Origin of the sequence: Nitrosomonas communis (genome assembly GCF_001007935.1) — a bacterium.
Taxonomy (GTDB): domain Bacteria; phylum Pseudomonadota; class Gammaproteobacteria; order Burkholderiales; family Nitrosomonadaceae; genus Nitrosomonas; species Nitrosomonas communis.
On the sequence record NZ_CP011451.1, the window covers coordinates 2,652,890 to 2,710,560 of the forward strand.

The 57,671-nt window shown below is 43.2% G+C and carries 57 protein-coding genes and 4 pseudogenes (2 of these 61 running past the window's edge); 32 read left to right on the plus strand and 29 right to left on the minus strand.

Annotated features, from left to right (window positions below; all coding sequences use genetic code 11):
• Both fmt and def read right to left on the minus strand, forming a co-directional pair.
• On the minus strand, positions 1 to 212 hold the beginning of the coding sequence (gene fmt, locus AAW31_RS12075; protein WP_046850414.1) for a methionyl-tRNA formyltransferase. The gene continues 733 nt to the left of window position 1, outside the view; the window shows 212 of its 945 coding nt (coding positions 1-212); it begins with the start codon at positions 210 to 212; its stop codon lies beyond the left edge, outside the window.
• A gap of 66 nt (positions 213 to 278) precedes the next feature.
• Positions 279 to 785, minus strand: a complete 507-nt coding sequence (gene def, locus AAW31_RS12080) for a peptide deformylase (RefSeq protein ID WP_046850415.1) — start codon at positions 783 to 785, stop codon at positions 279 to 281.
• Between the two features lie 368 nt (positions 786 to 1,153).
• Between def and AAW31_RS12085 the strand changes: the two genes are divergently transcribed.
• The 4 genes from AAW31_RS12085 (at position 1,154) to AAW31_RS12100 (ending at position 6,631) form a co-directional block, all read left to right on the plus strand.
• A complete protein-coding gene (locus AAW31_RS12085) occupies positions 1,154 to 2,176 on the plus strand; it encodes a LysM peptidoglycan-binding domain-containing protein (protein ID WP_046850416.1) in 1,023 nt (340 codons plus the stop codon).
• Positions 2,177 to 2,321: 145 nt separating this feature from the next.
• Positions 2,322 to 3,416 (plus strand): DNA-processing protein DprA, encoded by a 1,095-nt coding sequence (gene dprA, locus AAW31_RS12090; RefSeq protein WP_046850417.1) that lies wholly within the window; start codon positions 2,322 to 2,324, stop codon positions 3,414 to 3,416.
• A 66-nt stretch (positions 3,417 to 3,482) separates the two neighbouring features.
• Positions 3,483 to 3,941 carry a DUF494 domain-containing protein gene (locus tag AAW31_RS12095; protein ID WP_046850418.1) on the plus strand — a complete coding sequence of 153 codons (459 nt, stop codon included), beginning with the start codon at positions 3,483 to 3,485 and terminating at the stop codon, positions 3,939 to 3,941.
• A 173-nt stretch (positions 3,942 to 4,114) separates the two neighbouring features.
• Positions 4,115 to 6,631 carry a DNA topoisomerase III gene (locus tag AAW31_RS12100; RefSeq protein ID WP_046850419.1) on the plus strand — a complete coding sequence of 839 codons (2,517 nt, stop codon included), beginning with the start codon at positions 4,115 to 4,117 and terminating at the stop codon, positions 6,629 to 6,631.
• Between the two features lie 154 nt (positions 6,632 to 6,785).
• On the opposite strand, the gene AAW31_RS12105 is transcribed toward AAW31_RS12100, so the two are convergent.
• Positions 6,786 to 7,034 (minus strand): hypothetical protein, encoded by a 249-nt coding sequence (locus tag AAW31_RS12105; protein WP_046850420.1) that lies wholly within the window; start codon positions 7,032 to 7,034, stop codon positions 6,786 to 6,788.
• Positions 7,035 to 7,266: 232 nt separating this feature from the next.
• Between AAW31_RS12105 and aroA the strand changes: the two genes are divergently transcribed.
• The 6 genes from aroA to pyrF all read left to right on the plus strand — a co-directional run bounded on the left by aroA (position 7,267) and on the right by pyrF (position 12,451).
• Positions 7,267 to 8,568 (plus strand): 3-phosphoshikimate 1-carboxyvinyltransferase, encoded by a 1,302-nt coding sequence (aroA, locus tag AAW31_RS12110; protein ID WP_046850421.1) that lies wholly within the window; start codon positions 7,267 to 7,269, stop codon positions 8,566 to 8,568.
• Positions 8,569 to 8,605: 37 nt separating this feature from the next.
• Positions 8,606 to 9,277 (plus strand): (d)CMP kinase, encoded by a 672-nt coding sequence (gene cmk / locus AAW31_RS12115; RefSeq protein WP_046850422.1) that lies wholly within the window; start codon positions 8,606 to 8,608, stop codon positions 9,275 to 9,277.
• A gap of 128 nt (positions 9,278 to 9,405) precedes the next feature.
• Positions 9,406 to 11,124, plus strand: a complete 1,719-nt coding sequence (gene rpsA, locus AAW31_RS12120; protein WP_046850423.1) for a 30S ribosomal protein S1 — start codon at positions 9,406 to 9,408, stop codon at positions 11,122 to 11,124.
• 9 nt (positions 11,125 to 11,133) lie between these two features.
• Complete coding sequence (locus AAW31_RS12125; RefSeq protein WP_046850424.1) at positions 11,134 to 11,430, plus strand: integration host factor subunit beta; 297 nt, start codon at positions 11,134 to 11,136, stop codon at positions 11,428 to 11,430.
• Between the two features lie 94 nt (positions 11,431 to 11,524).
• Entirely contained in the window at positions 11,525 to 11,734 is a 210-nt protein-coding gene (locus AAW31_RS23685; RefSeq protein WP_046850425.1) for a lipopolysaccharide assembly protein LapA domain-containing protein, read from the plus strand.
• A gap of 18 nt (positions 11,735 to 11,752) precedes the next feature.
• Positions 11,753 to 12,451, plus strand: coding sequence for an orotidine-5'-phosphate decarboxylase (gene pyrF / locus AAW31_RS12135; protein ID WP_046850426.1), 699 nt, complete (start codon positions 11,753 to 11,755; stop codon positions 12,449 to 12,451).
• Positions 12,452 to 12,816: 365 nt separating this feature from the next.
• Here the strand turns inward: pyrF and AAW31_RS12140 are convergent, their stop codons facing one another.
• The gene (locus tag AAW31_RS12140) at positions 12,817 to 13,008 is read right to left on the minus strand and encodes a hypothetical protein (protein WP_046850427.1); all 192 of its coding nucleotides are present in this window, start codon (positions 13,006 to 13,008) and stop codon (positions 12,817 to 12,819) included.
• A 259-nt stretch (positions 13,009 to 13,267) separates the two neighbouring features.
• Here AAW31_RS12140 and AAW31_RS12145 point away from each other — a divergent pair, with 259 nt between their 5' ends.
• Positions 13,268 to 13,765, plus strand: a complete 498-nt coding sequence (locus AAW31_RS12145) for a C40 family peptidase (RefSeq protein WP_046850428.1) — start codon at positions 13,268 to 13,270, stop codon at positions 13,763 to 13,765.
• Between the two features lie 45 nt (positions 13,766 to 13,810).
• Here the strand turns inward: AAW31_RS12145 and AAW31_RS12150 are convergent, their stop codons facing one another.
• On the minus strand, positions 13,811 to 14,953 hold the full coding sequence (locus AAW31_RS12150; RefSeq protein WP_046850429.1) for a glutaredoxin domain-containing protein: 1,143 nt from the start codon (positions 14,951 to 14,953) through the stop codon (positions 13,811 to 13,813).
• 82 nt (positions 14,954 to 15,035) lie between these two features.
• Between AAW31_RS12150 and AAW31_RS22210 the strand changes: the two genes are divergently transcribed.
• On the plus strand, positions 15,036 to 15,242 hold the full coding sequence (locus tag AAW31_RS22210) for a hypothetical protein (RefSeq protein WP_046851391.1): 207 nt from the start codon (positions 15,036 to 15,038) through the stop codon (positions 15,240 to 15,242).
• Between the two features lie 7 nt (positions 15,243 to 15,249).
• Positions 15,250 to 16,209, plus strand: a complete 960-nt coding sequence (locus AAW31_RS12160; protein ID WP_052751990.1) for an ISAzo13 family transposase — start codon at positions 15,250 to 15,252, stop codon at positions 16,207 to 16,209.
• Positions 16,210 to 16,351: 142 nt separating this feature from the next.
• Here AAW31_RS12160 and AAW31_RS12165 read toward each other — a convergent pair whose 3' ends face one another.
• The 5 genes from AAW31_RS12165 to AAW31_RS12185 all read right to left on the minus strand — a co-directional run bounded on the left by AAW31_RS12165 (position 16,352) and on the right by AAW31_RS12185 (position 19,293).
• Positions 16,352 to 16,885 carry an IS630 family transposase gene (locus tag AAW31_RS12165; RefSeq protein ID WP_309567623.1) on the minus strand — a complete coding sequence of 178 codons (534 nt, stop codon included), beginning with the start codon at positions 16,883 to 16,885 and terminating at the stop codon, positions 16,352 to 16,354.
• Positions 16,818 to 17,177, minus strand: a complete 360-nt coding sequence (locus AAW31_RS12170) for an IS630 transposase-related protein (RefSeq protein WP_046849185.1) — start codon at positions 17,175 to 17,177, stop codon at positions 16,818 to 16,820. The genes AAW31_RS12165 and AAW31_RS12170 overlap by 68 nt, the downstream gene beginning before the upstream one ends.
• A gap of 86 nt (positions 17,178 to 17,263) precedes the next feature.
• Entirely contained in the window at positions 17,264 to 17,764 is a 501-nt protein-coding gene (locus AAW31_RS12175; RefSeq protein ID WP_046850430.1) for a TPM domain-containing protein, read from the minus strand.
• Positions 17,765 to 18,631 carry a TPM domain-containing protein gene (locus AAW31_RS12180; RefSeq protein WP_046851747.1) on the minus strand — a complete coding sequence of 289 codons (867 nt, stop codon included), beginning with the start codon at positions 18,629 to 18,631 and terminating at the stop codon, positions 17,765 to 17,767.
• A gap of 56 nt (positions 18,632 to 18,687) precedes the next feature.
• Positions 18,688 to 19,293, minus strand: a complete 606-nt coding sequence (locus AAW31_RS12185) for a LemA family protein (protein ID WP_046850431.1) — start codon at positions 19,291 to 19,293, stop codon at positions 18,688 to 18,690.
• Between the two features lie 269 nt (positions 19,294 to 19,562).
• Between AAW31_RS12185 and AAW31_RS12190 the strand changes: the two genes are divergently transcribed.
• From AAW31_RS12190 to AAW31_RS23690, 7 genes are all read left to right on the plus strand, one after another.
• Positions 19,563 to 20,057: a GlcG/HbpS family heme-binding protein gene (locus AAW31_RS12190; RefSeq protein WP_046850432.1), complete on the plus strand. Its 495-nt coding sequence runs from the start codon at positions 19,563 to 19,565 to the stop codon at positions 20,055 to 20,057.
• Between the two features lie 343 nt (positions 20,058 to 20,400).
• Entirely contained in the window at positions 20,401 to 21,573 is a 1,173-nt protein-coding gene (locus AAW31_RS12195; protein WP_046850433.1) for an FAD-dependent monooxygenase, read from the plus strand.
• Between the two features lie 109 nt (positions 21,574 to 21,682).
• Complete coding sequence (gene dusB, locus AAW31_RS12200; protein WP_046850434.1) at positions 21,683 to 22,702, plus strand: tRNA dihydrouridine synthase DusB; 1,020 nt, start codon at positions 21,683 to 21,685, stop codon at positions 22,700 to 22,702.
• A complete protein-coding gene (locus AAW31_RS12205) occupies positions 22,699 to 22,941 on the plus strand; it encodes a helix-turn-helix domain-containing protein (protein ID WP_046850435.1) in 243 nt (80 codons plus the stop codon). The genes dusB and AAW31_RS12205 overlap by 4 nt, the downstream gene beginning before the upstream one ends.
• Positions 22,942 to 22,951: 10 nt before the next feature.
• A complete protein-coding gene (gene purH, locus AAW31_RS12210; RefSeq protein ID WP_046850436.1) occupies positions 22,952 to 24,511 on the plus strand; it encodes a bifunctional phosphoribosylaminoimidazolecarboxamide formyltransferase/IMP cyclohydrolase in 1,560 nt (519 codons plus the stop codon).
• An 87-nt stretch (positions 24,512 to 24,598) separates the two neighbouring features.
• Positions 24,599 to 25,903, plus strand: a complete 1,305-nt coding sequence (purD, locus tag AAW31_RS12215; protein ID WP_046850437.1) for a phosphoribosylamine--glycine ligase — start codon at positions 24,599 to 24,601, stop codon at positions 25,901 to 25,903.
• A 465-nt stretch (positions 25,904 to 26,368) separates the two neighbouring features.
• Positions 26,369 to 26,629 (plus strand): PP0621 family protein, encoded by a 261-nt coding sequence (locus AAW31_RS23690; RefSeq protein WP_046850438.1) that lies wholly within the window; start codon positions 26,369 to 26,371, stop codon positions 26,627 to 26,629.
• A gap of 68 nt (positions 26,630 to 26,697) precedes the next feature.
• Here AAW31_RS23690 and AAW31_RS12225 read toward each other — a convergent pair whose 3' ends face one another.
• Together AAW31_RS12225 and smpB are read right to left on the minus strand one after the other, a co-directional pair.
• Complete coding sequence (locus AAW31_RS12225) at positions 26,698 to 27,711, minus strand: COX15/CtaA family protein (protein ID WP_046850439.1); 1,014 nt, start codon at positions 27,709 to 27,711, stop codon at positions 26,698 to 26,700.
• 54 nt (positions 27,712 to 27,765) lie between these two features.
• Positions 27,766 to 28,209: an SsrA-binding protein SmpB gene (gene smpB, locus AAW31_RS12230; RefSeq protein ID WP_046850440.1), complete on the minus strand. Its 444-nt coding sequence runs from the start codon at positions 28,207 to 28,209 to the stop codon at positions 27,766 to 27,768.
• A 103-nt stretch (positions 28,210 to 28,312) separates the two neighbouring features.
• Here smpB and AAW31_RS12235 point away from each other — a divergent pair, with 103 nt between their 5' ends.
• The 6 genes and pseudogenes from AAW31_RS12235 (at position 28,313) to AAW31_RS12265 (ending at position 32,683) form a co-directional block, all read left to right on the plus strand.
• Complete coding sequence (locus AAW31_RS12235; protein ID WP_046850441.1) at positions 28,313 to 28,774, plus strand: type II toxin-antitoxin system RatA family toxin; 462 nt, start codon at positions 28,313 to 28,315, stop codon at positions 28,772 to 28,774.
• Positions 28,758 to 29,057: an RnfH family protein gene (locus AAW31_RS12240; protein ID WP_046850442.1), complete on the plus strand. Its 300-nt coding sequence runs from the start codon at positions 28,758 to 28,760 to the stop codon at positions 29,055 to 29,057. Before AAW31_RS12235 ends, AAW31_RS12240 begins: the two co-directional genes overlap by 17 nt.
• 294 nt (positions 29,058 to 29,351) lie before the next feature.
• Positions 29,352 to 30,413: pseudogene (locus AAW31_RS22215) on the plus strand (IS701 family transposase).
• Between the two features lie 243 nt (positions 30,414 to 30,656).
• Positions 30,657 to 31,733 (plus strand): serine hydrolase domain-containing protein, encoded by a 1,077-nt coding sequence (locus AAW31_RS12255; RefSeq protein ID WP_046850443.1) that lies wholly within the window; start codon positions 30,657 to 30,659, stop codon positions 31,731 to 31,733.
• Positions 31,734 to 31,945: 212 nt separating this feature from the next.
• Positions 31,946 to 32,434, plus strand: a complete 489-nt coding sequence (locus tag AAW31_RS19070; protein ID WP_082110443.1) for an ORF6C domain-containing protein — start codon at positions 31,946 to 31,948, stop codon at positions 32,432 to 32,434.
• A 3-nt stretch (positions 32,435 to 32,437) separates the two neighbouring features.
• Positions 32,438 to 32,683 (plus strand): hypothetical protein, encoded by a 246-nt coding sequence (locus tag AAW31_RS12265; RefSeq protein WP_046850444.1) that lies wholly within the window; start codon positions 32,438 to 32,440, stop codon positions 32,681 to 32,683.
• 99 nt (positions 32,684 to 32,782) lie between these two features.
• On the opposite strand, the gene AAW31_RS12270 is transcribed toward AAW31_RS12265, so the two are convergent.
• From AAW31_RS12270 to AAW31_RS12300, 7 genes are all read right to left on the minus strand, one after another.
• The gene (locus AAW31_RS12270) at positions 32,783 to 33,775 is read right to left on the minus strand and encodes a DUF6607 family protein (RefSeq protein ID WP_144412950.1); all 993 of its coding nucleotides are present in this window, start codon (positions 33,773 to 33,775) and stop codon (positions 32,783 to 32,785) included.
• An 814-nt stretch (positions 33,776 to 34,589) separates the two neighbouring features.
• Entirely contained in the window at positions 34,590 to 36,149 is a 1,560-nt protein-coding gene (gene guaA / locus AAW31_RS12275; RefSeq protein ID WP_046850446.1) for a glutamine-hydrolyzing GMP synthase, read from the minus strand.
• 14 nt (positions 36,150 to 36,163) lie between these two features.
• Positions 36,164 to 37,627, minus strand: a complete 1,464-nt coding sequence (gene guaB / locus AAW31_RS12280) for an IMP dehydrogenase (protein ID WP_046851749.1) — start codon at positions 37,625 to 37,627, stop codon at positions 36,164 to 36,166.
• 136 nt (positions 37,628 to 37,763) lie between these two features.
• The gene (locus AAW31_RS12285) at positions 37,764 to 38,849 is read right to left on the minus strand and encodes an ADP-ribosylglycohydrolase family protein (RefSeq protein WP_046850447.1); all 1,086 of its coding nucleotides are present in this window, start codon (positions 38,847 to 38,849) and stop codon (positions 37,764 to 37,766) included.
• A 20-nt stretch (positions 38,850 to 38,869) separates the two neighbouring features.
• On the minus strand, positions 38,870 to 39,919 hold the full coding sequence (locus tag AAW31_RS12290; RefSeq protein WP_046850448.1) for a class I fructose-bisphosphate aldolase: 1,050 nt from the start codon (positions 39,917 to 39,919) through the stop codon (positions 38,870 to 38,872).
• Positions 39,920 to 40,087: 168 nt separating this feature from the next.
• A complete protein-coding gene (locus AAW31_RS12295; RefSeq protein ID WP_235264370.1) occupies positions 40,088 to 40,873 on the minus strand; it encodes a DUF3025 domain-containing protein in 786 nt (261 codons plus the stop codon).
• A gap of 53 nt (positions 40,874 to 40,926) precedes the next feature.
• A complete protein-coding gene (locus AAW31_RS12300) occupies positions 40,927 to 42,195 on the minus strand; it encodes an MFS transporter (protein ID WP_052752234.1) in 1,269 nt (422 codons plus the stop codon).
• A gap of 365 nt (positions 42,196 to 42,560) precedes the next feature.
• Between AAW31_RS12300 and AAW31_RS23695 the strand changes: the two are divergent.
• From AAW31_RS23695 to AAW31_RS12310, 3 genes and pseudogenes are all read left to right on the plus strand, one after another.
• A pseudogene (locus AAW31_RS23695) lies at positions 42,561 to 42,725 on the plus strand (DUF4062 domain-containing protein); the annotation flags it as partial.
• A gap of 57 nt (positions 42,726 to 42,782) precedes the next feature.
• Positions 42,783 to 45,218 carry an nSTAND1 domain-containing NTPase gene (locus tag AAW31_RS12305; RefSeq protein WP_144412951.1) on the plus strand — a complete coding sequence of 812 codons (2,436 nt, stop codon included), beginning with the start codon at positions 42,783 to 42,785 and terminating at the stop codon, positions 45,216 to 45,218.
• 65 nt (positions 45,219 to 45,283) lie between these two features.
• On the plus strand, positions 45,284 to 45,604 hold the full coding sequence (locus AAW31_RS12310; RefSeq protein WP_046850451.1) for a hypothetical protein: 321 nt from the start codon (positions 45,284 to 45,286) through the stop codon (positions 45,602 to 45,604).
• 30 nt (positions 45,605 to 45,634) lie between these two features.
• On the opposite strand, the pseudogene AAW31_RS12315 reads toward AAW31_RS12310, so the two are convergent.
• The 9 genes and pseudogenes from AAW31_RS12315 to AAW31_RS12350 form a co-directional block, all read right to left on the minus strand.
• Positions 45,635 to 45,844: pseudogene (locus AAW31_RS12315) on the minus strand (nSTAND1 domain-containing NTPase); the annotation flags it as partial.
• 14 nt (positions 45,845 to 45,858) lie between these two features.
• The gene (locus AAW31_RS12320; RefSeq protein ID WP_082110444.1) at positions 45,859 to 46,044 is read right to left on the minus strand and encodes a hypothetical protein; all 186 of its coding nucleotides are present in this window, start codon (positions 46,042 to 46,044) and stop codon (positions 45,859 to 45,861) included.
• Positions 46,041 to 46,192, minus strand: a pseudogene (locus AAW31_RS20015) (transposase); the annotation flags it as partial. The pseudogene AAW31_RS20015 and the gene AAW31_RS12320, both read right to left, overlap by 4 nt.
• 77 nt (positions 46,193 to 46,269) lie before the next feature.
• Complete coding sequence (locus AAW31_RS12325) at positions 46,270 to 47,043, minus strand: nSTAND1 domain-containing NTPase (RefSeq protein ID WP_046850454.1); 774 nt, start codon at positions 47,041 to 47,043, stop codon at positions 46,270 to 46,272.
• The gene (locus AAW31_RS12330) at positions 47,043 to 47,309 is read right to left on the minus strand and encodes a toll/interleukin-1 receptor domain-containing protein (RefSeq protein WP_046850455.1); all 267 of its coding nucleotides are present in this window, start codon (positions 47,307 to 47,309) and stop codon (positions 47,043 to 47,045) included. Before AAW31_RS12330 ends, AAW31_RS12325 begins: the two co-directional genes overlap by 1 nt.
• 88 nt (positions 47,310 to 47,397) lie before the next feature.
• Positions 47,398 to 47,970 carry a CDP-diacylglycerol--glycerol-3-phosphate 3-phosphatidyltransferase gene (gene pgsA, locus AAW31_RS12335; protein WP_046850456.1) on the minus strand — a complete coding sequence of 191 codons (573 nt, stop codon included), beginning with the start codon at positions 47,968 to 47,970 and terminating at the stop codon, positions 47,398 to 47,400.
• A gap of 84 nt (positions 47,971 to 48,054) precedes the next feature.
• Positions 48,055 to 49,872, minus strand: coding sequence for an excinuclease ABC subunit UvrC (gene uvrC / locus AAW31_RS12340; protein ID WP_046850457.1), 1,818 nt, complete (start codon positions 49,870 to 49,872; stop codon positions 48,055 to 48,057).
• A 17-nt stretch (positions 49,873 to 49,889) separates the two neighbouring features.
• Positions 49,890 to 50,078, minus strand: a complete 189-nt coding sequence (locus AAW31_RS12345) for a tautomerase family protein (protein ID WP_046850458.1) — start codon at positions 50,076 to 50,078, stop codon at positions 49,890 to 49,892.
• A 22-nt stretch (positions 50,079 to 50,100) separates the two neighbouring features.
• Positions 50,101 to 50,781 carry a uracil-DNA glycosylase gene (locus AAW31_RS12350; RefSeq protein ID WP_046850459.1) on the minus strand — a complete coding sequence of 227 codons (681 nt, stop codon included), beginning with the start codon at positions 50,779 to 50,781 and terminating at the stop codon, positions 50,101 to 50,103.
• A gap of 21 nt (positions 50,782 to 50,802) precedes the next feature.
• On the opposite strand from AAW31_RS12350, the gene efp reads away from it, so the two are divergent.
• The 3 genes from efp to AAW31_RS12365 all read left to right on the plus strand — a co-directional run bounded on the left by efp (position 50,803) and on the right by AAW31_RS12365 (position 57,453).
• A complete protein-coding gene (efp, locus tag AAW31_RS12355) occupies positions 50,803 to 51,369 on the plus strand; it encodes an elongation factor P (RefSeq protein ID WP_046850460.1) in 567 nt (188 codons plus the stop codon).
• Positions 51,370 to 51,478: 109 nt separating this feature from the next.
• A complete protein-coding gene (locus tag AAW31_RS12360; protein WP_235264371.1) occupies positions 51,479 to 53,329 on the plus strand; it encodes an autotransporter assembly complex protein TamA in 1,851 nt (616 codons plus the stop codon).
• Between the two features lie 251 nt (positions 53,330 to 53,580).
• Positions 53,581 to 57,453 (plus strand): translocation/assembly module TamB domain-containing protein, encoded by a 3,873-nt coding sequence (locus AAW31_RS12365; protein WP_046850461.1) that lies wholly within the window; start codon positions 53,581 to 53,583, stop codon positions 57,451 to 57,453.
• A 128-nt stretch (positions 57,454 to 57,581) separates the two neighbouring features.
• Here AAW31_RS12365 and AAW31_RS19075 read toward each other — a convergent pair whose 3' ends face one another.
• Positions 57,582 to 57,671 carry the 3' end of a diguanylate cyclase gene (locus AAW31_RS19075; RefSeq protein WP_052752235.1) on the minus strand. 1,785 nt of this gene lie beyond the right edge of the window, so 90 of the gene's 1,875 nt are visible here — the last part of the coding sequence; the start codon falls outside the window, past its right edge; it ends in the stop codon at positions 57,582 to 57,584.

The following is a 57,671-nucleotide window of genomic DNA, read 5'->3' on the forward strand; positions in this document are numbered from 1 at the left end:
TGGACAGTTTCCGTTTTTAATGTAAGCGGCTGCAACAAAGGAATATCATGTGCTTGTGCAACTTTTTTTACATCACTCACCTGAGTTTTCATCCCGCGCCCTGCCGGACGGTCTGGTTGAGTCAACACTAATACGATCTGATATTCAGCATTCAGTAAAGAAAGCAATGCTTTGGCGGCAAAAACTGGTGTACCAGCAAAAATAATTCTCATGGAAAAATCTTCAGATCAACCTATTCATTACTTGGAAAGAAAAAGATTCAGGCAAGACGCAGTAAATTAGGATTTAGCATCACGTTGTCGCTTTCTTAATTTTGATCGAATTCGTGACTGCTTTAGTTGTGAGAGATATTCAATAAATACCTTACCCATCAAATGATCCATTTCATGCTGAATACATATTGCCAATAAACCGCTAGCATCCAGTTCAAACAGATCGCCATTCAGATTCATTGCTCTAACAGAAATATTTTCAGCTCGTTTTACTTTCTCGAAAATTCCAGGCAGTGACAAACATCCTTCCTGATAATCAAATTCTCCTTCGCTTGCAATAATTTCCGGATTAATGAAAACATGAAGTTGATCACGAGTTTCGGAAACATCAATAACAATCACACGTTGATGCACATCAACCTGAGTCGCCGCCAGACCAATTCCCGTTGCGGTATACATCGTTTCCGTCATATTTTGAACGAGTACATGAATTTCATCGGTAATGGTCGATACAGGAACTGCAACCTTATGCAGCCTTTCATCCGGATATTGTAATATTTTCAGAATTGCCATAGCAAACTAGCGTAATTCGGTTTAATAAATTCTGCTGTTAGATCGTAAGCTTTGAATGCTGTTCAATTCAATTTAAAGATTTGCATCTTAATAAAGACCTCTTTAACTATTAGAAACGAAACCTAGATTCCTCAGTTGATCGCTCGTTCTAATATTAATATTATGAATATAAAAATCTTTCTGATAAGTTTTATTCTTCTCTTTCGGGTGTTTCCCTTCCGGTGCGGATTAATCGTTTTGCAAGCATATGGCTGCGTTGCAGTTCCTTGGAATGGAACAACCCTTCTGCGATGTTGCGCCCTACCCTGCACTTGCGCAACCTACACTACACTATTCCGTCGTCCAAATGAGAAACCCAGGTTAAATCTATGCGTGTGATTATATCCGCGATTTTACTTATGTTCGTTTTTTCTGATGAGATCGTTAAGGCAGCAGAAATTGAGCTACATCATAATGCGCCCGATCGCTATGTTGTTGTTCAAGGTGATACGTTATGGAGTATTGCCTCTCGCTTTTTAAAAGATCCCTGGCGGTGGCCAGAAATATGGCATCAGAATCGGGAGTCCATGAAAAATCCACATATGATATATCCAGGCGATATCATTATCCTCGAAAAAACAGCCAAAGGAATTCAATTAAAACTTTCCGAGGAAAAAGCAATCATAAAATTATCTCCTAAAATGCGGATAGAAAAATTAGGAGTGCACGGCATCCCAACTATTCCTACCCACAAAATCAAACCATTTCTGAGTCAGCCATTAGTTATTGAAAGACACGCTCTAGATAAAGCCCCCCTTATATTAGGCTCTAGTGACAACCGAGTAATATTGAGCACGGGAGAAATCATCTATGTACAGGATTTGCCTCATGACAAAGGATCCTTATGGCAAGTTTTTCGCGCGAGTAAGGCATTGATGGATCCGGATGATAATAATCGCATCCTTGGGTATGAAGCAATTTATTTAGGGGATATTGAAGTAAAAAATTTTGCTAAGATCAGCTCTGTTACGGTAACACATTCTGTCCAAGAAATATTAAAAGGCGATCGCTTGCTTCCCTCTACTCCTGATAAAGACATCTACTATATGCCTCATGCACCAGATTTTGCTATCAAGGGACGTATTATCTCTGTCTATGGTGGAATAACTGAGATCGGTGAAAATGCTATTATCACGCTTAATAAAGGCACTCATGACGGATTAAAGGAAGGTCATGTCCTCGCCGTTTATCGGAAAAGTGAAGTAAAATCTCCTTCCGACGAAATAATAGCATTACCCGATGAACGCATTGGCTTAGTACTTATTTTTCGTGTATTTGATAAAGTATCTTATGCATTAATTACTCAAAGTTCTCAAGCAATTAAAGTATTGGATGCAGTAAAAACGCCCTGATAGACCATATATAAGACTAAAATTGTTCGTATCAAAATGAGTGGAAATTATTCGCAGACTTTTTATACAAAAATAGACTTTCTTATTTCCATGATAAGTTCTATTTATTATCTTTTTTATATCACGATAAGCATTATTCTTTACCATGAAAGCTCCGCCAGATGTTGAATCCTGGCTTAATCTTATTTTAATAGATAACTTAAGTAGTGAGTCCATTCGAAAGCTACTTATTGCCTTTGGTAGCCCAAGAGAAATTCTTTCAGCGGATACCTATCAACTGGAACGTATCGTAAAAAAGCAAGCCGCTCATAACCTCGGCCGACGTGCAGACAAGAGCAAAGTCGATGGTACACTTAAATGGTTGGAAGACCCTTCTAACCACATCATTACCCTTGCAGATCATGATTATCCAAAGCTACTGCTTAATATTGCCGATCCTCCTCCTTTGCTTTACTTAAAAGGGCAACGCAAACTTCTCAATTCACCTGCCCTTGCTATCGTTGGGAGTCGTAATGCGACGCCTCAAGGCATAATCAATGCGAGTGCTTTCGCTGAAGCTGCAAGTAATGCTGGATTTTGCATCGTTAGTGGAATGGCTCAAGGAATTGATACTGCCGCACATCAAGGTGGCCTACGCGGGATTTCAGCGAGCATTGCTGTGGTAGGGACGGGGCTCGATATTGTCTATCCTGCAAGAAATCGAGAGCTAGCACACCAGCTGGCAAAAGAAGGTGCAATCCTTTCGGAATTTCCCCTGGGAATGCCTGCATTGGGCAGAAATTTTCCTCGTCGCAACAGAATTATCAGCGGCATGAGTCTTGGCTGTTTAGTCGTTGAAGCCACTTTGCACAGTGGCTCACTTATCACTGCAAAACAAGCATTAGAACAGGGGCGCGAGGTGATGGCCATACCCGGTTCCATACATTCACCTTTGTCCAAGGGCTGTCATGCATTGATTAAGCAAGGGGCAAAATTGATAGAAAATATTCAGGATATCCTGGATGAACTTAACTGTCAGACTGCGTTATCCCATGAAAATACCAACATAACACTTGATTTTAGTGATTCGCAAGAGGATTCGCTATTGTTGCCCCACTTGGGCTATGACGTGATCGATATCGATACCTTATGTATGCGAAGTGGCTTGACGGTCGAAGCAGTATCCGCCATGCTATTGACACTAGAGCTAAATGGAATGGTTGCCAGCTTACCTGGCGGCCGCTATCAGAGAGTTCGTTAATGCCATTGATAAAATTTATCCAACAAAAAATCTGCTAATGTGCATCCAGCGAAAGAGAGCGTCTATATGTACGAAATTTTAATTTACTTATTCGAAAATTATTTCGACAGAGGAGGTTGCCCAGATTCTGCAACCTTAACGCATAAATTAACTATAGCTGGCTTTGGAGAGGATGAAATTAACCAAGCACTTAATTGGTTATCAGATCTTACAAAAGGTGATAATGATCACTATCCGGCAACGCTTGCTCAAAGCAAATCACTACGATGGTTCATGCCTTCTGAAATGGAAGCAATTGATAAGGAAGGACTTGGATTTATTCTTTTTCTTGAGCAGGCAGGTATTCTTAATCCACTACAACGGGAATTATTAATTGACCGTGTTCTTAAAATGAATGGAAATAATTCCAGTCTGGAAAAGATTAAGCTTGTCGTTTTGCTTGATCTATGGATACAAAATCAATTAACCGACCCCAATGTTCTGGAAACTTTATTCATAGCGAGTAATCCGCGATACCGGCATTAATTGTTGCAAAACAATTACTCTGTTCGACTTTATATAAACTCTTTATTTAATGGGCAATAACTGCCCTTAAAATAAAGGGGTCAGGCGCACAAAATGTACCTTTGACTTCTCTGAATAATCTGAATATTTCAATTTTGTAATTAATAATAAATATCATTATCTAGCCAAAATTCATGAGCAAAAAATTGATCATCGCCGAGAAGCCTTCCGTGGCAACAGATATTGCCCGTGCATTAGGTAATTTCACTAAAGAAACTGATTATTTTGAAAGCGACGAATACGTTTTATCCTCTGCGGTTGGCCATTTGCTTGAGCTGACTGTACCGGAGGATTATGAAGTCAAGCGCGGCAAATGGAGCTTTGATCATTTACCAGTTATTCCTCCCTATTTTGATCTTGCCCCCATCGAAAAAACAGCTAATAGATTGAAATTATTGATAAAACTGATCAAGCGAAAAGATGTGGGTACGCTAATTAATGCTTGTGATGCTGGACGAGAAGGAGAATTAATTTTTCGTTATATCACTCGCTACGCGGATATAAAAAAACCCGTTAAACGCCTATGGTTGCAATCCATGACACCTGCTGCCATTCGAGAGGCTTTCTCTAAATTACTTGATGATAGTGAAGTGCAGCCATTAGCAGAAGCCGCTGTCAGTCGTTCTGAATCAGATTGGTTAGTTGGGATTAATGGTACCCGTGCAATGACGGCGTTTAATTCTCAAGAAGGTGGCTTCCATAAAACCACTGTGGGACGTGTTCAGACCCCAACGTTAGCCATACTGGTTGAACGGGAAGAAGCCATCAAGAAATTTGTGCCCAAAGATTACTGGGAGATCCACGCTATTTTTTCTAATAACAATGATCACTACAAAGGAAAATGGTTTGATGAAAAATTTTCAAAAGATAAAGAAAATAGTGAAGCCAGAGCAGAACGTATATGGGAGAAAAATAAAGCAGAAGCGATCAAGATCAAATGTCAAGGCAAACCAGGCATAGTTAGCGAAGAAAGCAAGCCTGCAAAAGAAACCTGTCCGTTATTATACGACCTCACAAGCTTACAACGAGATGCCAATAGTCGCTTTGGTTTTTCTGCTAAAACAACATTAGGGCTGGCACAGGCGCTCTACGAAAAACATAAAGTATTAACTTATCCACGTACTGATTCACGCGCACTTCCGGAAGATTACATTGCGCCTGTAAAAGATACCCTACATGCACTGGTAACCACTGAATACGACCAATTCGCCAAGCAAATTCTGGATTCTGATTGGGTAAAACCTAATAAGCGTATTTTTAACAACACGAAAGTTTCCGATCACTTTGCCATTATTCCAACTTCACTTGAGCCAAAAAAATTAAATGATGCGGAAACAAAGCTTTACGATCTGGTAACCAAACGTTTTCTTGCAATCTTCTATCCAGCTGCAGAATTTCTTGTAACAACTCGTATTACGCGCGTTGAAGGCGAGCCCTTTAAAACAGAGGGTAGAATTATGATTAATGCTGGATGGCAAGCCGTTTACGGCAAATCTCTCATACATGATGATAAGAATGATGGCACTGTTTTACCTGCGATCAGCGCTGATAAATCAGCTACTACTGAGGAAATCAAGGTCATTTCCAATCAAACTCGGCCACCAGCGAGATTCAATGAATCAACTCTGTTATCTGCTATGGAAGGAGCGGGAAAACTAGTTGAAGACGAAGAATTACGGGCAGCAATGAGTGCAAAAGGGCTTGGCACACCGGCCACGCGTGCAGCCATCATTGAAGGTCTCGTCTCAGAAAATTATATACAGCGCATGGGACGAGAATTATATCCGACTGCCAAAGCATTTTCGCTTGTTACCTTATTGCGCGGGCTAAAAATACCTGAGTTGATCTCTCCGGAATTAACAGGTGATTGGGAATTCAAATTACGTCAGATCGAGCAAGGTAAACTAAAGCGTGAAGCGTTCATGGCTAAAATTGCTGACATGACGAAGCATATTGTCGAGCAAGCAAAAAATCATCGTGGAAAAACGATCAGTGGCGATTTTGCGACGCTCAAAGTCCCCTGCCCCAAATGTGGGGGAGTGATACAAGAGACATACAAGAAATTTCAATGCCAACAGTGTGATTTTGCTCTATGGAAAATTCTGGCTGGACGGCAATTCGAAATAGAAGAAATGGAAACTCTCATTTCAAAAGGTGAAATTGGTCCATTGCAAGGGTTTCGCAGCAAAATGGGACGTTTATTTAACGCGATCATTAAGCTTACTGATACCTTCGAGATGAAATTTGAGTTTGGTAGCAATGATATGGAAGAGGCTGATGCAATTGATTTTTCCAACCAACACCCTCTCGGCAAATGCCCCAAATGCAGCAATTCTGTTTATGAGCACGGATTATATTATGTCTGCGAAAAGGCAGTAGGCGCAACGCACACATGCGACTTTAAAACCGGAAAAATTATTCTCAGCCGAGCTATCGAACAGGAGCAAATCGTTAAATTGCTACAAACAAGGAAGACTGATTTGTTAACTAAATTTATTTCCAAGAAAGGACGACCATTCTCGGCTTATTTGGTAATCGGAAAAGAAGGTAAAATAGAGTTTGAATTTGAGCAGAAGGCTTCCAAAGCAAAAATAGAAAATATAAGTGAAGTTAAAACATCACCGTCTTCAAGTAAGAAAAAACGTGCATAAGAGTCCAACTGTACGCTCATCAGACTTATTATCTTCTACATTAATCCTTTAATATCTCTTTATTTTTCGCATTAAAAAGTGAATACTGTAATGAGATTTTCTTTCAATTACAGTATTCATACTATATAGCCTTAATAGGCTTTTTGAGGCTCAATTAGCCATAAACATTAATAATATACTTAGCAATTCCAGATGTTGCAGCAATAAGAATGGCCAATCCTCCAACTACCGCTATTCCTTCTATCAAAAATGAAAAAAGTGCTTCACGCGTGGTCTTAAACTCTACTTCACCATCATTATTACGTCGGCGATCTCTCCGGTCTTTTACCCAGAGTTGGATTGCAATGACAAATGGAATAGCCAGTACAGAAATAATTAGTGAATTTAAAGAATCATCTTCCATTGCTCAGTCCCATTACCTATCAATTATAATTTAATTAAATATGAATCCTAGCTCTCGAGTTTTTAGCTAGTCGTATCGCTAGAAAATTTATTATTATAGCAGGCACTACAAATTTACGTTCTCCTTCTATTCATAACTTTTGTTTACCCTAGACTATCCTGCCCTGCTCAGCTAATTTGCCATTATAAAAAAGACATGAAGACCTATAGTATATTTATTTTTCGGAAAATTTATGGACTGGCTTGATCTTCCTGCTGCTAATGCTGCACGTGGCATCATTCAACTGCCAGGTTCCAAAAGCATCTCTAATCGTATCCTTTTACTTGCAGCACTAGCAAACGGTAAAACCCTGGTTCAGAATCTGCTGATTTCCGATGATACAGCACAAATGCTGAAGGCACTTGAAACGCTCGGAGTTAAAATCAATCAAATTAATAAAAATGATTACAGCGTGGAAGGTATTGAAGGGAAATTCCCAGTCAAACAAGCTGATTTATTTCTAGGTAATGCTGGTACTGCTTTTCGTCCTCTCGTGGCGGTGCTTGCGATAATGGGAGGGCATTATCGATTATCTGGCGTAGCCCGCATGCATGAACGCCCTATTGCGGATTTAGTAAATGCTCTACGTCAATTAAATGCCAATATTGCTTATCTTGGAAATGAAGGTTTTCCTCCCTTAGAGATTAAGCCTGCTAAAATACAAACCAAAGCCATTTCAATCAAAGGAGATGTTTCGAGTCAATTTCTCAGCGGACTCCTGATGGCGTTACCCTTAACCAGTAAAACTACCACAATTATGGTTAATGGCATACTTATTTCAAGACCTTATGTTGAACTTACTCTGGCTCAAATGGCACGATTTGGTGTCCAAGTCATACAAGAAAATTGGCAACAATTTACAGTAACTGCCCCACAAGCATACAAGAGTCCAGGTGAAATAATTGTAGAAGGAGATGCTTCCTCAGCATCCTATTTTTTGGCTGCTGGAGCGATTGGTGGCGGACCCGTGCGCGTGGAAGGTGTAGGTACAGAGAGTTTGCAGGGCGATATTCATTTTGCTGATGCGTTAGAAAAAATGGGCGCTTATATCACAAAAGGAAAAAATTGGATTGAGTCTTCTTCGCCAATTAGTGACACTTCTCGTCAGTCTCTGCAAGCTATTGATCTTGATTGCAATCATATCCCCGATGCAGCCATGACATTAGCCACAACGGCCTTGTTTGCAAAAGGAACGACTACACTCAGAAATATTGCGAGTTGGCGGGTCAAGGAAACTGACCGTATTTCAGCAATGGCAAAGGAATTGCGTAAAGTTGGCGCTCTGGTTGAGGAAGGCAAGGATTTTATACGGATTACACCACCTGCTACCGCATTAACTCCTCATGCAATCATCGATACATACGATGATCATCGGATGGCGATGTGTTTTTCTCTTGTATCGCTAGGTGTCCCTCTACGCATCAATGATCCGGGTTGTGTCGCTAAAACCTTCCCAGATTATTTTGAAAAATTTGCGATGATTGTGCATTCCTGACACTACGAGTTCTCATATTTTTACTCAAGAGGTTTTTATGGAAAGTCACATTATTCCAGTCATTACTATTGATGGTCCTTCAGCTTCTGGAAAAGGTACAGTCGCACAAATGGTTGCTCAAAAACTTGCTTACCATTATCTTGACAGTGGCGCACTTTATCGTCTAGTGGCGTTGGTAGCAATACGATCAAATACTGATTGTGCGAATGAGTCGGACATAGCAGATATTGCTTCACATTTAAATGCAACTTTCGATGGCTCGTCTATTCTATTAAATGGAGAAGATGTCTCAGATGCTATACGTAGCGAACAATGCAGTAAACTGGCCTCTATAATTGCTGGCCAACCCGCAGTAAGAGCAGCATTACTGCAGCGCCAATGTGCATTTCGCCAATCACCTGGATTAGTAACAGATGGCAGAGATATGGGATCAGCTGTGTTTCCAGATGCTTCCCTTAAAATTTTTCTTACTGCCAGTGCAGAAGAGCGAGCACGACGACGCTATAAGCAGTTGATAGAGAAAGGAATAAATGCTAACATGCAATCCATATTGCAGGATATTTATGAACGCGATACGCGTGATAGCAATCGCGATATTTCTCCTCTAAAGCAACAAGTAGATACAAAATTGTTAGATACAACTTTTCTCAGTATTGAGGAGGCTGTTAATGAAGTACTGCGGTTGCATAATGCGGCCTGCAAGAATTAAATTTAATGAGAAGAGGTTTTATTTTTTAAATAAAACTATATTTTATAATTCAAGTAATTTTTGATTAACTTTTAACTAACTCACCATCTCATTTATGGGATGAAATTAAAATCGGGTATTTTTCTATAATGACTATTGCTTCCAACGTAACCCCTTCCTCAGAAAATTTTGCCAAACTCTTCGAAGAAAGCCTTACACGTAAAGAAATGCGTGTAGGTGAGGTCATCACCGCAGAAGTTGTGCGAATTGACTATAATTTTGTAGTGGTCAATGCAGGCCTCAAATCCGAAAGTTATATTCCTATTGAGGAATTTAAAAATGACAGAGGCGAGATTGAAGTTAAGGTAGGAGATTTTGTCAGTGTTGCTATTGATGCGCTCGAGGACGGTTTTGGTGAAACGCGCTTGTCCAGAGATAAAGCTAGACGATTAAATGCTTGGCATGACCTGGAAGAAGCTATGGAAAAAGGCACCATAGTAAATGGCATGGTCAATGGTAAGGTAAAGGGTGGATTAACTGCCATGGTCAACGGTATTCGTGCTTTCTTACCTGGTTCATTAGTAGATATCCGACCCGTCAAGGACACTACTCCTTATGAAAATAAGGAAATGGAATTCAAAGTCATTAAGCTCGACCGTAAACGCAATAATGTTGTTATATCTCGACGCGCGGTGCTAGAAGAAACTCAAGGAGCGGATCGAGAATCTCTATTGGCAAACTTGCAAGAAGGCGCTATTGTGCATGGTATTGTTAAAAATATTACTGATTATGGTGCGTTTGTTGACCTAGGCGGAATAGACGGACTCCTTCATATCACAGATTTAGCTTGGCGTCGTGTAAAACATCCTTCAGAGATCATTAATGTTGGCGACGAAGTGGCAGCCAAGGTGCTTAAATTTGATCAAGAAAAAAACCGTGTTTCCTTAGGCATGAAGCAATTAACCGAGGATCCATGGGTGGGTCTCTCAAGACGCTATCCTCCAGGCACACGCCTCTTTGGTAAAGTAACTAATCTCACAGACTACGGTGCCTTTGTAGAAATTGAACAAGGAATTGAAGGTTTAGTGCATGTTTCTGAAATGGATTGGACCAACAAAAATGTCTATCCTTCCAAAATAGTACAATTAGGTGATGAAGTTGAGGTCATGATTATTGAGATAGACGAGGAGCGCCGTCGTATCTCTCTTGGAATGAAACAATGCAAACCTAATCCTTGGGAAGAATTCGCAATGAGCCATGAAAAAGGTGATAAGGTCAAGGGTCAAATAAAATCTATCACTGATTTTGGGGTATTCATCGGCTTACCGGGCAATATTGACGGCCTAGTTCATTTATCTGATCTTTCCTGGACTCAGCCAGGTGAAGAAGCCATACTAAATTATAAAAAAGGTGATGAGGTAGAAGCCGTTGTATTATCGATTGATGTTGAGAAAGAACGTATTTCCCTGGGAATAAAACAGTTAGAAGGAGATCCTTTTACTATATTTGTTGCAGCACACGATAAAAATAGTATTGTCAAGGGCACTGTAAAATCAATCGATGCCAAAGGTGCAGTCATCGCTTTAACTGAAGAAGTTGAAGGTTATTTGCGTTCTTCTGAAGTATCTCGTGACAAAATTGAAGATATACGGACTCAGCTCAAAGAGGGGGATCAGATTGAAGCGATGGTCATCAATATTGATCGTAAGAATCGTAATATCAATCTTTCCATAAAAGCAAAAGATCAATATGAAGAAAATAGTGCATTACAGATGGTCACCACTAAAACTCCTGCCAGTACAGGTACTACTAATCTGGGAGCATTGCTCAAAGCTAAAATGGATAGCAAAAACTCTGAAGAACAATAAAGGACATCGATGACGAAATCTGAATTGATTTCCAAGCTTGCTGCTCGATACCCTCAGCTCTTGGCAAAAGATACTGAATTAGCCGTCAAGATGATACTTGATGCGATGGCTAATAGCCTCTCTAGAGGGGAGCGTATCGAAATTCGCGGTTTTGGCAGTTTTGATTTAAATTACAGGCCAGCTCGTGTTGGCCGCAACCCAAAGTCAGGAGAGAAGGTTCATGTACCTGAAAAATATGTTCCACATTTTAAAGCTGGAAAGAAAATGCGTGAACGCGTTGATTTTAAAGCAAAAGATAGAGCATAATAAATCCATTTAAAATATAGAGGATGCTCTTTTTGAACTAATAGCAATTATTGGTCGAAGAGAGCATCTTCATATTTTATATAATGTAAAGCTTATGTATTTTTTTAATTGGCTTTTAAATATAATACTTTTCTTATTCCTAGTTAGCTTTGCCGCAAAAAATACTGAAATAATAACTATTCATTATTATTTTGGCTTTGAATGGCAAGCTCCACTAATAGTAGCTCTATTAGCATTTTTTGCATTAGGTATTATTTTGGGATATTTCTTTTGTTTAATCAAAAGATTAAGAAAAAAATTATAATGCTCCTAACGTGACTACATGAATAATCCCCGTATTATTGTTGCGCTTGATTTTTCTAATAAAAAACAGGCGCTTGAATTTGCATCCAAATTAGATAAGAATTTATGTAGAATAAAAATTGGTAAAGAACTTTTTACTAGTGCTGGCCCGCAATTAATTGAACAATTGATGAGTTACGGTTTTGATATTTTTCTTGATTTAAAATATCATGATATTCCGAATACGGTAGCAAATGCTTGTCGAGCTGCGTCAGATCTGGGCGTATGGATGGTTAATGTTCACGCGTTGGGAGGGAGAAAAATGCTTATTGCTGCTCAAGAAGCACTCTCCACAAAAAAAACAAAGCTCATCGCGGTAACATTACTTACCAACTTAAATAAGAGCGATCTCTATGAGATAGGCTTGAATGAAGAACCCATCGATATTGTACAACGCCTTGCTTTACTTGCCAGCGATTGTGGTCTGGATGGTGTAGTTTGCTCAGCCATGGAAGCCCCGCAGCTTAGAAAAATCATTTCAAAAGATTTTTGCTTGGTAACACCAGGAATTCGTCCTCTGAATGGTAATAAAAATGATCAGGCTCGTGTAGCAACACCCCAAGAAGCGATACAAAATGGTGCTGATTATTTGGTAATTGGTAGACCTATTACACAATCTAATGACCCTCTCTTAATGCTTCAACAGCTAAACTATGAGATCGAAATGGTCCAGCTATAAAAAATTGAAAAAATTAATCCAATTTATGCGATCAATAACCGCTTTTTGTGCAACCACTAATATAATCTCTCGCAAAGTACTCAAATAACCTCTCCATTTTCAAATCACAAATGGCGCAAAGGCGAGCCGCAGACAGTATCAATCTATACGGCAAGGTGAAGCCGACAAAGTCAGTTTTGGTTTGAAATGTAATAAGTTTATCAATCGATCGCTCGTTCTAGTTTTAACATTAGTCCCTTTCTCGGTATTCTCATTACACAGCCTGGACTCAGAGCTAATTCCGTTTTTAAATTTAAAGGATATTTATTGAATTATTTATTGATGTAAATTCAATAACTTTCCATAGTTAATAATTAACTTTTGATCTAGAAATGGAATAATAGCACTTCCACCTTGATCACAGCATACGTGTACTCAGCGACCGGGGATGAACAACGCAACTTCTCCTCAAATTGTGCTATCTCCTGCACAACCGCATCTATTACATTTGCCAGTAATTTTTGCTCAAATTCCGCACAAAACCTAATTTCCCCATTGAGTGACTTTTTCTCATTCAATCGTAAGGCTTTTACAATACTATGTTTGCAGCTTTTTTATAGATCCAAATGAGGAAAAAAGATGAAGGAAATGTCTAGCTCCTACTTTTTCTACCATATATTATTAAGCAAAAAATATTTAATCTCTAGAACTAATCTATCCATAAAAATTTTCAGATAAGAAAAGCTTCATAAAATTTTAATATAAACAATACTTTCCATTTATATTATTCCTTGATATACTTTTTATTAATATATCATGTAAGTATAAATTAAAAGCATGTCTGATAAGAACATTGTCATTTTATTTATTTACGCATGTTTAGTAACTGGTTGTGGATCAATAGGAAAAAAGGAGGCAAATTTTAATAGACAGCCCTCTCACATCCAAAATGATGACAAAATAAATTCACACTCTGTAAAAAATATTTTGTATGAAAATTATAAAAAATGGCAGGGAGTGCGCTATCAGCTTGGGGGGTTAAGTCAAGACGGAATCGATTGCTCAGGATTCGTTCATATTGTTTATAAAAAAGGATTAGGTAAGGAATTACCAAGAACAGCAACCCAGCAATCAAGGTTAGGAAAAATAATAAGTAAAAATGATCTTAAACCAGGTGATTTAATTTTCTTTAGAACTAATAAAAGATCAAATCATGTAGGTATTTACCTTGAAAATAGAAAATTTATTCATGCGTCCAGATCTAGAGGAGTAACGATATCCAGATTAGATGATCGTTACTGGAAATCTACATATTGGAAATCAGTCAGAATCTAATAATTAATATCTAAGAAAACTAATTAATTTTAGCTTTTCAGAAAGTTATACCAACCATGCTGGACGCAGAATGAGTATTCCTCCCAATCCCAGCATCAATAATCCACTAACTAGCTTGAGTAAGCGCCCTGTTTGCATCGTAAGCTTATGGCTACTTAATGCAATTACACTTGCTCCCACCATGAGCGCATCATCTGTCAAGTATCCAAGAATATAAAGACCTAAATATGCATGATAAGTTATTGGATGTAAATCCTGCTGAGTCAATATTGCGGTATAGATGGCGGGAAAACCTGCTGTGCATAATAATTCGATAAAATTAACCATGACTGCCAATACCGCAACTGCTATCAGAGCAGATAGCATCCTGTTTGTAGCCAGAATTGCTCTCATTCGAGCATATAGAGCAGGCTTAGCAGAATCTGGAATAGATAATGAGAACCCCCCTTTCCAGAAGATGAAATCCTTCATATTCAATCCACCAACGATTAATGCCATCCCGCCCAATATCCATCTCACGACAGCCGACAAACCAATTAATAAAAAAACATTGAGCCAAGCTGCCATGAATGCGTAATAAACTATTCCACTAACCAAAACAAAAATACCGGCAATAAGCGCCATTCTTTTACGGTCTTGCAAATGCACAAGCATCGAGAGTAAGAATAACAATACCCACATCGCGCATGGATTTAAGCCATCAAGCAAGCCTACTATTAACGTGAACAGTGGTAGACCCAACTGGAAAACACTGATAGTACCGAATAGCGCTGTCTCAATCTGATTGCTCTTTGCCTCTTTGTCTGTCGTAGTTTGATCCACCAAAGATTCTAATAAAATACCAATATGATCAGCATTATCGAAACCAACAAGTAGTTGATTTTTGAAGTAAAATGCAGGCACGCCGGGTGGCCAGACACCTGCTTTCTGAGAATATTTCATCAAATCATCACTAGCAGATACATCGTGATCGACTGAACGGTAAACTATGCGTAACCAAGGCCGTTCGCTTCCAAATCTTAAAAGAAATTTTTTGGCTTTTGCGCAATGTGGGCAATCATCACGTACGAAAACCTCAAGCTCATTTTCTTTAATAAATGTTTGCTGTATTTCCTCTGCTGCATTTGATAGTGATGAAATTAGGATGTCGTCAAAAATAACTTCCAGAAATTGGATTAGAATGTTCATGCAGGATTATGGATAATAAAGCCAATTTATAATTGGTGAATGACAAATTGTGGCTGTTTACGATAAAAGCATTGAACTGAAGATGCAGCGGTTGTTTCTGCTGCTATCAGAAAAGGATCGGCGGCGGTATGCGGGGATTGAAGCGGCCAAGCTAGGGCACGGCGGTATTGAGTATGTGTCTGGGTTATTTGATATGGATCCCAAGACGGTGCGACGTGGTCTGGTAGAACTGGAAGTGAGTGAGGATCCTGCGCCGAGCCGGATCAGAAAAAAAAGGTGCGGGACGTAAAAATGCAATGGTTCACAAGCCTACCCTGGAAGAAAATTTCCTCAGGCTACTTGCGGAATTTACCGCCGGCGATCCGATGCGCGAAGGTGTCTTATGGACCAATCTATCACGTTGCGAAATTAGTCGCCGCCTGGCTGAAATGGGCACATCAGCAAGTCGGTACACGGTACGTAAATTATTAAAGAAACATGGTTTAGGACAGCGTAAAACGCGTAAGAAAAAAACGCTGGGAGCCCATCCTGATCGGGATGCCCAGTTTCAAAACATTGCCAGACTTAAGGCAGCGTATATGGCCAAGGAAGAGCCTGTGATCAGTATTGATTCCAAAAAGAAGGAATTGATTGGCAATTTCAGTCGAGAAGGTTACACCTATACACAGACGCCTGTAGATGCTTTGGATCATGATTTTCCCAGTGCCGGTGAAGGCAAATTGATTCCGCATGGCATCTATGATCTGGCGCGAAACGAAGGGCATATGAACCTAAATACCAGCCACGATACCAGTGAATTTTGTTGCGACAGTATTGCGCATTGGTGGAAACAGCAGGGTTGCCAGCACTATCCCAAGGCCCGGCGGTTGTTGCTTCTCTGTGATGGTGGCGGCAGTAACGCCGCCAATCGACATGTGTTCAAGGAAGCTTTGCAGGTGCTTGCCAAACGGCTGGGACTGGAAATTCGTGTTGCCCACTATCCGCCTTACTGCTCAAAGTACAACCCTATTGAACACCGGTTGTTTTCGCACATTACGCGTGCCTGCCAGGGTGTGGTGTTTCATTCGGTCGCCATTGCCAAACAATTTATGGAGAAGACTAAAACCTGCAAGGGTTTAAAAGTAACCGTGGATATATTGACCGGGGTTTACGTTACAGGAAAAAAGTGTGCAGAGAATTTTCTTGAAAATATGAGGATCATCTTTGATGACTATCTTCCTCGCTGGAACTACCGGGCAGTCCCACAAACAATCTGATTTCGGGAAGTTATTTTTAGCTAAATCCTTAGCAGGAAAGTAAGCAAGCAGCCTATTACAAACGTGATCGAGAAATACCTGGAATCAAGCAGTATCACTTATGTATTATCTTATTTATATAGCAGATCCCATATAAAATGATTTAAATTTCATAAGCGGCAAAGAGCTGCTCGATGGAACAACCTTCCTTTTTTCTGATGGCTTTGGCCTGAGCCCATTTGGGTTCAATGTCATTTAAGTCAGGGGAATAAGGCGGTAGGTATTCAAGTGTATGCCCGGCATTGGCAATGGCGGTTTGGATATCCTGCCGTTTATGAAAGGTTGCGTTGTCCATGACAATCACGCAAGCGGGCAAAAGTTTAGGCAACAGGTCCTGCGTTATCCACGCATAGAAAATGTCAGCGGTGATATTGGCGATGAACAGACTTATGGTCAGCAGCGTCTTTCCGATGAGAGCGCCAATCACATTGGTTCGACCTCGTGCATGCCAGTTTTTTACGCCATGGACGCGCTCACCCACTGGCGCATAGCCATGCGTGCGTGGCATGTCGTGCGCAAAGCCGCTTTCATCAAGGTAGACGATAACGCGGCCTGCTCGCTCATAGTCTTCAATTTTTTGCTGGAAGATACGCCGCTCTTTTTCGCTGGCTTTGGGGTGACACAGGCTTTTTTTTATAAGTCACGCCCAGACGCTTTAAAGCATGGTTAATGCCTTGCTTGCTGACACCCAACCGTTTGGTGCGCTCGTACTGATACGCGTCCGGATAATTCTTGATGTCCTGCGCCAACATTTCCATGTTGATCTTGGTGGCAGGTTTGTTGCGGGTGGTCTTGGGATCGGGAGTTTTGATCCAACGCATCACGCTGGCGACCCCTACACCAAAACGCTTGGCCACTTGCGCGATTGAGAGGTTCTCCTTCTCACGAACGGATAATACTTTACGGCGAAATAATATCGGATAGGTCATCTGTAAATTATAATCAATTTATAGGGGACATGCTATAGCTAGTAAAATGATATATATTTTATTTATTGCTAAAAACCTCACTATGCTTATAAAATAACAGGTTTATCTGGAAGTGCATTTTTTCCTCCTTTTGATGGTACGGGAAAATATTTTTTCAATAGATTATCAATTGCACTAATGGCAGCCAATATCCCTTCTTCAAATTGTCCTTTTTGGAAAGCTGCTTCTATTTCTTGGCAGATGTTTTCCCATTCTTTATGATCCACTTTAGCATTTATTCCGCGATCGGCTACAATTTCCACGTCATGATCAGCAAGCAATAAATAAATTAACACACCATTGTTATGCGGCGTATCCCATACCCGTAACAATGAAAAAATATCAATTGCTCTTTCTCGTGCAGATTGTTTTTTCAGTAGAGAGATTAGATTTAGTGAAATTTCTACCGCAAACAATATTTCACCATCATGATTTATCTCAGACTGTTTGATAGCCTGTTCAATTCTTGCTAAGGAAGCAGAAGGAAGCATGCGCTTTATTGCGATTTGACCCAGAAAAAGATGTCTGATTATCCGCAGGAAATTCATTTACCATCTCCCCGAAGCACCGCCACCACCAAAACCACCCCCTCCTCCTCGAAATCCGCCACCACCAAAACTGCCCCCGCCGTGCCAGCTACTACGCCCGCCTCGATAAATCCCTTGATTGGGGTTCTCAAATAAACTGAGAATAAAAATAACTATTGCAACAAAAATAGCGATTGCCAGGGAGGAGAAAATAAACCATACGATTGAACCAGCAATAGTGCCTATAACGGAGGCCCCAATCAGGCGTCCAAACATAGCCTGCAGCATTCTGCCAAGCACGAGAGATAGCAGTAAAATGGGAATAATGTTGTTCAAAATAATACTTGGTTCATTTGATATGTCTGTGTCACGCTTGATAGAAGGTGGTGGCAGCGGCTCACCTTCGATAGTTTTTAAAATATGATCAATACCTGCCTGAATCCCAGCTGCAAAATCTCCTTTCCTAAACTTCGGTACGATAAACTCATCGATAATTCGTTTTGCTACAACATCTGGAAGCACACCTTCGAGTCCATAGCCTACTTCGATGCGTAGCGCTCTATCATTTTTGGCAACGAGAAGAAGCACAGCATCATCTACTCCTTTACGCCCAAGCTTCCAGTCTTCAGCTACCCGCATCGAGTACTGTTCGATAGTTTCGGGTTGTGTCGTTGACACGAGCAAAATAGCTACTTGAGTTCCTTTTTTAATTTCATACTCTGCTAGTTGTTGCTCCAGTTGAGTGATTTCACTCTTTGTTAGCGTATGGGTTAAATCTGTTACGTGAGTTTTAAGCGGAGGAATTGCGACTTCAATTTCGGCCCAAGAAAGCGTAGCAAAAATATACAATAGGATCACCATCAATGATTTGGCATTGACTCCGATCATTCTTGGAAAAATCATGTTATTATGCGGCAACTTAAAAAAAGCTAATAATACTCATATTACCTGGCTTGCACTGGCACATTAAAATCAACCTTTGGTGCAACGGAGATTTCTTTTTCATTTTCAACCGTAAAATTAGGTTTGACCTGGAAGCCAAATAGCATTGCTGTAAGATTGCTCGGAAACGAACGCACGGTCACATTATATTCCTGAACCGACTTAATATAGCGGTTACGAGCCACCGTTATGCGATTCTCTGTGCCTTCCAATTGTGCCTGCAAGTCACGGAAATTAGCATCAGATTTGAGTTGTGGATAGTTCTCCACTACAACCATTAAACGTGCGAGTGTGCTTGATAATTCTGCTTGAGCACTCTGAAATTTGGCAAAGGCTTCCGGATCCTCGATCAATTCCGGTGTGGCTTGGATACTACTTACTTTCGCGCGAGCGTTAGTTACCTCCAGCAATACCTCTTTTTCCTGGGCAGCAAATCCTTTTACTGCATTGACCAAATTTGGGATCAGATCCGCTCGGCGTTGATATTGATTAATGACTTCTGACCAACTTGCTTTAACCTGTTCATCCGTAGATTGCAATGTATTATATCCACAGCCACTTAGAGCCAGCATATAGAACATTATTAAGTAAAACAATAGTTGTTGCATAATCATCTCCCAGCAAAAAGGATATAAAAATGAATAGTTTAAAAATTATACTAACCCGAGATATAACTTAATAAAAAATACTCTTGGAATAAGGTCCTTTTCTCAATCTAGCCGATAAATTTCTTAATCTCTAATGATACAATGCTATTCATATCGATAATATTGATCTGATAATGCCTTTTGTTAACAAATAAATAATTTTTAATATTTGTACATTTAAAATTTACGATGCTTACATTTAAATAAAAATTCAATTCACTGGAAACACTATGTATAAAATAAAATTAAGATTTTTATTTATATTGCTACTCAGCGGATTTTCTATTACTGCCTATGCCATCCAAGAACAAAAACCTTTCTTGTCCCTATCATTGGCTAATAAGATAGTAACAGCAGCGATGCAACAATGTGAGCGAGATGGTTTTCAAGTCTCCGTAGCCGTTGTCGATAAAAGTGGTGTAATACGAGCACAAGTAAGAATGGATAATGCCGGTGCACATACTATCGAAAGCAGTTTTCGCAAGGCTTACACCTCTGCTAGTTTGAAATTACCCACATCAAAATTGGCACAGATTGCTGCAAAAGATTCTGAATTACAAGGTTTGCATCATATGGCCAACAATATTCTTCTCTTGGGAGGTGGTTTACCTATCAAAATCAATGGTGAAGTGGTGGGAGGAATTGGAGTGGGCGGTGCGCCAGGTACATCTTTTGACGAAACCTGTGCAGAAGCAGGTCTAAAAAGTATGCAAGAAAGTAAATAAGCTTATAATTTCCAGGCAATCATTTTTAATTAGTTACCAGAATTGGTGATAAGTAATTCCATTTCCAAATCAAAAATGACACGAAGGCGAGCCGCAGACAGTATCAATAATACGGCAAGGTGAAGCCGAGAAAGTCAGTTTTGATTTAGAAATGGAATAATATAGAAAATTACAACGACCAATTAGTATATTTCAATCACTCGGCACATGCTATTTCTCTCTATTTATTACCTGTGCTATCCTCGCTAACATAAAACTAAATTATAAATACTGCATTACATTGTGTTACAAACGCTATTTCCTAGTACGTTATTTATGAACGCTCTCCTCATTGGCTATATCCATGGTTGTTGACCACTTTGACGTTATCATCGTGGGCGGTGGACCGGTTGGCATGGCGCTAGCCATTAGCTTGCATGAAAGAGGAATACCAAGTTTGCTCCTGGAAGCTCAGGGAGTACCCGAGCAAGTTAAGGATCCTCGTCCATTAGCGCTTTCCTTTGGAAGTCATCTGATTTTGCAAAAATTAGGTGTCTGGTCAGCATTACCGCAAATAACCCCCATTACGACCATCCATATTTCCAATCGAAGCCACTTTGGCCGTACCGTATTAACTTCAAAAGATGCGGGCGTACCGACTTTAGGGTATGTGGTGAATTACCATGATTTGTATCGAGCTATGCACCAACAGATGCATATTCATAGTGTTAATTATCGGGTTGGTGCAACGGTAACAACCATAAAAATAGATGCTAAGCAAGCGCAGATTGAATATCAACAAGCTGGAGAAAATAAGCAAGCCATTACAAGACTACTTGTTTTGGCCGATGGGGGGCGTCTAGCTACCCAAATTGAAGGGATAAATTACCACACACATACCTATCACCAGTGGGCGATCGTGGCTAATATCAAAACATCTGCTACTCAAAGTGGATTAGCGTATGAGCGCTTTACCTCTGAAGGACCCATAGCGTTACTTCCATCGGGAGACGGTTTTGCACTGGTATGGACTGTTCCATTTTCCTCAGCTGAGGCGATACTAAGCTTAGATGACAGCACTTTCCTTGCTCAGCTTCATCATCATTTCGGTGATCGATTAGGAAAATTTATGAGTACTGGGAAACGTTCAGGATTTCCTCTCGTGCTCAAGTATGCCTCCCCTACCATAGCTTGTAGAACAGCCCTTGTGGGGAATGCTGCTCAAACTCTGCACCCGGTTGCTGGGCAAGGCTTTAATCTGGGGCTGCGTGATGCCTGGGAACTGACTCATGAAATCATTCAGTCTTCAGCTTTAACTTCTGAAATAGGACTATCTCGAATGCTGAAAGCGTATGCTAATAAACGACAGATAGATAGAGATGCGGGAAAATTATTTACCCATTCTCTAGCAAGAATATTTATAACCGATCTCCCTCTTCTACAGACTTTCTGCGGTATGGGGTTGAGTGTATTGGATTCTCTACCGCCAATTAAACGTTTTGTCGCACGGCGCATGATATTTGGCGCAAGAGGTTAATTTATCGGATAATACTACGACCTGTTGTTTTTCAATCTTTTGCTTTTTAAAAAGCTGGCAAAATTAATATTAACTTCTCATCATTCCTGTATCGAATTTGAGTCACACCATGCAGATTGGTCCTTATGCTCTCAAGAACAAGCTGATTGTTGCCCCAATGGCTGGCGTGACGGATCGTCCGTTTCGCCAGCTTTGTAAGCATATGGGTGCTGGCATGGCGGTTTCAGAAATGGTATCCAGCAATTCTCTATTATGGGGATCAGAAAAAACCCGCCGTCGTGCGAGTCATGAGGGAGAGGTTGCGCCTGTTTCCGTACAGATTGCTGGAGCCGATCCCAAAATGATGGCTGAGGCAGCGCGTTACAATGTTGACCAGGGAGCGCAGATCATAGATATCAACATGGGGTGCCCTGCCAAGAAGATCTGTAATGTGATGGCAGGCTCTGCGTTGTTGCAGAATGAATCGTTAATTGGAAAAATTCTTGATGCCATTACTCATGCTGTCGATATTCCAGTAACCTTAAAAATACGTACAGGTTGGGACACTCAGCATAAAAACGCTATAACAGTAGCACGCATTGCCGAAAACGCTGGAATACAAGCATTAGCTATCCATGGCCGTACACGGGCTTGTGCTTATCGTGGCGAAGCTGAATATGACACCATAGCCGCAGTAAAAGCTTCTACTAAGACAATACCGATCATTGCCAATGGTGACATTACAACGCCAGAGAAAGCTAAACAGGTGATGGAATATACCGGTGCGGACGCTGTTATGATCGGTCGTGCTGCACAGGGAAGGCCATGGATTTTTCGAGAAATCGATTATTATTTTAAAACGGGCAAATATCTGCCAACACCAGAAGTTGCCGAAATACATCAGGTACTGATTAGTCATTTACATGACCTTTATAAGTTTTATGGGGAATATTCGGGTGTACGCATCGTACGTAAGCATATTTCCTGGTATACCAAAGGACTTATCGGTTCGGCTGCCTTTCGTCACACTATGAACCAGCTACAAACAATAGATGAACAATTAGCAGCAACTAACGCTTTTTTCTATCAACTTGCTAATTATGGACAAAGACTCACTTATATCGAAGATGAGGTAATAACGGGTGTATGAATACCTTTAATGAAAATGAAATTGCCTGCTATATACGTAAATCCATTGAAACTTATCTCAAAGATTTGGATGGGGAGAGACCTTGTTCAATCTATGAAATGGTCATCCAGAGCGTAGAGAAACCATTATTTGAACTCGCTATGGATTATGCTGAAGGAAATCAAACCAAGGCAGCAGAACTGCTTGGTATCAATCGAAATACATTGCGTAATAAATTAGCTAAACACCGGATCAAATAAATTTTGTGAAATGACAATAAAACAAGCATTAATCAGCGTTTCAGATAAAACAGGTATTGTTGAGCTGGCCACAACACTACATCAGTTTGGAATCCATATCATTTCTTCTGGTGGTACTGCCAAGTTATTACAAGAAGCAGGAATAGCTGTGACAGAAGTCAGTGAGTACACTAATTTTCCAGAAATGCTCGATGGGCGAGTAAAAACTCTTCATCCCAAAATTCACGCTGGAATCTTAGCTAGAATGGATCTACCTGAGCATAATCAAGCCATACAAAATGCTGGGATATCTCCTATTGAATTAGTTATTGTCAATTTATACCCATTTGTTGAAACGATCGCACGGGCTGATTGTACGCTTGAGGATGCGATTGAAAATATTGATATCGGTGGACCTACTTTAATTCGGGCAGCAGCAAAAAATTACCAGCATGTTACAGTGATTGTTGATCCGGAGGACTACCCAATTTTATTGACTGAAATGGAATCCGGCAATGGCGCAGTAGCATTAACACATCGCTTTCAGTTTGCACAAAAGGCCTTTTCACATACCGCTCGTTATGATAGCGCTATCAGTCATTATTTAACAGCCATTGATTCAAACCAACAACAGCAATTATTTCCAGACCATCTCAATCTCAATTTCAATATCATTCAATCGTTGCGCTATGGTGAAAACCCGCACCAGCAAGCTGCTTTTTATCGTGATGCAATAAATCTACCTGGAAGCCTGGCAAACTATACACAGTTACAAGGCAAGGAATTATCTTATAACAACATTGCGGATACAGATGCAGCTTGGGAATGTATAAAAACCTTTAATCAACCTGCTTGTGTCATTATCAAACATGCCAATCCATGTGGCGTGGCGATAGCTGATACCCCTCTCGCCGCTTATAAGCTAGCCTTTGCAACTGATCCAACTTCTGCATTTGGAGGTATTATTGCTTTTAACCGCTCGGTCGATGCCGAATTAGCCGAAGCCATTTCGAAGCAGTTTGTTGAAGTTATTATCGCACCTGAAATTTCACTGGAAGCCAGCAGTATTTTAAGTCAGAAGCCTAATATTCGTGTACTGACGGTACCATTACAGATGCAGACTAACCACTATGAATTAAAACGAGTAGGCGGTGGATTATTGGTGCAGACACCGGATAGTCTTAATATTACAGAAAATCAGTTAAAAGTAGTCTCCAAAGCTCAACCGACACGACAACAAATTGAAGATTGTTTATTTGCCTGGCGTGTCGCGAAATTTGTCAAATCCAACGCCATCGTATTTTGTGCTCAAGGGCAAACACTGGGTATTGGCGCAGGTCAAATGAGTCGCATCGATAGCGCTCGTATCGCTTCAATTAAAGCTAGTCAGGCAGGATTAAGTTTAATGGACTCTGCCGTTGCCTCAGATGCCTTTTTTCCATTCCGAGATGGGCTAGATGTCGTTGTTCAAGCAGGTGCTAGAGTCGTTATTCAGCCAGGAGGCAGTATTCGAGACGAAGAAGTCATTAAAGCAGCCGATGAACACGGTATTGTGATGATATTTACTGGAGTGCGACATTTTAGGCACTAGAATGAGCTTATCCATTATCAGATTACACCTATACCTCTTTTACCTTGTGCAATTTTTTAATATTCATTAATTTTTATTTCTTGGCATATGAAATTACTCGTGATCGGAAGTGGCGGTAGAGAGCATGCATTAGCCTGGAAATTGAGCCAATCTCCACGTGCCAGCAAAGTTTATGTTGCACCAGGCAATGCAGGTACCGCACTCGAACCGGGATTAGAGAATATTCCTTTCACTGCAATATCCGATCTAGTGGTATTTGCGCAGAAAGAAAAAATTGCATTAACTATCGTTGGTCCAGAGTCCCCTTTAGCGAATGGTATTGTCGATGATTTCAACGCTGCAGGTCTCAAGATCTTTGGGCCAACCAAAAAGGTTGCACAACTAGAATCATCCAAGACTTTTGCTAAAGCGTTTATGCAGCGCCATAGTATTCCAACCGCTACATTTGCAAGCTTTGATAACCCATCTGAAGCTCATCATTATATTGATCAGAGAGAAGCTCCGATTGTTATTAAAGCAGATGGCCTGGCAGCAGGAAAAGGTGTGATTATTGCCATGACGCTGACAGAAGCCCATGAAGCAGTTGATACGATACTGATAGAACATCGATTAGGTGAAGCAGGTGCTCGAATTCTAATTGAAGATTATCTTGAAGGAGAAGAAGCCAGCTTCATTGTGATGTCTGATGGTCGAAATGGCTTACCTCTTGCGACTAGTCAGGATCATAAACGTTTGTTAGATAACAATAGAGGACCGAATACAGGCGGCATGGGCGCTTATTCACCTGCTCAAATAATATCTCCTACGCTACATGCCAAGATTATGCGTGAAGTTATCACCCCAACCATACAAGGTATGGCACGTGATGGCGAGATCTACACCGGATTTCTTTATGCTGGATTAATGATTACTCCAAGGGGAGAAGTTAAGGTATTGGAATTTAACTGCCGTTTAGGTGATCCAGAAACGCAACCTATTATGCTGCGATTGAAAAGTGATCTGACCATCTTACTGGAGCACGCAATGAATAGAACTTTAGATAAGGTTGAAATTGAATGGGATCGACGTGCTGCGTTGGGTGTGGTGATGGCTGCCGAAGGGTATCCAGATGCACCGCAAAAAAATGATGTGATCACTGGTTTAACTGAAATAATGACTAATCAAATGTCTACAGATGAATTTCATATATTTCATTCAGGTACTACGTTTGGTAATCAAGATAAGAATGAAATCTTAACAGCTGGAGGACGTGTATTATGCGTCACTGCACTAGGTGAAAATATTAAGCTGGCTCATAACCGCGCTTACGATATCGCAAGCAAAATCCATTTTAAAGGATGTCAGATGAGACATGATATCGGCTGTAAAGGAATAGAAAATTACAGCAAGTAAAAGAATCTAATTCCATTTCTAAATCAAAACGAACTTTGCTGGCTTCACCTTGCCGTATTATCTATCCTTGTCTGCAGCTCGCCTTCGCGTTATGTTTGATTAGAAATGGAATAACTATATTCAGCATTGAGAAAGATTACGCAAGCAAATCAGTTTGCAAATTGCAATTATCCCATTAATTTTTGATACTCTCTGGAATTCTGGTTTTATCCCAAATTTTCTTTTCTTAATATAAGCTTTTAATAAATCAATAAATTACCCCCTATCTCTTTTTGAGTATATACCTGGGAATCAAATCATCGTCAAAAATGGATGAGTTACTGATAGCTCTCAAATCGTCAAATTGATGCTGAACCCATTTTTTTACAAAGTAAAGCAAATTAATTTTACATTCTGCAGTCTGCTCGGCATAAAGCTACAAATTTAATTTAATATATAAGCCAGAAATTGCGACAGTTGAAATTAATGCATTTTTATAAGCAAGGATTGAAGATTGTGATAACTAAATGGATAATATTGATTATTATTGTATTTTTAATTTATTGGAGCCTTAGAAGCCTTCAACAAGCCAAAAAACAATCTGCGGCATCAAAAAAGGAAATCGAAGATATGGTTTGTTGTGCACATTGCGGTTTACATATTCCAAGAAGTGAAAGTATTACTGCAGATAAAAAACATTTCTGCAGCCTCGACCACCAGCAATTATATTTGAAATCATCACAATAGTTTCTGTGTTCTCCTGGACGTATTTTTTATTCCTTTTTATACCGAAATAAAATCACTAGACCCGTCAGCTAAGACAATTTACGATTAACCCAGAGCGCCGTAGTAAACAATAAAATAGCACCTGCTTGGTGAGCTGCAGCTAGAGGTAATGGCACGACTAATAATAACGTGCTGATTCCTAAGCTGATCTGTATGATTAACATCACCAAGAGAAGATGACATGCCAATTGTTCAGAACGGGATAGCGAATATTTTTTTGTTTTAAACCAGAAAAGAGGGATAAGAAATGCCAATAGCCATGCGATCATGCGATGATCAAACTGAACTGTAGCCATATTCTCAAAGAAATTCCGATACCATGGTTCCAATATGAATAAATCCGGTGGCATCAAATAACCGTTCATTAGAGGAAAGGTGTTGTAAGCTAAGCCAGCATGAATCCCGGCAACGAGACCGCCTGACAATACCATAATAAATATAAGTATGGTAATCAAAAAAGAAAATCGACGTAAACCCTGTAAGCTCGGTTTTTCTTGCTGAAGACTATTCTCAGATGACCATAACCCAGTTGCTACCCAGAACATGGCTGCATAGATAATAAATGCAAGTCCCAAGTGAGCTGTTAGGCGGTATTGACTGACATAAACATTGTCCACTAAACCGCTCATCACCATATACCAACCCATCAGGCCTTGCAGAGCACCTAATACAAAAATACCCAGTAATTTGAGACCGAGTATACGATCAACTTGCTTACGGATCACAAAATAAATAAAAGGAACAAAATACACTATCCCTATCGCCCGCCCTAATAAGCGATGAAAATATTCCCACCAGAAAATTCCCTTAAATTCATCCAATGTCATCCCTTTATTAACCTCTTCGTATTGTGGGATGAGGCGATATTTTTCAAAAAGTACTATCCAGTCTTCTTGGTTGAGTGGTGGAATTGTGCCAATAAGAGGTTGCCACTCGACAATGGATAATCCGGAACCTGTGAGGCGTGTTACCCCTCCAACAACTACCATAGCAAAGACAAGAGCGCAACAAATAAATAACCAAATCGCAATGGGTTTTTGCATAATGACCAAATCAAAAATTGTTTAAATTCAGCGAGTGCTAGCACAGAGAAAATATTAGCGGGCACGGAGCAAACGTTGTTTAGCGCGCTCCCATTCTTTACGTTTTTCAGTTTCCCGTTTATCGTATTGTTTTTTGCCTTTGGCAAGACCTATTTCAACTTTAATTCTACCTGTTTTATAATGCATATCGAGAGGTACTAGGGTGTATCCAGCACGCTCAACTTTACCTATTAGCCGGTTTATCTCTTCTGCATGCAGCAAGAGTTTGCGCGTACGTACTGGATCCGGATTGATGTGGGTTGAAGCTGTAGGCAAAGGACTCAGGTGACTACCGATGAGATATAATTCACCATTGCGAATGATAACATAGGCTTCTTTTAATTGAACTCGTCCCGCACGAATCGCTTTGACTTCCCAACCTTCCAGAACAATACCTGCTTCGTATTTTTCCTCGATAAAATAATCATGGAACGCTTTTTTATTTTGAGCAATACTCATCTGGGAATATGACAGGAATAAAGACAATAACTCTAAAATTTTTATATTAGTTTATCAGTTTTTCCAGCTTCGGCTCAGATGAAAATAAAAGGTTAATAATCTTATGGCAGAAATAGAAAAATCAGTTTTAGTTGACTTCTCAGCGGTTCAAATGTTTAACTTGGTTGATACCGTTGAAAATTATCCAGAATTTCTGCCTTGGTGTGATGGGGCATCTGTTAAGCTGCAAAATGACGAAATTGCGCATGCAACTGTCCATATCAATTATCATCACATCAAGCATAGCTTTACCACAGAAAATAAACGTCAACCACCCGGCTTAACTGACATGACGCCTGGGCAGATCGAAATGAATTTATTAGATGGGCCTTTTGAGCATCTGGATGGCTTATGGCGTTTTATCCCTTTATCAGAAAATGCTTGCAAAATAGAATTTCGTCTGCATTACACATTTTCTCATAAGTTGTTGGAGAAACTAGTGGGTCCTGTGTTTTATATGATTGCCAATAACTTCGTAGAAGCATTCATAGAGCGCGCTGAGGCCATTTATGGACCGCGTGATTGATCAAATAGAAGTGGAAGTGGCCTATGCACTTCCCCATCGTCAATTTCTTAAACGCTTTTATGTGCCCAGCGGTACAACCATAGAGCAGGCTATTACCTTATCTGGAATACAGGATATATTCACTGAAATTGATTTAGAAAAGCAAAAAATAGGGATTTTCAGTAAACTCACCAAACGAGGAGCTATTTTACAAGATGGTGACCGAGTAGAAATCTATCGCCCTCTTCTACTCGACCCAAAAGAAAATAGGAGAAAGCGTTTAAATGAAATGGCTAGAAAATAAAAATAGGTAATATTTATTTTATAAATCATATAGTTATTTTTTTATCCCATCCAATTGCTAATGATCATATTAACATATTGTTTATATCCTAATTTTTATAGAAGATATTCAGTTATACCAACTTTTATACCATTATCAGAGAATCGCTAGCACATCCTTTTCCGTAACTGCCGATTCAGTCAAATTTTCAGCGGCATGGCGACGACTAATTAAAGCCCCAGCAAAAACAGCATACAAATCATAATTATTTACTGATGTTACGCATGCCGCCGAAAAAAGCTTATCATTTTAGTCATGAAAAAAGAAAAACTTGAGCTATATACTGATTATCTGATCAGCAACAACGGTTATGCAACAGCGCCAGGCTTATCGGCAATGCTGGATGGCGAAGTCAGTCATGACCAGGTGACGCGTTTTTTATCGGAGGAAGAATTACACCTCGAAAGATTTATAGCGGCAGGTTAAATCAACCGTGCGACAGGTTGAGCGCGAGGCCGGCTGTCTGATTTTTGATGACACGATTCAAGAGAAAGAATGGACGGATGAGAACGAGATCATGTGCTGGCATTATGATCATAGCAAAGGACGAGCGGTAAAAGGTATTAACGTGCTCAATGCCTGTGGTATTACAATGGCGAAGTATCAGTACCGGTCGCCTTTAGAGTGATGCACAAACCGATCCAGTTCTGTGAGGTAACGACACGGCAAGTCAAGCGTGCCAACGTGGCGACTCAAAAATGAACTGATGCGGGAGAGGCTAACTACCTGTGTGCTGAATGCGATAAAGTTCCGTTATGTCCTGATGGATAGCTGGTTTGCGTCGCAGGAGAATTTTGAATTTATTTTGAAGAAAAAGAAGCATTTTATTGCTGCGTTAAAAGACCATCGTCTGATAGTGCTCAACGGGGGAAGACAAGAAACAAGGGCGCTTTGTACGGATCAGTGAACTGGACTTAGCGGATAAGCAAGCAGTGCGCGGCTGGCTGAAGGGCTTCGAACAGGAAGTGCTGTTAAATACGGTAAGTCTTTACAAACAAAGACGGCAGCACCGGTTGGTTGAATCTGGTATGTAGTGATTTGACGTGCGATGGCAAAGATGTTGCAACGATCTACCAGAAACGGTGGAAAGTTGAAGAATTTCATAAGTCTCTGACATCCAATGCGGGATTGGCGAAATCGCCAACCCGTACGGTAACCACGCAGAACAACCCTGTTTTCATGGCCATCTATGCCGTGTTCAAGCTGGAATGCTTGAAGATCAAACACAAGGCCAATCATTTTGCATTACGAGCAAGACTTTTCATTAAAGCCAATCAGATAGCCTATGCTGAATTGCAAAAAATGAAGATCGCGTAACATCAGTTTAGAACTCAAATTTTCCATTTCTGTATCTAATGGTATCCAAATAGTATAATTAACAGCAAATAAATAGTTTGTAGCAATTAACGCACAAAATTTTATTGAAGCGTTAAAAAAACAAAACCATGTTAGCTATGTTTTACTACATGACTGTGGATGATTCTGAATATATGACAGCATATCGCATCTCAGAACATGTGCTATGATCCATGGCCGATCATAATTTTATGAGGCTTCTTAATGACAGTTAATAACTCAGTGCAATCTTCATCCAGCTTCTGCTTTCCATCAGACTCAAAAATTCGTCAGATCATTTCGGAACGAATCGAACATCATAAGCAAGGTGTTGGTATCGTTATTGGGATCGTTGGGCAGGAAGGTCGCCACATTATCGCTCACGGCCATTTCGGTATAAACGACTCTCGTTCAGTGGACGCCAATACAATTTTTGAAATTGGTTCCGTCACTAAGATTTTTACCGCTCTATTGCTTGCCGATATGGTTCAGCATGCTGAACTTGTGCTTACTGATCCCATTGCGAAATATCTTCCCAAAGAAATCATTGTGCCACAACGTAACGGTAAGGCAATCACCTTGATAGATCTGGCAACTCATATGTCAGGCCTGCCATGTCTGCCCGATCACTTTGCCCCAACCAATCCAGACAATGCGTATGCGGATTATTCTGTCGAACAACTTTATCAGTTTCTTTCAAGCTATCAATTGACGCGCGATATCGGATCACAATGGGAATATTCCAATCTTGGTTATGGGCTTTTAGGTCATGTGCTAGCGCGGCGAGCCGGTACTGATTACGAAACCTTAGTTCGTGAACGCATCCTCGCGCCGTCTTGTATGAAGGACACGGGTATCACCCTTTCTTCCGAGATGAAAGCAAGACTTGCCACTGGCCATAACTCGGCATTGGAAGCATATCCAAATTGGGATTTGCCAACACTCGCCGGTTCAGGTGCTTTACGCTCGACAGCAAACGATTTGTTGACGTTCTTGGAAATGGCACTTGGTATCAGAGAAACAACACTTTCTTCTGCATTCGCCGCCATGCTTACCTCACGGCGGCCTATTGGCGTAGGCGATGATGAGATTGGGCTCGGTTGGAATATCATGAAAAATAGTGACAATGAAATGGTCTGGCATAATGGCGGTACCGGTGGATATTGTTCCTTTATTGGTTTCCTACCAAAAATAAATGTAGGCGTTGTAGCACTTGTAAATGCATACACCGATAAAGGTGTTGACGACATCGCGCAGCACCTGCTCAACTCCGAAATACCTCTCGCATTCCAAAAAGGTTAAAAAACCAGAACCGCGGCAAACATGTTTCCCTACATGAATATGGACGGTTGTTATGGGTACATGGCAGTATTTCATTTCAGAACATGCGTCATAATCCATGACGCTCGTAAGATGACGAATATTCTAAGGATCATCACCAACGTCATTAATCTCAATCGTTTCATTACATACTGGTGTTGATATATCTGGGATCGCAGTAATTACAGCATAAAATGATGCGTATTTTCTCCTTGCGTTGGGCTCACCTAATAGCCATGTTTGCAAAAACCGAAATAGCCAAAGAGTTCCGCAAATGGGCGTTAGATTCAGATATTTTGGAACGGGAAACAGCCATTTCGCTATCCCCTGCTTCCGAAGAAACCCTGACTCCCTTAGAAGTGCAAATACTACACGAGGTAATCGATCACAAGGCGGCAGGCTGTGGATCATGGAAAGCCAAGGCGTACCCAGAAATCTACACCCGGTTGCAAAACAAATTTCGTGTTAATAGTTACAAGCTACTCCCGCGTAATAAATTAACCGATGCTATCCTCTACGTTACCGATATGGAATTACGCAGCGCACCAAAATTATTGCCAGAACGTGTGCCTGTGCGCAAAGTTGGAGACTTGGGTTTTTTCAACAAAAGTGGACGCGAAAGTTCATATCGACACAGCCCTGAGTCATTCTCTATCTGGTGGGATTACCCGCAGCACCTGTAGGAGTTGGAATGGGAAGAAGGTTTAAAGGTTGGCCGCAACTTCTTCGCTGATGTGGCGGAACTAGCTGAGCATGATGAGGACGCGGCTTATCTTTTAATTCAGGCTGTATTAGGCATTGCCTGGTCGCTTCCAGCAGGAAACACACAACGCAACAGTTGTATCGAGCACGGATTTGAACAGTTGTATCGAGCACGGATTTGCTCAGGCAATGGCCGTTACAGTAATGACTGGGCTACATGCTATTCGTGATGGAATGACGCCCTATACAAGAAGGGTATGATATAGGAGTATTAATAAAAGAATATCTCCGCGAAGCATAGTATTGCGACGTGGAGACAGAAGCAGAATTTATTTAGATGTTTTACTTTCAGTCTTCACAAATCGTTTAAAAAGAGCATCCAGTTTACTTTGATGAGTTCGTAGGTCAGGTTGCTGCTTGTAATCTTCCGCAAGTTTGAACAATCCATCAATCAATTGATTATCCCCAGTGGGAAAGGCTAGTACAGTCGAGCCTTTAGCCAATTCGTCACTCCAGTGGGTGCGGACTTCCGCCCAGAAAGGTGCCGTGGCTTGCCAGTAGTCCATGGCAGCTGAAAAATCATATCCACTGATACGCCGATATTCATTAAACCCGAATTCTCTCACTAATACTGTATCTTTCTGATCGCTTGTACGGATCACTTTAGTATTGTCCTGCTCGAGAGTCCATCCTTGCGGAGTAATAGTATGACGGTTTTCAGCATTAATCAGCTGATAATCGTCTCGTGTCGTATATTCTCGACGAGGCAAAGGACGCCAGGTGCGGTCGGAAGTCCACGTAGAAACACCATATTTATGATTCCATTTGCCGGTACCTGTATAACGCGGAGCATCACTGACCTCGTAGACTAACTGAGTCCATGTGCCTGCTATTTCTTCAGGTGTTTTCGTTTGCTGCTCAAAACGCTGATCACCTACATAACTCCAGTTCTTGAGCGATTCATAGACCCAATCCTGACGCCAATGTTTGATTTCTTCGCCGCTACTGTTCACAAGGAGATGCTGGAATGAAAGCTTTTTACCACTGTCTTCGATCAGCACTACTTTCTCGAACGCACCGCTGTGCTTTGGCCCTTTCCGCGTATAGCCGGGTTTTAGAATCACCGTTTCATAAAAATTAAAGGTAACCTGAAACTCCCCTTGCAATGCCAGGATAGCTCGGCGATCACAATCGAAGGGCCGTTCATCGGCAGCGCATCCAACCACTGGTCTCTCTAGCGTTGGGTATTCAGTAATGGTAGGTTTTGCTTGTATTTGAGGAGCACTTGCGCAACCTATCAGAGTTACTAAAATCCCCGTCAAACACGAAAAATTATGAAAACATAACGTGGATTGACAATTAGATTTCAATTCTTTTATTGAATACATATGGCTTAAAATTTAAAATGACAAAGATTTTAACTGGACGATAACTTTGTTTACTCTTCAATTGGGTAGATAAAAATCGTTACGCTTATCTATCAGCTTATATAAATACTTAAACTTTATAAATAGTAGAACAGTGAATTAAGACCGAAGTTCAGAAGAAATTCTGATGCGTTGCAAAATCAGCGCAGGTAACCTAAAGGCAATTAATTCTTGTACGAGTTCCAAATAATGGGGCAATAGCGGTTTATTATTTTGTAAAGAGAAATAGCAAAGATCTTGCCAATAAAGCTGACGGAAGCCCTTCGTGAGTATACATCTTGGTATGGCCACATCAATATCTAAATGAGACTGTTTTGGTCGTCAAAACCGTTACATAGAGATCATCTCGGTCAGTTACTTTGTATGCTTTTTCTTTCGCCTTGAGGTTTTTCAGTTTTGTGTCTGTAAGCATATTTTTGTTGTTTTGATACCATGATTATAAATGCTGTTTTTTGTCTAATATTTATATTAAAATACAATCACTTAAAAAAATAAATGCCATCATTAATACTAATTACTGTTGATGGTATCTATGCATTTTTATGGTATCAACAATTTACGATACCAGCAACGAAACCAGCAAAAATATCCCGCTTATGGATTCATTGGTGTGCTAGTTACTGCCAGACGTAAAAGCAAAAAACCCTGATTTCTCAGGGTTTTTTGCGGCTTTATTTCCACAGTCTGCCGGGCACTGCAAGATATGGGATCACTCCCATTCAATCGTCGCAGGTGGCTTACCCGAGATATCATAGACCACGCGGTTAATGCCCCGCACCTCATTGATAATTCGGTTGGAAACTTTACCTAGCAAGGTATAAGGTAATTCTGCCCAGTGAGCGGTCATGAAATCCTGAGTTTGGATGGCACGCAAGGCGATAACATACTCATAGCTTCGACCATCACCCATTACGCCTACTGATTTTATAGGTAAAAATACTGCAAAAGCCTGAGAGGTTCGCTCATACCAGCCAGAAGCTTTGAGCTCCTCTATAAAAATGGCATCTGCCTGGCGCAATAGCTCGGCATATTCCTGTTTTACTTCGCCTAAAATTCTGACTCCCAGCCCAGGCCCAGGAAAGGGATGGCGAAAAACCATATCATGGGGTAATCCAAGTACCAAACCTAGTTCACGGACCTCATCCTTAAATAACTCACGCAGTGGCTCAAGTAATTTAAGATGCAATGTGTCGGGGAGCCCGCCGACATTGTGGTGAGACTTAATCATATGCGCTTTCTGGGTTTTACTGCTCGCAGATTCAATCACATCTGGATAAATAGTCCCTTGTGCCAGCCATTTGGCATCGGTAATCTTTGCTGATTCCTGCTGAAAAATCTCGACAAATTCCCTGCCTATAATGCGGCGTTTTTGCTCAGGATCAGTGACACCCTGTAAATACTGCAGGAATTGTTTGCTTGCATCAATGTGAATGACCTTTACATGAAGATGATTGGCAAATACTTCCATTACCTGTTCAGCTTCCTGTTGGCGTAATAAGCCATTATCGACAAATACACAGGTAAGTTGATCCCCAATTGCCCGATGGATCAGCACAGCGGCAACAGAAGAATCCACGCCGCCTGATAAGCCCAGAATGACTTTGTCCTTGCCAACCTTAGCTTGAATTCTGCTAATGGATTCTTCGACATAATCGGGCATATTCCAATCATAGCCAGCTGCGCAAATGTCATGAACGAAGTGCTCAATAATCACCTTCCCTTGCAAGGTATGGGTTACTTCCGGATGGAATTGTAAGCCGTAAAATTGCCGCGCCTCATCGGCCATTGCCGCAATCGGCGTTGCTGCATTACTCGCGATGACTTTAAAGCCAGCAGGCAGTCCCACCACGCTATCACCATGACTCATCCATACATCAAGAACTGCTTGCCCTTCAACACTTATGCGATCGCTCATTTCGCCAAAGAGTTTGCAATCCTGCCGATATAATTCAGCATAGCCAAACTCACGCTTTTTCGCGCCTTCTACCTTTCCACCCAATTGGGCAGCCATTACCTGCATACCATAGCAGATGCCCAACACAGGAATACCCAACTCGAAAACGATTTGTGGCGCACGCGGCGTATCTTCAATAAAGGCTGAGGCCGGCCCACCTGACAGAATAATGCCAATCGGAGAAAAATCTTTAATAAACTGCGGCGTGACATCATAGGGATGTAGCTCACAATAAACATTTGTTTCTCGAATACGACGAGCAATTAACTGAGTATATTGGGAGCCAAAATCCAGAATAAGGATTTTTTGATGCATAAGAAAATTTGCTTTTATTCGACTTGGTAATTAGGGGCTTCTTTGGTAATCTGCACATCATGAACGTGAGATTCACGTATGCCCGCAGAGGTGATTTCAATAAACTCAGCTTTAGCATGGATTTCTTCAATGGTACTACAGCCCAGATAGCCCATACTCGAGCGTACACCTCCTACTAACTGGTGAATAACAGCGGTGATTGATCCTTTGTATGGCACACGCCCCTCCACGCCTTCCGGGACGAGTTTATTGGTATCTTGGAGCTTACTATCCTGAAAATAACGATCACTTGATCCTTGCTGCATTGCAGACAGCGAACCCATACCCCGGTAGCTCTTATATGATCTTCCTTGAAACAATTCTATTTCGCCAGGTGCTTCTTCTGTGCCAGCGAACAACCCACCTAACATAACAGTGCTTGCTCCCGCTGCAATCGCTTTGGCAATATCACCTGAATAACGAATACCCCCATCGGCTATTGCGGGCACGCCTGTTCCTTCCAATGCTTGGGTGACATTCTCAATGGCTGTGATCTGTGGCACGCCCACTCCCGCAACAATTCTGGTGGTACAGATGGAGCCAGGGCCAATGCCAATTTTCAGGGCATCTGCCCCGCTATCAACCAGCGCTTTGGCTGCTGCCGCAGTCGCAATATTACCACCAACGACCTGGATTTCTGGAAAATGGTCCTTAACCCACCGCACCTGATCGAGCACACTCTGCGAATGCCCATGTGCGGTATCGACTACTAAAACATCTACTCCAGCTTCAATAAGTGCCTCTGCTCGTTCGTAACTCCCTTCACCTACTCCGATAGCTGCACCGACACGCAATCTCTCCTGATCATCCGTAGTGGCATAAGGATGTTCTGTTGTTTTAGTAATGTCTTTGACAGTAATCAGACCACGTAACTCAAATTCATCATTTATCACCAAAACTCTTTCCAGCCGATGCTTATGTAGCAAAGCCAGGGCTTCTTCACGGGAAGCGCCTTCTTTTACTGTCACCAACCGTTTTTTAGGAGTCATGATATTTTTGATCGGCTGATCCAGATTGGTTTCAAAGCGGAGATCACGGTTAGTCACAATGCCCACGACTTTGGATCCTTCAACCACAGGTAAGCCAGATATCTTGTGTTGTTGAATTAACTCAAGCACTCCTCGCACGGTCATATGCGGAGGGATGGTGATAGGATCTGTCACCACACCACTTTCAAAGCGCTTGACTTTAGCAACGTGCGCGGCTTGTGCTTTTATTGACATATTCTTATGAATAAAGCCAATACCTCCTTCCTGAGCAATGGCAATAGCTAATCTTGCTTCAGTAACAGTATCCATGGCTGCCGCCACTAGTGGAATCTTGAGCGTAATATTGCGGGTGAGACGTGTAGTTAAATCTACATTTCTGGGTAGAACTGCTGAATGAGCAGGGATGAGTAAAACATCATCAAAAGTAAGAGCTTTCTGAATCAGTCGCATGTTAACGATCCTTTGCAAAGCGATATTATACCGAAACCACATAGAAATATTGCAGAGAGTTCATAGTAGCTGCAATAGTTCACCAACTCATTCTTCTATCTAGCAAATGGTCAAGTCATCATTATCGTCACGTATTTCAGAGCTCTTTTACTTTTGAAGCCAGTTCTCCAGCCAACTTTACAAGATCAGCACCCCCTTCAAGTCCATCGATAAAGCGCTGGGGAATGCCAGATAAACCGGTTTGTGCACCGGTGAGTGCGCCCGTAAGAATCGCGCGTGCTTGGTTTTGTCCACCCCCATTAATCGCATGGAGCACCGCTGATTCAAAATCATTGTGAAACCGGGCTGCCAAGTAGTAAGCAGCCGGTAACTGATGATAAATAGCACATGGCATGCCATAGACAAGGGATACTTTCCAGGCCGGTTCTATCGGAATCGCCGGATCTGCTACGGCGGCTGCCATATAGGAAGGTGTAAGTAATGCATCGGGCGAAGCAAAGCGGCCAGCTCGAGGAGGATCAGGGTCACCAGGGCGTGGAGGTTGTAAATCATCCAGAGTCACAGCATGAAAAGGTAACTTATCATCTTTTACTAAGCCCATGAGTTTTCCTGACAATTCGATATCTAGAGGATGCCCTTGAACTAAAAGCGCCAGCACTGCACCGTAGGCTACCGTCATCGAAACAACAGTATGGTCAATCTGGGTCAGCATGGTGTTGCTGGTGATAGCGGCAGCAAGCTGAGTTGGCTGGAATGCGTAACGCACGGCTATCGCCAGGGTACGTTCAATTGCCTCGGTCGTATCGGCATGACTACCGGTTTGTCCCCATGGTAGCTGCTGCTGCACGCGGCGCCTCCATGCTTCACGAATTGACTGGCTGGTGTAACCCCCAGGCCCGCTCACGGGAGTACCGTCGAGCAGCGGAAAAAGATCTTCGTCCAGCCGCCGGCAGAAGTCATCTTGATCATATTCTCCACACTCAACAAGTGAACGAAGGGTAAGCGCCAGAATAAATCCCGCCTGGGATAACTGGCCGGCTTTGCATGCAGCATGATAGCGATTAGGTTTGGGATCAGTATAGTCGCTAATCCAATCTCCATAATCGCGATGAAGTTCGTTGAGATTATAGTACCAATGAGGGCCCACACCTAGCGCATCACCAATGAATGCGCCCATAACGGCCCCCACCGCCCGGTCTTGAATATGGTGGTTAGTAGACATGTCTTATTCCTTAAAATCTCTCAGGCAACCGTCACTTCTTTGGAAAGATACACATCCTGGATGGCATTCAATAATTTGACCCCTTCTTCAAAAGGTTTCTGGAAAGCCTTGCGTCCGGAAATGAGCCCCATCCCACCCGCTCGTTTATTAATTACCGCCGTTCGCACTGCCTGATGTAAATCATCCTTACCCGATGCGCCTCCTGAATTAATCATCCCGACGCGTCCCATATAGCAGTTGGCTACCTGATAGCGCACGCGATCGATCGGATGATCACTGGTCAGCTCGCTGTACACCTTAGCATCCGTCTTACCAAAGTTAAGTGCTTTGAAACCCCCATTATTTTCTGCCATTTTCTGTTTCACAATATCAGCTTCTATCGTTACGGCAAGATGGTTAGCTTGTCCTGTCAGATCGGCACTAACGTGATAATCCTTTTCTGCAGTCTTGAAAGCAACATTGCGCGTATAAGCCCAGAGAATCGTCACCATCCCTAGATCATGTGCATGGGCGAATGCTTCGGAAATTTCCTGTATCTGGCGACGTGATTCCTCCGAGCCAAAAAATACCGTCGCCCCAACCGCACAGGCTCCCATGTCAAATGCCTGATCGACACTGGCAAACAAAGTTTGATCATACTTATTCGGGTAAGTCAGTAATTCGTTGTGATTGATTTTAAGAATAAAAGGAATTTTATGCGCATAACGTCGTGCCACCATGCCCAATACTCCCAGCGTGGAAGCAACGCCATTACAGCCGCCTTCAATCGCCAGCCGGACGATATTTTCCGGATCGAAGAACATCGGATTAGGTGCAAACGAAGCGCCTGCTGAATGCTCCACCCCCTGATCGACTGGTAAAAGAGATAAATAACCTGCCCCAGCCAAGCGACCATGATTGAATAAAGTTTGAAGATTCCGTAACACACTTGGTTTGCGGTCACTTCCTGCCACTACTCGATCGACAAAATCGGGCCCAGGAACATGTAATCCTGCCTTAGGAATACCCTGACATACGTGATTGAGAAGTTTGTCTGCTTCCTCTCCTAATAATCCGGCAATATCTGTCATTACAACCTCCTTTAGGATTCCATTTCCTAATCAAAAATGACGCGAAGGCGAGCCGCAGGCAGTATCAATATACGGGAAGGCGAAGCCAACAAAGTCAGTTTTAATTTAGAAATGGAATAAGTTCTCAAGAAAAATCATTACAAAATATATTCAAGAAAAACCGATCGATCATGATGTATTTTTCATCTTTCGTGGACGAAAGTAACGCTGGTTATCATAGTAAGATGAATCGCTATTATCTGGTGACCAACCTGGATACCCTAACACAGGTACGGGCACTAAATCAGCCGATGTCAAACACTCGCGTGTTAAATAATCTTCCAGCCATCTATCCATCATGGCAATCTGATTAATCAGACGCTGATTAAAGAAAACTTCACTCACCTGAAAGAGGAAACCTTTTCCTGTCATGCCGAGGTAAGGGTGCAGCGCTTTTTCATACAGCCCATGACCAAACAAAAAAAATTTCATTTGCGCCAACACTGCGGCGCGCTGGTACCAGAACAACGTTTTCCAAGCAAAATTTTTCAAAAGTTCAATCAAATAATCGTTACTACTCACCACGATTACCCCAGATTCATCAATGAGTGTAGCAGCATCACGCAAAGAACTGCGCGTTACCTGATTATGTTCCCTTTCTTCTAACAAGGCATGATAATGCAACTGATTCAAGGCTGCTTTAGAACGGGGATAAGTTACCCAAACCAGCGCATTGAATAGATCATGCCAATTATGCGCACGAGTTTGTATTTCTCCTGTTAGATAGATCCTAGGTTCATATTGTTGCACGAATTCGTGATTTGTTTTTGCTTGAGAGACAAAACGGATGCTTTTACCTGATTTTGTAATTATTTTTCCCATTGGATGGGTATTCAAGTGATTCAGATTTTCGATGTCAGGCCACTGATTATAATTATCGAACAATTTTCCTGCTTCACGCAGTGGTTCAAACATTGGTGAAATTTGCAGAAAACCCGAGATCCACTCATCTGAAGCAGAACGCGCCCTCATTCTTGATAACTATCCACTTTAACAGCCAGTAAAATACTCAGTATGGTCGCAATGGATGCAATGATTCCTACTGAATCATAATGAGTCAACGCACCATTTGCCGAAATGCCCATAATAGAACCAGTCAGTAATGAAGCTAAACCTGCTGATAACTGTTGAACCGAGGTATTAAAACTCAAAAAACTGCCGCGCAAACGAGGGGTCACGCTTGCAGTCACCAACGCCATGGCAGGAACAAACCGCCCAGAAACCAGCATCATGAATAATGTGCTAATCCCTACAGCAAAGACTGTCGGAACCGATGATAAATGGGTCAGCAGCAGAATTGGGAAAACAGACAGTGCGGCAGTCACACCAAATGTTTTTCTTTTGCCGTGAAGATCAGCAAGCCTCCCAAGAATGCGCGCAGCAAAAAATGTTGCCAGTCCACCAAAAAAATATAGATAAGGCAAATCAATTTCTGCCATTCCGACATTGATCACCATATACGTGCTAATGAAAGGGCTTACACAAAATCCGGCAAACATCAACATGGCAATTAAAGCAAAGGCATAAAGATGATTTCGTACCCAAAAGATTGCGCGTAACTGCTGAAAGGGGTGGCGTTCCTGATGATGAATCAGATGATCACGTAATGACGGAAGCACACGGAGCGCGATGATTATCATTAAACTGCTCACGGCGCTCAGGAGATAAAACGGTGCGCGCCAATCGACTAGATTAACAAGCAACATTCCTATCGGCATGCCTACCACGGCCACGATTGAGAAAGCAGACATGACAGTACCTGTCGCCACCCCCCGCCGATATTCGGGAATAATATCCGCTATAATTGCGAAGATAATAGCACTCAGCATCCCACTAAAACCGCCTGCCACCATACGTCCAAGTAAGAGCATAGTGTAATCGTTTGCTAACGCACAGATCAGTGTAGCTATCCCCATGCCAGCGCAGAGAAGAATCAATACGTGCTTACGATCAAACCGATCAATGAAAAATGAGACGAAGAAGCTGCACACACCTGCACTGAAGGCATAGGCTGAAATGAGCAACCCGAATTGTTGCGGGGTAATATCAAACAACTTCATGAATTGCGGGCCCAATGGCAGCATCATCATGAAATCCATGATATGAATGAAATGTACGCTGGCTAATACCACGAGAATGGCTCGTTCTCGTAAAGGAACCTGATGCGGGATAACTCCACATTCGACTAGATCAGAACTACTGCCTGCTTGGAGAATATCTTCAGTTCTTCTATTCAAAACACAACCTTATCAAGTGATTAAAAATGATCATACCCCGCAAGGATGACAAAAATGTAACGCTGGAAACGTTTCTGTTTCTTTATACGAGCCCAATATTCTTTGAGGAACAGCTTTCTAAGAAAAGCTTATTTTAAATGGGTTCAATTTGTTTTGAAGGGGAGAAAGGATCTAAAATTTCCAACTATTGGCAGATTATCCAGAAGAGTTCATTCATTCGATATGAAAAAGCGTATTTTCCTTTACCAACAGACTGCTCAATTCTTGCTTTTATCCCATACAGACAAGAATATTTAGATTATGAAAATCTATCTTTCCTCAACATTAAATGATCTTGGCGCAGAGCGACAGCGGTCAAGGAGGCGCTGGGTGGTGAATGCACGGTCGTCGAAAGCTATACCGCCGACAAGCGTAGCGTGCGCGACAGTTGTCTCGCAGATGTAGCCGAGTGTGATCTACACATCGGTCTTGTCGGTCGACGCTATGGGTTTATTCCTCCTGGAGAATCACTTTCCATCACCGAGCTCGAGTACAACCAAGCAAGGCAATGCAAATTTCCGACTCTGGTATTCATCAAGGATGATGCTGTGATCACGTTGCCGTTCAGCGATGCGGGTACCGGCGAGCATGATCCGAAACTAATCGACGCGTTCAGACAGCTTATCAGTAACGGCAGCGATGATGCACCTCGCGGAGCATTGTTCAAGACCTCAGAGGAATTAAAATATAAAGTTGAGAAGGCCCGCAACAAGTATTTCGAACGGCATGGCAAACCGCTTCCCAAACCCATCGAAGGTCGCCCATATCCAAGTCTGTGCGCTTTTCTGTCCACCGAATCGGATCGCTTCTTTGGTCGAGATGTGGAGAAAGAAGCGTTACTCGAACGTCTGCTCGCACATAATGAGCGCTTTCTCGCCGTAATCGGCCCTTCAGGTTCGGGTAAATCCTCACTGGTTTACGCAGGGCTGATTCCGGCCCTGACAACAAGCCCAGCTGTAAATAGCGTTCGCTGGTTGTCGGCCAGCTTTTCCCCGCGCGAGCTGGGCAACGATCCGTTTCAGCCACTGGCCTTCGCTTTGAGCAAAGCGTTCCCAGATCGAGGTTGGCGCGTATCGGATTTGGCGCGGCGACTGCGCGGCAAACCCACAGACATTGCCATGGTGGCGAGTGATTCACTGGGGCAAGATAGTATAGTGACTCAGTTCCTGCTGTTCATCGATCAATTCGAAGAAGTGTTTGCGGCCAAGGTGGACAGTCATGCGCGCAATGCCTTCTTTCAGTTACTCACAACCGCGGTATCTTGCCCACTGCTGCGTGTGGTCATTGCCATGCGATCCGACTTTTATAGTCAATGGCCGCAGGATGAAACCATGCTTGCGCTGCTGCGCTCAGGGCATTTCCCGGTAGGCGTGCCGGGGCAGGCAGCGCTGGAGAAGATGATCGGTGGCCCAGCACAGGCTGCAGGGCTCACCATTTCGCCGCGCCTGGTACAGCGCATTCTGCAAGACACCGGCACGGCACCGGGCGCCCTGGCATTGGCAGAATTCGCCTTGTCCCAATTGTATGACAGGAAAACAGACAGCACGTTGACCGAAGACGCTTATTCGGCTATTGGCGGGGTGGCTGGCGCGATTGATCGTTTGGCCGAAGATGCGGTTAAAAATGCAGAGAACACATTAGCAGAAAACGGCAGAAGCCTGGACGAAGAAACCTTCTCCAGACTGTTTCTAGCCATCGCCAGTATTGAGCAGCGGAGTGATGAAGAGAGCGAAGCGATGGCAGTGGTACGCCGTCGCGCTACCCAGGATGAACTCTCCGAAACCGCATTAATCTTGGTCCGACATCTGGTCGACCAACGGATTCTGGTTAGCTGTAAAGGCAACAGCGATCAGTCAGCGATCTACGAGGTCGGGCATGAAGCGGTGTTCAGCCATTGGCAACGCTTCAAGGACTGGTACAGTCGCTATGCCGGAGACTTTTCCTTGCGCCGTCACGCCGAACAAGCGGCACGGGAATGGGATAGAAACCAGCATTTATCCATATTGAAGTGGAGTTGGGAACGGCAGAAACCTGCAATCGAAGCATTGCTCAAGCTGAACCACCTTCCTCCGCCTGCATCTGACCCGGATTTCCCCGATTCGGGCATCGCCACCTGGCGCATTCTTGAGCCGCGGCTATCTGAGCCTCTGCGAGGTTTTCTTTATCCGGAACCGCTGGTGCTGCTCGATGAGCTCAGCGCCGACGACACGCCACATCAACGGCGGGAAGAGATTGGCCTGCGCCTTAATCAACTGGGCGATCCGCGAAGAGGGATTGGTCTCGACGCGAACGGGCTGCCCGACATCGTCTGGATCGATATACTACCGGGTGAAGTCACACTAGAAACCGAATCCAAGGATCACTTCCAAGTGCCACGCTTTCGCCTCGCCCGCTATCCCATCACCTGGACCCAGTATGGTACCTTTCTTGACGCAGACGATGGCTACTGCAACTCTGCGTGGTGGGAAGGTCGACCGAGAGAAGACCAACCTGGCCAACGGCTCTGGTCATTTGCCAATTACCCCGCTATCAATGTTTCCTGGTACGATGCGTTGGCCTACTGCCGCTGGTTGAGCGTAAAACTCAGTCTGGATATTCGATTGCCGACAGAATGGGAATGGCAATGGGCTGCGGTCGGCGATACGCAACAGGATTACCCTTGGCCGGGCGACTGGAATTTGGCGCGCGCCAATAGCGGTGATGCGGGGATTCGACGCACCGTCGCAGTAGGCTTGTACCCGTTGGGGCGCAGCCTGTTCGGAGTAGACGATATGGCAGGTAACATCTGCGAGTGGTGCCTAAATACTCATAATCAGCCAAGCAATGTTTCGCTGGATATCAACGTGGACCGCGTTTTGCGCGGTGGTTCCTGGTACAACAATCCATTCAACGCGCGCTCGGTCTCACGCGACTTCGACATTCCCGTTCTCCGTTTCAGCTTTATCGGCTTTCGAGTGTTGTGTTCCTCCCCCATCGATGAATAACTGTTCGCGGCGATGCTGACTGAACACTGCTGCACTGGGTTGCTGTTCACTGTGCACCGCGCGAGATGCTCGTGTTGCGCGGCCTGCTCTTTATGTTGCTCGATGTACTGCCACAGTGTCGGCCAATAGGGTGGCGGATTACCCTCGCCACTGGTATTTTTACTGTGGATCAGCGTCTCATGAATCAAATTGACCCACCTCACCTTGTTCTGCCCTGGATTGCCCGCCTCTGCCTCTTCAGTCACTTTGATCAGCCGCAGCGACCTCTGTTGTTTAGCGCCTGTTTGTGTACGCTGTCCAGCCAAGCGATTGACCAGCTCTTGTTCCCGCGCCTGCCACATGCTATTTTTACTGCCTCTGCCAGGGGAATACGCCGACGCGCATGACGCCTCCCATCAGGATCAACCTTGACCAGCTCAAACAAGCAGCTTCAGCGCCTGCTCACGCTCTCTGCCCAGGCTTTTAAGCAGATCATCCGCATTCTGGCTGAGAATACCGGCCAGCTCGCCTTGTGTGCTGAATAATCGGCTACTCAGGCGTGCCTTACCGCTCTGCGAATATTTATCCCGCTTTTCCCACAGCCAGTCCAGTGCATTCTCAATCAATGGTAAGACGCCTGGCTCGTCGCATGCTTGGCTTGCTACACCATCACTTCTTTGATTTCACTTACGTCCAAATCAACCAAACGCGCGGGCCCCTTGATCACCTCACGTAACCCGTTCTCATCTAATTGTGGCAGCGGCCAGGAGTAGCTGATGCGCCCACGCACGGCATTGAGCCGCGGCAGATCCGTCTCAAATCGGTCTAGGGCCTGTTGACATTTCACATAGGTAACCACAGATATCCACACGCTATGGCTACCATACTCTCGTAATTTCGTTCAGCTTGTCGTATCGTGTCGCTATTGCCTGGTACTGCTTTAGCCGGGCAATAGCATTCTCCACCAAATGCCGGTATCTATACAAACCCCAATCCGTTGGTGGTATAGAAAACCTGATATTACGAGTTTGTTTTTATCTATGAAACACTTATCTTAAAACGTCAACAGACCCTAGAAAATCAGTACGGAGGGTAGAAATGACATACAGAGGATAGTCGGCGTCAGCGAGGGAAGCCGCCAGCAAGCGGTCAAATCGCTTGCGCTCTTCCGCATCTCAGCAAAGGTGAATAATTCTTCAAATTTATCGATCGCAAGCAAAAAAGCCGTATCCTCCCGCTTGCGGCTGCGCAGCCACTTTGATAGGGTGTGCTCATCACCTTTTTCCAGACGCGTGCGCATATCGGTCATTTCCACACTGAAGGTGACGGCAAGTTGTTTTGCCAACATACGCAGGGGTGATTGGCCAGGCATCATCGGTATGATGACTGGATGCTCGCCTGATGTTTTTGGTCCGATGCGCTGCCATTGCTCATATCCGGTCCGTGAAAATAACCAGCCATGGTCAATCAAGGGTGGCAATCCCGCGTTCATGAGCGAAGATTTACCCGAGCCACTGTTACCGCTGATTTCCAGCGAGCGCACCGACGGGAGACCTCTGCGGGGACCAAAATAACTCAACGCGGCCAGCGTTTCCCGCTGGCGTCCGAAGAATAACTGGGCTTGGTCGACACGATAGGCAGCAAGTCCTACGAACGGTCGTCCTTCGAAAACCAGCGTCTTATTGATAAGGAAGGTGCGATGGCGAATCTGTTCAAGCAGCGTCATGGGCAGCGGATCACTGCCATTCCACGGCGTATCCTGGAACAGGCGTAAGAAAGCTGGCAACGTGTCTGTTGCAGTATTACCGAGTAGAATCGGAAAGATGGGTAGGCGTTTAGGTCTCATCACGGGGGGCCAAAATAGCGACTGAGCGCAGCCTGCGTTTCCGCACCGACCCATCGCCCTACGCCACCACGACCAACCAAAACGACGAAACTGCCGCAGGCGTCCACCGCATGCTGCAGCCGGTCGAGCCATACTTCACCCTCCTGAATCTGCTTTTTATCGTAGAATACCGTGAAACCCTCCTGCTTCAACCACTCATGCAGCTGAGCCGCTGCCTCTGCGTCGTTGTGGCTATAACTCAGGAAGATATCGTGCGTGTTGGTCATGAGAAAGGGAGTTTTAAAAGCACTTTTTGGAGATAGGCAATATAAGCAAAGACAGATAGGGAGTCCAACTCGCTGTTATGCGAAAAAACTATGGGTTCTGGAGTGCTTGTGGAATGGCTGCTTTTAAATAATAAATCATTGACCATAATGTTAAGATTGCCGCCAGATAAATCAACCAGGTCCCGACTATCTGAGGATTAAAATAACCTTCTATTGTGTCATGATAAAGCAATAAGGGAATAGCCATCATTTGTGAGGCCGTTTTTATTTTCCCCAAAAAAGACACTGCGACACTTTTGGCTTTACCAATTTGCGCCATCCATTCGCGTAAGGCCGACACAGTAATTTCACGACCAATGATAATCAGTGCGATCGGCGCATCCAGCCTTTCTAAATGTACCAGCACAATCAAAGCGGCGGCTACCATCAATTTATCAGCGACCGGATCAAGAAAAGCGCCAAAAGCTGAGGTTTGATTAAGGGTACGGGCCAAATAACCATCCAGCCAATCAGTAATCGCCGCCCCGCTAAAAATGATGGTGGCGACCAGGTTCTGCCCTAAGGGTGATAACCAGCTCGGAGGTAAGTAAAAAATCCCGACAAATATAGGGATTGCGAGTATCCGCAACCATGTCAGCAGATTAGGAAGATTCATTGGCATTGTAGTATTAAATGTTGAATTTGTTATTTTTGTTATTAATGCAGTACGGCAATCCCATCGTTGCTATTTAATTTTTGGGTAGATTTAATGCAGTTCCCGATAAATTTTCTCTGCCAGCGCTCGGCTGATCCCCTCCGCCTGCTGTAATTCTTCAATACTTGCGCTCAGTACACCCTTTAATCCGCCAAATCGCCCTAACAAGCTTTGACGCCGTTTGGCACCGATACCAGCAATCTGCTCAAGACTGGAGAGCGTACGTGATTTATTACGCCTGGCGCGATGCCCCTGAATCGCGAAACGATGTGCTTCATCACGAATCTGCTGGATGAGATGCAAACCAGCATGATCTGCTGGCAATTTTAACGGCTTTTCAGTGGATGGGAAAATCAATTGCTCCAGCCCGGGTTTACGTCCTTCCCCTTTAGCCACCCCAACAAAAGGAATATCATTAAGGCCCAGCTCAATCAATATTTCCTGAGCTGCACTGACCTGCCCTTTTCCACCATCAATCAGAATCAGATCAGGCAACTTGCCCTCCTCTTCAGCTATTTTGCTATAGCGTCTCAACAGCACCTGGCGCATTGCGCCATAATCATCGCCAGGCGCGATGTCAGTAATATTGTAGCGACGATATTCATTATTACGTAATGAAAAATTATCATAAACCACACAGGACGCCACCGTTGCTTCACCCATCGTATGGCTGATATCGAAACATTCGATACGACTAAGATTAGGCAAATTCAGAGCCTGTTGTAAAGCCTGTAACCGCTCTTCCTGGCTCGCCTGTCTTAGCAGCATTTGCTGTAATGCCAACCGTGCATTTTCGGTCGCCATATTGAGCCATACACGCCGTTCACCGACTGGATTAAGAACGATGGTTATCTTACGGCCAGCCTGCTCGCTCAACAAAGGCTGCAGAATATCCAGCCGAATTTTTTCACCAATAATAATCAAAGATGGAACATGTCGATTGAGATAATGTTGTGCGATAAATGCCTCTAACACATCAGCAATTTTATATCCTTGCACATTTTGTGGAAAAAAACTCTTATCCCCCAGGTGCCGCCCGCCTCTGATCATGACTAGATTCACGCAGAATCTTTCTATACCATCCTGCAGGGAAGCACAAGCAATGACATCTGCATCCAGCGCTTTCCCGCTCTCAACAAATTGTTTTTCCTGTATTTTTCGCAGCGCCTGCATTTGATCACGAAACATCGCAGCCTGCTCATAGTCCATTCGATCAGAAGCTGCTTGCATTTTTTCAGCGATATCTTTCAATACTTCATTTTGTTTGCCTTGTAAAAAAAGTGAGGCACTTTTGGTATCTTTATGATACTCCTCTGGTGAAATGAGGTGAACGCAGGGCCCGCTACAACGCTTGATCTGATAAAGTAAACAAGGTCGAGTACGATGATTGAAGACACTATCTTCACAGGTACGCAAACGAAATACTTTTTGCAAAAGATGAATGCTCTCTCTGACAACACCCGTATTGGGAAAAGGACCGAAATACTGATGCTGATTATCCAACGCACCCCGATAAAAAGCTAAGCGTGGATAAGTATGCTGACTTAGCATTAAATACGGATAGGACTTGTCATCTCTGAATAATATGTTGTAGCGAGGTGCAAGACTCTTGATGAGGTTATTCTCGAGCAGTAGCGCTTCAGCCTCGGAGCGTGTAACCGTCGTTTCAATCCCTGCAATTTGCGATACCATGAGCTGTATACGCGGACTCAGGTTGGATTTCTGGAAATAAGAGGATACGCGCTTCTTCAGGTCAATCGCTTTGCCGACATAAATGACTTCCCCTACTGCATTCAGCATGCGATATACACCCGGCAGGCTGGGCAAGTTTGATGAAAAAACCTTGCCGTCAAATGCTACTGCTAACAAAGTAATTATTCCTTTTTTTATTCCTTTTCGCCGAGCAATGTCCCGCCAATCGCCCAATTTTCATGGGGAATTTCATCAAAAGAAATATAGGTATAGGATTTGGGTTTGTTTCCTACTCTTTCTAAGGTATCGGTAATTTCCTCGGCAATCTGTTTCTTCTGTTCATGACTCCACGTGCCAGCAATACGGATATTCACATAAGGCATTTTGCTCTCTCCCAAAAATTGATCAGGTTATTAACGCCAGATCTGCACAAATTCTAGCAATGATTTGCTCGAACATTTCGTGTGTCAAGCGTTTAGTTTGCGTATTGTAACGACTACAATGATAGCTGTCATACAGTCTTAATCCATTGGGTAAGTGATAGCGCGCGCCATGCTTAAAAGCAAAGCTTTTCATTTTAAGCCCTAACGCCATCAACCCAGCTTGATGAGCTACATTACCCAGCGCCAGTATGCCTTGTCCGCCGTGCGCAATAAAATCTGCTATTTCGTCTGCTAAATAGGTATTACATTGCCTTATTTCGCTTGGTTGCGGTTTGTTGGCAGGTGGCAGACATTTAACAGCATTGGTAATGCGACATTGGAACAGACGTAAATCATCTTCGACCGAAACAGACGTGGCGTGACTGGCCAGGCCAAATTTGTAGAGCGTCTGGTACAGCAAAATACCGGCAAAATCCCCGGTAAATGGTCTACCCGTCCGGTTTGCACCATGCATACCAGGCGCAAGACCGATGATTAATAGTTTAGCGGATAAATCACCAAATGCAGATACGGGTTTGGCATGGTAAGCCGGATATTGGATTCTGACGGTATCTAGAAATTCCGCCAAACGAGCACACTTGCGGCACTTTTCAATAAAGGAGCATGAAATAGGATTATGGGTTTTTTGGTGTAGAATGGTCATTATTTTTAAGATAAATAGGCAATGGCAAAAGTTCTCGCAACTGAGATTCGTGTTGGCAATTTGATTGAATGGGACAAACGGATCTGGCGTGTACTGAAATGTTACCATGTTCATGTGGGTGGTCGTGGTGGCGCATTCATGCAGGTGGAGATGAAGGATATTGAATCTGGCACTAAAACCAATCAGCGTATCCGCACTGAAGAAAAAATCGAGCGTACGGTGGTCGAACCACGCGAAATGACTTTCCTCTACCAGGAAGGGAATGATTATGTTTTTATGGATAAGAAAACCTACGAACAATTGAGTTTATCGCAGGATTTCCTTGAGGGACAAAGCGGCTATTTGCTGCCCAACATAGATGTGCTGGTTAATTTCCATCATGATCGACCGATTGGGGTACAACTTCCTCCGAGTGTCATACTGACTGTCGTGGATACCGAACCGGTGCTCAAAGGTGCCACTGCCACCAGCTCCTATAAACCTGCCACCTTAGAAACCGGATTGGTGGTCATGGTACCGTCATTTGTATTACAAAATGAAAAAGTTAAAATCAATACTGATACAGGTGAATATATTGAACGAGTCTGAAGTTGAAACAATTTAAAACACTAAAAATTAAATTATAAAAATGAATATGAAGTACTGGAGACTAGGTTCGATTGATATAAGATTGATATAAAATTGGCTCAGCTCATTAATGGTGCTCAATTATTCAACTCAATCTTTCATTAGTCTTCTGATTCACTTTTATGGGGTACGGGGGCTATTCATTACGCTACTTATTGTTTTATGCGCATTTAATCCCACTGCTATTACGGTCGTTGCTGCAGCCCAATCCAACCAAAACTCAGATAAAGAAACAGAAACAGAAACGAAATCGGATGCTGTGATCAAACTCTCAGCACCTAAATCTGTCAAGAAACTCATAAAGGAATACATTTCTTTTCCTGAAGAACCCTTTGTAAATGATACTGCCCGGGCGGTTTTTGTTCGTAAAACTAAGGAGGAAATCAGAGAGCTCCTGGCCACTGAAGGCTATTTCACACCGACAATTACACTCGAAGACCATTTGGCTGGAGAGAAACCGGTATTGAAGGTCGCTCCAGGAAAGCGGACACGGGTGGCTGAAGTAACGATCGAATTTCAGGGAGATCTCGCCACTGACACAGCGGAACACCAGGAACGAATGGAGCAGTTGCGCGCCAATTGGCCACTCATACCACGCAAATTCTTTCGTAGCGCTGTCTGGGAAGAGGCCAAAGCCTCTTTGTTATCCAATTTGGCTGAAAGCGAATATGCAGCCGCACAGATCGTCACCAGCGAAGCTGAAATTGATCCTGCTGCTGCAACAGCAAAATTAAAGGTCGTTATCGACTCAGGACCTGTCTTTTACTTTGGAGATCTACAGATTTCTGGATTGCAGCGATATGATCAAGGCCTGGTTACCAGCTACGTTCCCTTTCAAAAGGGTGAAGTCTATCGTCGGGACCAAATTCTTGCATTCCAGGCTGCTTTACAGAATTTACCTCACTTTAGCTCGGTCTCTGTCAGTATCGATCCAGATATAGCTTCTCACCAAGCTACTCCCATTAACGTCATCCTGACCGAGGCGCGCGCTCAGCGGATCGGGGTGGGCGTTGGCTATAGCACTAACACGGGGGCTCGCGGAGAGCTCAACTATCGGCATGCTAATTTAATTAATTTTCATAACCAGCCATTAAACTTTATCAGTTTGCTTCGTTATGAGCAAAAACGGCAGACCTTATTTGCAAGACTTGAGACAATCCCGGATAGAAACCGTTACCTGTTTAGCCTGAGCGCAAAAGTAGAACGAACCGATATCGAAGATTTGAAAACATTCAGTCAAAGAGTCAGTTTTAACCGAGAACGGACTACGGAAACAATGCAGTCACAATATGGCCTTACCTGGCAAAGGGAAGAAAGAAGTCCGGCTGGCGCGCCAGATACCGTCAGTGAAGCACTCGTGCTGGATAGTTGGTGGCGTTACCGTAATGTCGACAATCCCCTGTTTGCCAGACGTGGCCATATATCAGAAATTCGCTTTGGCGGTGGCACTCAGTATGTACTTTCGAAACGGGATTTTGTGCGAATGTACGCACGGCATCAACACTGGTGGCCAATTGGAGAGCGCGATGTGCTGTACCTGCGTGCTGAATTGGGTTATACCATAGCCTCATCACGTTTAGGTATTCCTCAGGAATACTTATTCCGTGCAGGCGGTATCAATTCTGTTCGCGGGCATAATTTTTTAAGCCTGGGTGTAACTGAAGGCGATGCTATTGTAGGTGGACGCACACTCGGCACAGGGACACTCGAATATGTGCACTGGTTTACTGAGAACTGGGGAGGCGCCATATTTACCGATGTGGGTGATGCTACAGATTCCTGGAAGTCTTTCGATCCATCAGTTGCTTATGGTAGTGGTATCCGCTGGCGTAGCCCTGCTGGTCCACTGGCGCTCGATTTAGCGCGGCGACATGATACTGGTGCGCTGCATGTCCATTTATCGATTGCGGCAGCTTTCTAGTGCATTAAACCTGAAAACCGTCGTTAATTACTTTGTTACATAATTAAGTCAATGACATATCGCCGTATCTTCGAAAATTTTTTGCTTACCAAAATGTTAGGTTCGCTACGAGTTGCATCATATCTTGCTGCAAGCGCAAATATGGCGTTACTTTTCATTGTCGGAGGTATCCTATGGGTTCCTAGTGCCCTGCCTTGCACTTGGATCACCACGCACTCCCTCCTGTCCAATAGCAGTTTTTAGGTTAGAAAATGGAAAATACCGAAGTCCATCCCAAACAAAAAGAAAAGAGGAAAAAGCCATGGTTTCTCCTTTTCTTTCTGTTGCTGACTGTGGTCATAAGTGCAATTAGTATTTGGCTAGTCACGACCACTTCTGGCCTGCGCTTCTTGTTATCTTCAGTGTCTCGCATCAGTGGGGAGGGTATCATTTTTGAGGAGGTTAAGGGTACCTTACGCGCTTTAAGCATAAAGAAAATTAACTATACCAGTGAAGGGTTGCACGCCACCATCAACGAAATTGAGCTACAGTGGCAGCCTCGCTTGTTATTCTCCCGTCAATTAGCAATCGATATCCTGGCAGCAAAAGCAATCGAGATACAATCTTCGCCCTCTCCAGAATCCGATAAGGAGCCATTCGTTTTACCGGATAATTTGCAATTACCCCTCTCGATCATTCTGCAAGAGCTCGAAATAGGTAGCTTGCAAATGCTGACAATCGGCAAGGAAACACCTGATTTTACGATCACAGACATAACTGCCAGCATTGAAAGTGATGACGAGCATCATAGCTTGCGGCAAGTCTCACTTGAGTCAGAGTTTGGAAAATTGAGTGGATCACTACAGATTGCTCCTGACAAGCCTTTTGATCTCGAGGCACAAGCTATCCTGCTCGGCTCGCTGCCATTGACCGAAACGGCCCCTACGGAAGCCGACATTTCTATCCATCTGACCGGCAGTCTGGAAGAGATCAAGGGAACCCTAACCGGAATGAGCAAAGACACTGAAGGTAAGGGAAATTTTGTATTGCATCCCTTTGCAGCCATGCCGTTTGCCGCGCTTCATCTATCAATTGACAAGTTGAATCCCTCAACTTTCTTGGCTGATATGCCCAAAGCCAATCTTTCCATCTATACCGATTTACTGGAGGATTCTGCCGGTAAGCTGCAGGGAAATATCGTCATTAAAAATAGCCTTCCACTCCCGCTTGATCAGAATGGATTGCCCATAATTGAAATAAGAACACAGCCCTTAATTTCATTAGATGAAATCCAGCTTGACGATGTTCTTCTGAAATTAGCAGGTAGCGCAAACATTAGTGGCCATTTCAACTGGCAAATAGCGCAAGCGATGGGAGCTGCTGATCTCAAGGTAAATCAGCTTAATCCGGCAGCACTGGATACACGTTTGCAAGCTGCTAAAATTAATGGCTATCTCAAGCTCACAGGCGATACCGCGACACAGCAAGGCATAATTTCTCTTCATGACAAAAGCAAGGCCTTATCACTTGAAACGAATTTGGTGCGCACAGAAACCGCTGTTAATGTAGAACAAATCACGCTGCGCCATCACAACTCCATGCTCACCGGGCAAGGACAGCTAGATTTAAAGGAATCACAATCTTTTCACTTTGAAAGTAAAGTCAGCCAATTTGATCTTGCTTCTTTCTTGCAAGCGCCTCGCTCAAATTTGAACGCAACGCTTAAATTGTCGGGAAAACTTGAACCACAAGTCAGTGGCGTTGTTGATTTCAACATAACCAAAAGCCAATTTAACCAACAACCTGTCGTGGGTAAAGGCCAGGTTGCACTTGAGGATGCCAAGCGAATCAAAAGTGCGGTCAGTTTACAGATTGGCACTAATCAATTCAGTGCTCAAGGCGCTTTTGGTAGCAAGGGTGATCGGTTATTGTTGAATCTCGCTGCCCCCGCCCTGGCACAACTCGGATTAGAGGTAGCAGGTGACCTCAACACCAAGATAACATTAGCCGATACTTTAGACTCCCCGAAGCTGCTTATCGAAAGCAGCGCCAAGCACTTAAAGATCAGTGATAACCAATTATCAGGAGTCAACGTCACGGGAAATCTGCAAAAATCAGCAGTAGATCTTGCTGTCAAAATGGCTCATTATCGCTTGGATACTGAAGATTATCTGAAAAACTTTACGATAACATTAACCGGCAATCAAGCCCGGCATAAATTAAGCATAGACACGGATTTGCCGCGCGATTCCCATTTCACCTTCCATACCACAGGTAAACTTCTCCTTCCTGCAGGAAATAATCAGGATGTTCAATGGAGCGGTGAACTAGAAAAACTAGCCGCTACCGGCTTTCTGCCTTTTCACTTGTTAAACCAGCCTGCCGTGACTATCAGCCAGAAACGAATTGCTTTGGAACCGACTAGGATTTCTGTTGCTGATGGTGAAATCAGCATACTGGAGGCACGCTGGACGCCCCAGCAATGGTCGAGTCGCGGAACACTAAAGGGTATCCACTTAAAATCAGAAAATGCACAGCTTCAAGATATCGAAGTACTGCAAATGGGAGGGGAATGGGACATCACTGCGAGCAAACAGCTAAATGGTCATATCCGTATTGCTCGCGAGAAAGGAGACTGGGCATTGTTGCTCGAAGATTCTCCCCTGCAATTGGGTTTGCATCAATTGCAGTTCAATGCGCGGACGCAAGCAGGTAATTTAATGGCAGATCTAGTCATTCGTGGTGAAAAAGTGGGAGAAACGGTAGCCAGTGTAACACTCCCTTTGGCTTCCAATGAGGGTGCCTGGCAAGTAGCCAAGGATCAGCCGTTGAGTGGAAAAATGAATGTCAACATTGCGGATTTATCCTGGATTGGGCCGACAGTAAATAGCAGCCTGAAAAGCGATGGCCAACTCTCTCTTCAAGCTAAGGTAGCCGGTACGTTTAATCAACCCCGCCTGGACGGGATTATAGAGGGAAAAGAGCTGGCGATCGCTCTGCTGGATGAAGGCATTGATTTGCAGCAAGGAAGCCTTAAAGCTCATTTTGATCAGACTGCTTTGCGAATCAACACCCTTGCTTTCGTTTCGCCGCATCAAAATCCACCCAAGGATGCTATTTTATACAAAATCAAATTACCCAAAGAGGAAGGTCGTCTCACAGTAACGGGCGCCATCGATTATCAAGACCAACGCAGTCATTTGAATATCGAAATAGATCACTTACCTGTGGCGCAGCAATCTGATCGATGGATCATTGCTTCTGGCAACAGTCAAGTAAGCTTAGACAAGCAACAACTTACGATTAATGGCAAATTGACGACAGATGCCGGTTTTATCAAGCAGCCCAAAGCGGGACAACCCCATTTGCCTGATGATGTGGTGATTATTAAGGCGCAATCCCCTCCTCCAGACGGTTCGCAGAAATTATTGGTAAACGTGGATGCCGCATTGGATCTAGGCGAACATTTCTATTTGCAGGCTTCCGGACTGAAAGGCCGGCTAGCCGGGCAATTGCGTTTAAGTAGTAAACCTGGGAAAGCGCTCCATGCAATTGGAACAATTACTGCAGTCGATACAGTCTTCGATGCCTATGGTCAGTACTTGAGTGTTCAGCGTGGTATCGTCAGCTTTAATGGCCCGCTTGACGATCCCGCTCTTAACGTACTCGCCATCCGACCGAATTTACCCGTGGAGGCCGGCGTCCAGGTGACCGGTACCGTACGTAAACCGATCGTTAAATTGGTATCCACACCCAACGTTCCCGATGCCGAAAAATTATCCTGGATCGTGTTGGGACGACCGCCTGATGCGGGTGGTACGGACACGTCGCTATTACTTTCTGCCGCAGGCTCAATTCTGGGAGGGCAAGGGGGTGGCATTGCGAAGACATTAGGTATGGATGAATTTACAATCAAACAGCAGCAAACCACCGACAGTAAAAGTGATGGGGCATTAAGCGGCCAAATTGGCGTCATCGGCAAACGCCTTTCTTCGCGTCTCTATCTGAGCTATGAGCGAGGGCTTACGAGTGCAGCCGCAGGCATCACCAAACTCACTTACAACTTGACACGGAATATCACTATCGTGAGCCGTGCGGGTGAAGATAATGCAATCGATTTATACTATAACTTTCAGTTGGATTGAATGCAGTATGCAAAGTCATTGTCATTCTGTTTCTCAATTAAACGTGACGCGAAATTGAGCCTCAGACAGTATCAATATTACGGCAATGAGACGCGCGCAAAGTGAGCTTTAATTTGTTAAAAAAACGCTTATGCAAGGCACACCCTATTACGTCCATTCTCTTTCGCCTGATACAGCGCTTTGTCGGCCTGATTGAGCAGCGTGTTCAAGTCGGTGTC

Bases quoted from the DNA above. Each gene is read 5' to 3' on its own strand.
- AAW31_RS12100 (WP_046850419.1), top strand. From the start codon at position 4,115: ATGAGCAAAAAATTGATCATCGCCGAGAAGCCTTCCGTGGCAACAGAT.
- AAW31_RS22210 (WP_046851391.1), top strand. From the start codon at position 15,036: ATGCAGCGGTTGTTTCTGCTGCTATCAGAAAAGGATCGGCGGCGGTAT.
- AAW31_RS23685 (WP_046850425.1), top strand. From the start codon at position 11,525: ATGTATTTTTTTAATTGGCTTTTAAATATAATACTTTTCTTATTCCTA.
- guaA (WP_046850446.1), bottom strand. From the start codon at position 36,149: ATGCATCAAAAAATCCTTATTCTGGATTTTGGCTCCCAATATACTCAG.
- aroA (WP_046850421.1), top strand. From the start codon at position 7,267: ATGGACTGGCTTGATCTTCCTGCTGCTAATGCTGCACGTGGCATCATT.
- dprA (WP_046850417.1), top strand. From the start codon at position 2,322: ATGAAAGCTCCGCCAGATGTTGAATCCTGGCTTAATCTTATTTTAATA.
- AAW31_RS12085 (WP_046850416.1), top strand. From the start codon at position 1,154: ATGCGTGTGATTATATCCGCGATTTTACTTATGTTCGTTTTTTCTGAT.
- rpsA (WP_046850423.1), top strand. From the start codon at position 9,406: ATGACTATTGCTTCCAACGTAACCCCTTCCTCAGAAAATTTTGCCAAA.
- pgsA (WP_046850456.1), bottom strand. From the start codon at position 47,970: ATGCCAATGAATCTTCCTAATCTGCTGACATGGTTGCGGATACTCGCA.
- AAW31_RS12365 (WP_046850461.1), top strand. From the start codon at position 53,581: ATGGAAAATACCGAAGTCCATCCCAAACAAAAAGAAAAGAGGAAAAAG.
- smpB (WP_046850440.1), bottom strand. From the start codon at position 28,209: ATGAGTATTGCTCAAAATAAAAAAGCGTTCCATGATTATTTTATCGAG.
- AAW31_RS12240 (WP_046850442.1), top strand. From the start codon at position 28,758: ATGGACCGCGTGATTGATCAAATAGAAGTGGAAGTGGCCTATGCACTT.
- AAW31_RS12360 (WP_235264371.1), top strand. From the start codon at position 51,479: ATGGTGCTCAATTATTCAACTCAATCTTTCATTAGTCTTCTGATTCAC.
- pyrF (WP_046850426.1), top strand. From the start codon at position 11,753: ATGAATAATCCCCGTATTATTGTTGCGCTTGATTTTTCTAATAAAAAA.
- def (WP_046850415.1), bottom strand. From the start codon at position 785: ATGGCAATTCTGAAAATATTACAATATCCGGATGAAAGGCTGCATAAG.
- AAW31_RS12295 (WP_235264370.1), bottom strand. From the start codon at position 40,873: ATGTTTGAACCACTGCGTGAAGCAGGAAAATTGTTCGATAATTATAAT.
- AAW31_RS12170 (WP_046849185.1), bottom strand. From the start codon at position 17,177: ATGACCTATCCGATATTATTTCGCCGTAAAGTATTATCCGTTCGTGAG.
- AAW31_RS12255 (WP_046850443.1), top strand. From the start codon at position 30,657: ATGACAGTTAATAACTCAGTGCAATCTTCATCCAGCTTCTGCTTTCCA.
- dusB (WP_046850434.1), top strand. From the start codon at position 21,683: ATGCAGATTGGTCCTTATGCTCTCAAGAACAAGCTGATTGTTGCCCCA.
- AAW31_RS12195 (WP_046850433.1), top strand. From the start codon at position 20,401: ATGGTTGTTGACCACTTTGACGTTATCATCGTGGGCGGTGGACCGGTT.
- efp (WP_046850460.1), top strand. From the start codon at position 50,803: ATGGCAAAAGTTCTCGCAACTGAGATTCGTGTTGGCAATTTGATTGAA.
- AAW31_RS12330 (WP_046850455.1), bottom strand. From the start codon at position 47,309: ATGACCAACACGCACGATATCTTCCTGAGTTATAGCCACAACGACGCA.
- AAW31_RS12325 (WP_046850454.1), bottom strand. From the start codon at position 47,043: ATGAGACCTAAACGCCTACCCATCTTTCCGATTCTACTCGGTAATACT.
- AAW31_RS12180 (WP_046851747.1), bottom strand. From the start codon at position 18,631: ATGATCGGAGTCAATGCCAAATCATTGATGGTGATCCTATTGTATATT.
- AAW31_RS12345 (WP_046850458.1), bottom strand. From the start codon at position 50,078: ATGCCTTATGTGAATATCCGTATTGCTGGCACGTGGAGTCATGAACAG.
- AAW31_RS12290 (WP_046850448.1), bottom strand. From the start codon at position 39,919: ATGACAGATATTGCCGGATTATTAGGAGAGGAAGCAGACAAACTTCTC.
- AAW31_RS12095 (WP_046850418.1), top strand. From the start codon at position 3,483: ATGTACGAAATTTTAATTTACTTATTCGAAAATTATTTCGACAGAGGA.
- AAW31_RS12150 (WP_046850429.1), bottom strand. From the start codon at position 14,953: ATGAACATTCTAATCCAATTTCTGGAAGTTATTTTTGACGACATCCTA.
- AAW31_RS19070 (WP_082110443.1), top strand. From the start codon at position 31,946: ATGATGCGTATTTTCTCCTTGCGTTGGGCTCACCTAATAGCCATGTTT.
- AAW31_RS12175 (WP_046850430.1), bottom strand. From the start codon at position 17,764: ATGAATTTCCTGCGGATAATCAGACATCTTTTTCTGGGTCAAATCGCA.
- AAW31_RS12190 (WP_046850432.1), top strand. From the start codon at position 19,563: ATGTATAAAATAAAATTAAGATTTTTATTTATATTGCTACTCAGCGGA.
- AAW31_RS12310 (WP_046850451.1), top strand. From the start codon at position 45,284: ATGCTCGTGTTGCGCGGCCTGCTCTTTATGTTGCTCGATGTACTGCCA.
- AAW31_RS12350 (WP_046850459.1), bottom strand. From the start codon at position 50,781: ATGACCATTCTACACCAAAAAACCCATAATCCTATTTCATGCTCCTTT.
- AAW31_RS12225 (WP_046850439.1), bottom strand. From the start codon at position 27,711: ATGCAAAAACCCATTGCGATTTGGTTATTTATTTGTTGCGCTCTTGTC.
- AAW31_RS12205 (WP_046850435.1), top strand. From the start codon at position 22,699: ATGAATACCTTTAATGAAAATGAAATTGCCTGCTATATACGTAAATCC.
- purH (WP_046850436.1), top strand. From the start codon at position 22,952: ATGACAATAAAACAAGCATTAATCAGCGTTTCAGATAAAACAGGTATT.
- AAW31_RS12105 (WP_046850420.1), bottom strand. From the start codon at position 7,034: ATGGAAGATGATTCTTTAAATTCACTAATTATTTCTGTACTGGCTATT.
- AAW31_RS12160 (WP_052751990.1), top strand. From the start codon at position 15,250: ATGGTTCACAAGCCTACCCTGGAAGAAAATTTCCTCAGGCTACTTGCG.
- AAW31_RS23690 (WP_046850438.1), top strand. From the start codon at position 26,369: ATGCATTTTTATAAGCAAGGATTGAAGATTGTGATAACTAAATGGATA.
- guaB (WP_046851749.1), bottom strand. From the start codon at position 37,627: ATGCGACTGATTCAGAAAGCTCTTACTTTTGATGATGTTTTACTCATC.
- purD (WP_046850437.1), top strand. From the start codon at position 24,599: ATGAAATTACTCGTGATCGGAAGTGGCGGTAGAGAGCATGCATTAGCC.
- AAW31_RS12185 (WP_046850431.1), bottom strand. From the start codon at position 19,293: ATGCAACAACTATTGTTTTACTTAATAATGTTCTATATGCTGGCTCTA.
- AAW31_RS12285 (WP_046850447.1), bottom strand. From the start codon at position 38,849: ATGTCTACTAACCACCATATTCAAGACCGGGCGGTGGGGGCCGTTATG.
- AAW31_RS12125 (WP_046850424.1), top strand. From the start codon at position 11,134: ATGACGAAATCTGAATTGATTTCCAAGCTTGCTGCTCGATACCCTCAG.
- AAW31_RS12145 (WP_046850428.1), top strand. From the start codon at position 13,268: ATGTCTGATAAGAACATTGTCATTTTATTTATTTACGCATGTTTAGTA.
- AAW31_RS12235 (WP_046850441.1), top strand. From the start codon at position 28,313: ATGGCAGAAATAGAAAAATCAGTTTTAGTTGACTTCTCAGCGGTTCAA.
- cmk (WP_046850422.1), top strand. From the start codon at position 8,606: ATGGAAAGTCACATTATTCCAGTCATTACTATTGATGGTCCTTCAGCT.